Annotated in this window: 51 protein-coding genes (2 of these 51 cut by a window edge); 32 read left to right on the top strand and 19 right to left on the bottom strand. The window is 66.9% G+C overall.

The window, feature by feature from the left end:
* The 3 genes from EV560_RS05175 to EV560_RS05165 all read right to left on the bottom strand — a co-directional run.
* On the bottom strand, nucleotides 1-431 hold the 5' portion of the coding sequence (locus EV560_RS05175; RefSeq protein WP_131854616.1) for an NAD-dependent epimerase/dehydratase family protein. The gene continues 313 nt to the left of window position 1, outside the view; the window shows 431 of its 744 coding nt (coding positions 1-431); its start codon is at nucleotides 429-431; its stop codon lies off the left edge, out of view.
* 69 nt (nucleotides 432-500) lie between these two features.
* Nucleotides 501-1136 (bottom strand): DJ-1/PfpI family protein, encoded by a 636-nt coding sequence (locus tag EV560_RS05170; protein ID WP_131854615.1) that lies wholly within the window; start codon nucleotides 1134-1136, stop codon nucleotides 501-503.
* 383 nt (nucleotides 1137-1519) lie between these two features.
* Nucleotides 1520-2236, bottom strand: a complete 717-nt coding sequence (locus EV560_RS05165; protein WP_131854614.1) for a GntR family transcriptional regulator — start codon at nucleotides 2234-2236, stop codon at nucleotides 1520-1522.
* Between the two features lie 195 nt (nucleotides 2237-2431).
* On the opposite strand from EV560_RS05165, the gene EV560_RS05160 reads away from it, so the two are divergent.
* The 8 genes from EV560_RS05160 (at nucleotide 2432) to EV560_RS05125 (ending at nucleotide 10085) form a co-directional block, all read left to right on the top strand.
* The gene (locus EV560_RS05160) at nucleotides 2432-3214 is read left to right on the top strand and encodes a citryl-CoA lyase (protein ID WP_131854612.1); all 783 of its coding nucleotides are present in this window, start codon (nucleotides 2432-2434) and stop codon (nucleotides 3212-3214) included.
* Nucleotides 3215-3230: 16 nt separating this feature from the next.
* Entirely contained in the window at nucleotides 3231-4565 is a 1335-nt protein-coding gene (locus tag EV560_RS05155; RefSeq protein WP_131854610.1) for a phenylacetate--CoA ligase family protein, read from the top strand.
* Between the two features lie 27 nt (nucleotides 4566-4592).
* Nucleotides 4593-5471: a branched-chain amino acid ABC transporter permease gene (locus EV560_RS05150; RefSeq protein ID WP_131854608.1), complete on the top strand. Its 879-nt coding sequence runs from the start codon at nucleotides 4593-4595 to the stop codon at nucleotides 5469-5471.
* Nucleotides 5468-6442 carry a branched-chain amino acid ABC transporter permease gene (locus tag EV560_RS05145; protein WP_131854606.1) on the top strand — a complete coding sequence of 325 codons (975 nt, stop codon included), beginning with the start codon at nucleotides 5468-5470 and terminating at the stop codon, nucleotides 6440-6442. Before EV560_RS05150 ends, EV560_RS05145 begins: the two co-directional genes overlap by 4 nt.
* Nucleotides 6439-7167 (top strand): ABC transporter ATP-binding protein, encoded by a 729-nt coding sequence (locus EV560_RS05140; protein WP_131854738.1) that lies wholly within the window; start codon nucleotides 6439-6441, stop codon nucleotides 7165-7167. The genes EV560_RS05145 and EV560_RS05140 overlap by 4 nt, the downstream gene beginning before the upstream one ends.
* Entirely contained in the window at nucleotides 7164-7886 is a 723-nt protein-coding gene (locus EV560_RS05135; RefSeq protein ID WP_165923325.1) for an ABC transporter ATP-binding protein, read from the top strand. Before EV560_RS05140 ends, EV560_RS05135 begins: the two co-directional genes overlap by 4 nt.
* 76 nt (nucleotides 7887-7962) lie before the next feature.
* The gene (locus tag EV560_RS05130) at nucleotides 7963-9150 is read left to right on the top strand and encodes an ABC transporter substrate-binding protein (RefSeq protein ID WP_165923324.1); all 1188 of its coding nucleotides are present in this window, start codon (nucleotides 7963-7965) and stop codon (nucleotides 9148-9150) included.
* A 71-nt stretch (nucleotides 9151-9221) separates the two neighbouring features.
* Nucleotides 9222-10085, top strand: coding sequence for an isocitrate lyase/PEP mutase family protein (locus EV560_RS05125; protein ID WP_131854600.1), 864 nt, complete (start codon nucleotides 9222-9224; stop codon nucleotides 10083-10085).
* A gap of 36 nt (nucleotides 10086-10121) precedes the next feature.
* Here the strand turns inward: EV560_RS05125 and EV560_RS05120 are convergent, their stop codons facing one another.
* The gene (locus tag EV560_RS05120; protein ID WP_165923323.1) at nucleotides 10122-11051 is read right to left on the bottom strand and encodes a LysR family transcriptional regulator; all 930 of its coding nucleotides are present in this window, start codon (nucleotides 11049-11051) and stop codon (nucleotides 10122-10124) included.
* Between the two features lie 179 nt (nucleotides 11052-11230).
* Between EV560_RS05120 and EV560_RS05115 the strand changes: the two genes are divergently transcribed.
* From EV560_RS05115 to EV560_RS05070, 10 genes are read left to right on the top strand one after another with little or no spacing between them, the layout of a single operon-like run.
* Nucleotides 11231-12112 carry an HpcH/HpaI aldolase/citrate lyase family protein gene (locus EV560_RS05115; RefSeq protein ID WP_248311890.1) on the top strand — a complete coding sequence of 294 codons (882 nt, stop codon included), beginning with the start codon at nucleotides 11231-11233 and terminating at the stop codon, nucleotides 12110-12112.
* On the top strand, nucleotides 12105-13334 hold the full coding sequence (locus EV560_RS05110) for a CaiB/BaiF CoA transferase family protein (RefSeq protein WP_131854596.1): 1230 nt from the start codon (nucleotides 12105-12107) through the stop codon (nucleotides 13332-13334). The genes EV560_RS05115 and EV560_RS05110 overlap by 8 nt, the downstream gene beginning before the upstream one ends.
* Complete coding sequence (locus EV560_RS05105; RefSeq protein WP_131854594.1) at nucleotides 13335-14276, top strand: allantoinase PuuE; 942 nt, start codon at nucleotides 13335-13337, stop codon at nucleotides 14274-14276.
* The gene (locus tag EV560_RS05100) at nucleotides 14273-14983 is read left to right on the top strand and encodes a cysteine hydrolase family protein (protein WP_131854592.1); all 711 of its coding nucleotides are present in this window, start codon (nucleotides 14273-14275) and stop codon (nucleotides 14981-14983) included. The genes EV560_RS05105 and EV560_RS05100 overlap by 4 nt, the downstream gene beginning before the upstream one ends.
* Nucleotides 14984-14986: 3 nt before the next feature.
* On the top strand, nucleotides 14987-16231 hold the full coding sequence (locus tag EV560_RS05095) for an ABC transporter substrate-binding protein (RefSeq protein WP_131854590.1): 1245 nt from the start codon (nucleotides 14987-14989) through the stop codon (nucleotides 16229-16231).
* 51 nt (nucleotides 16232-16282) lie between these two features.
* Nucleotides 16283-17170, top strand: a complete 888-nt coding sequence (locus EV560_RS05090) for a branched-chain amino acid ABC transporter permease (RefSeq protein ID WP_131854588.1) — start codon at nucleotides 16283-16285, stop codon at nucleotides 17168-17170.
* The gene (locus EV560_RS05085) at nucleotides 17167-18048 is read left to right on the top strand and encodes a branched-chain amino acid ABC transporter permease (protein ID WP_131854586.1); all 882 of its coding nucleotides are present in this window, start codon (nucleotides 17167-17169) and stop codon (nucleotides 18046-18048) included. Before EV560_RS05090 ends, EV560_RS05085 begins: the two co-directional genes overlap by 4 nt.
* Nucleotides 18045-18794: an ABC transporter ATP-binding protein gene (locus EV560_RS05080; protein WP_207907945.1), complete on the top strand. Its 750-nt coding sequence runs from the start codon at nucleotides 18045-18047 to the stop codon at nucleotides 18792-18794. The genes EV560_RS05085 and EV560_RS05080 overlap by 4 nt, the downstream gene beginning before the upstream one ends.
* Nucleotides 18794-19504, top strand: a complete 711-nt coding sequence (locus tag EV560_RS05075; RefSeq protein WP_131854584.1) for an ABC transporter ATP-binding protein — start codon at nucleotides 18794-18796, stop codon at nucleotides 19502-19504. The genes EV560_RS05080 and EV560_RS05075 overlap by 1 nt, the downstream gene beginning before the upstream one ends.
* Nucleotides 19505-19545: 41 nt before the next feature.
* A complete protein-coding gene (locus EV560_RS05070; protein WP_131854582.1) occupies nucleotides 19546-20304 on the top strand; it encodes an SDR family NAD(P)-dependent oxidoreductase in 759 nt (252 codons plus the stop codon).
* Between the two features lie 62 nt (nucleotides 20305-20366).
* Here EV560_RS05070 and groL read toward each other — a convergent pair whose 3' ends face one another.
* Nucleotides 20367-21995 (bottom strand): chaperonin GroEL, encoded by a 1629-nt coding sequence (gene groL, locus EV560_RS05065; protein WP_131854580.1) that lies wholly within the window; start codon nucleotides 21993-21995, stop codon nucleotides 20367-20369.
* A 248-nt stretch (nucleotides 21996-22243) separates the two neighbouring features.
* Nucleotides 22244-22858, bottom strand: a complete 615-nt coding sequence (locus EV560_RS05060; RefSeq protein ID WP_131854578.1) for a nitroreductase family protein — start codon at nucleotides 22856-22858, stop codon at nucleotides 22244-22246.
* 183 nt (nucleotides 22859-23041) lie between these two features.
* Between EV560_RS05060 and EV560_RS05055 the strand changes: the two genes are divergently transcribed.
* Together EV560_RS05055 and EV560_RS05050 are read left to right on the top strand one after the other, a co-directional pair.
* A complete protein-coding gene (locus EV560_RS05055) occupies nucleotides 23042-24037 on the top strand; it encodes a LysR family transcriptional regulator (RefSeq protein WP_131854576.1) in 996 nt (331 codons plus the stop codon).
* A 78-nt stretch (nucleotides 24038-24115) separates the two neighbouring features.
* Nucleotides 24116-24724: a glutathione S-transferase family protein gene (locus tag EV560_RS05050; protein WP_131854574.1), complete on the top strand. Its 609-nt coding sequence runs from the start codon at nucleotides 24116-24118 to the stop codon at nucleotides 24722-24724.
* Nucleotides 24725-24733: 9 nt separating this feature from the next.
* On the opposite strand, the gene EV560_RS35995 is transcribed toward EV560_RS05050, so the two are convergent.
* From EV560_RS35995 to EV560_RS05035, 3 genes are all read right to left on the bottom strand, one after another.
* Nucleotides 24734-26437 (bottom strand): peptidoglycan L,D-endopeptidase MepK, encoded by a 1704-nt coding sequence (locus EV560_RS35995; protein ID WP_207907944.1) that lies wholly within the window; start codon nucleotides 26435-26437, stop codon nucleotides 24734-24736.
* 330 nt (nucleotides 26438-26767) lie between these two features.
* A complete protein-coding gene (locus tag EV560_RS05040) occupies nucleotides 26768-28774 on the bottom strand; it encodes a L,D-transpeptidase family protein (RefSeq protein WP_165923322.1) in 2007 nt (668 codons plus the stop codon).
* Nucleotides 28775-28880: 106 nt separating this feature from the next.
* Nucleotides 28881-30374 carry a sigma-54-dependent transcriptional regulator gene (locus tag EV560_RS05035; RefSeq protein WP_131854570.1) on the bottom strand — a complete coding sequence of 498 codons (1494 nt, stop codon included), beginning with the start codon at nucleotides 30372-30374 and terminating at the stop codon, nucleotides 28881-28883.
* Nucleotides 30375-30579: 205 nt separating this feature from the next.
* Here EV560_RS05035 and EV560_RS05030 point away from each other — a divergent pair, with 205 nt between their 5' ends.
* From EV560_RS05030 to EV560_RS05020, 3 genes are read left to right on the top strand one after another with little or no spacing between them, the layout of a single operon-like run.
* Nucleotides 30580-32472 (top strand): M3 family oligoendopeptidase, encoded by a 1893-nt coding sequence (locus EV560_RS05030; protein ID WP_131854568.1) that lies wholly within the window; start codon nucleotides 30580-30582, stop codon nucleotides 32470-32472.
* A gap of 21 nt (nucleotides 32473-32493) precedes the next feature.
* Nucleotides 32494-33384, top strand: coding sequence for a methyltransferase domain-containing protein (locus EV560_RS05025; RefSeq protein ID WP_131854566.1), 891 nt, complete (start codon nucleotides 32494-32496; stop codon nucleotides 33382-33384).
* Nucleotides 33381-33833, top strand: a complete 453-nt coding sequence (locus EV560_RS05020; RefSeq protein ID WP_131854564.1) for an acyl-CoA thioesterase — start codon at nucleotides 33381-33383, stop codon at nucleotides 33831-33833. Before EV560_RS05025 ends, EV560_RS05020 begins: the two co-directional genes overlap by 4 nt.
* Here EV560_RS05020 and EV560_RS05015 read toward each other — a convergent pair.
* Nucleotides 33808-35034: a vWA domain-containing protein gene (locus tag EV560_RS05015; protein ID WP_131854562.1), complete on the bottom strand. Its 1227-nt coding sequence runs from the start codon at nucleotides 35032-35034 to the stop codon at nucleotides 33808-33810. The genes EV560_RS05020 and EV560_RS05015 overlap by 26 nt on opposite strands.
* A gap of 167 nt (nucleotides 35035-35201) precedes the next feature.
* On the opposite strand from EV560_RS05015, the gene purL reads away from it, so the two are divergent.
* The 3 genes from purL to grxD are packed head-to-tail and all read left to right on the top strand — an operon-like array spanning nucleotide 35202 to nucleotide 38047.
* Nucleotides 35202-37412, top strand: coding sequence for a phosphoribosylformylglycinamidine synthase subunit PurL (gene purL, locus EV560_RS05010; protein ID WP_131854560.1), 2211 nt, complete (start codon nucleotides 35202-35204; stop codon nucleotides 37410-37412).
* Between the two features lie 13 nt (nucleotides 37413-37425).
* Nucleotides 37426-37662, top strand: a complete 237-nt coding sequence (locus EV560_RS05005; protein ID WP_131854558.1) for a BolA/IbaG family iron-sulfur metabolism protein — start codon at nucleotides 37426-37428, stop codon at nucleotides 37660-37662.
* 46 nt (nucleotides 37663-37708) lie between these two features.
* Nucleotides 37709-38047: a Grx4 family monothiol glutaredoxin gene (gene grxD, locus EV560_RS05000; RefSeq protein WP_131854556.1), complete on the top strand. Its 339-nt coding sequence runs from the start codon at nucleotides 37709-37711 to the stop codon at nucleotides 38045-38047.
* A 9-nt stretch (nucleotides 38048-38056) separates the two neighbouring features.
* On the opposite strand, the gene EV560_RS04995 is transcribed toward grxD, so the two are convergent.
* The 4 genes from EV560_RS04995 to tlpA all read right to left on the bottom strand — a co-directional run bounded on the left by EV560_RS04995 (nucleotide 38057) and on the right by tlpA (nucleotide 42003).
* Nucleotides 38057-38305, bottom strand: a complete 249-nt coding sequence (locus tag EV560_RS04995) for a DUF1272 domain-containing protein (protein WP_131854554.1) — start codon at nucleotides 38303-38305, stop codon at nucleotides 38057-38059.
* A 90-nt stretch (nucleotides 38306-38395) separates the two neighbouring features.
* Entirely contained in the window at nucleotides 38396-40126 is a 1731-nt protein-coding gene (locus EV560_RS04990) for a carbamoyltransferase family protein (RefSeq protein ID WP_131854552.1), read from the bottom strand.
* Nucleotides 40127-40283: 157 nt separating this feature from the next.
* On the bottom strand, nucleotides 40284-41279 hold the full coding sequence (locus tag EV560_RS04985; RefSeq protein WP_131854550.1) for a hypothetical protein: 996 nt from the start codon (nucleotides 41277-41279) through the stop codon (nucleotides 40284-40286).
* A gap of 97 nt (nucleotides 41280-41376) precedes the next feature.
* Nucleotides 41377-42003 (bottom strand): thiol:disulfide interchange protein TlpA, encoded by a 627-nt coding sequence (tlpA, locus tag EV560_RS04980; RefSeq protein ID WP_248311888.1) that lies wholly within the window; start codon nucleotides 42001-42003, stop codon nucleotides 41377-41379.
* A gap of 28 nt (nucleotides 42004-42031) precedes the next feature.
* Between tlpA and argH the strand changes: the two genes are divergently transcribed.
* The 4 genes from argH to EV560_RS04960 all read left to right on the top strand — a co-directional run bounded on the left by argH (nucleotide 42032) and on the right by EV560_RS04960 (nucleotide 48025).
* Nucleotides 42032-43438, top strand: coding sequence for an argininosuccinate lyase (gene argH / locus EV560_RS04975; protein WP_131854546.1), 1407 nt, complete (start codon nucleotides 42032-42034; stop codon nucleotides 43436-43438).
* 66 nt (nucleotides 43439-43504) lie between these two features.
* Nucleotides 43505-43768 carry an LPS translocon maturation chaperone LptM gene (gene lptM / locus EV560_RS04970; protein ID WP_165923321.1) on the top strand — a complete coding sequence of 88 codons (264 nt, stop codon included), beginning with the start codon at nucleotides 43505-43507 and terminating at the stop codon, nucleotides 43766-43768.
* 128 nt (nucleotides 43769-43896) lie between these two features.
* Nucleotides 43897-45186: a diaminopimelate decarboxylase gene (gene lysA / locus EV560_RS04965; RefSeq protein WP_131854542.1), complete on the top strand. Its 1290-nt coding sequence runs from the start codon at nucleotides 43897-43899 to the stop codon at nucleotides 45184-45186.
* A 148-nt stretch (nucleotides 45187-45334) separates the two neighbouring features.
* Complete coding sequence (locus EV560_RS04960) at nucleotides 45335-48025, top strand: TIGR02302 family protein (RefSeq protein ID WP_131854540.1); 2691 nt, start codon at nucleotides 45335-45337, stop codon at nucleotides 48023-48025.
* A gap of 130 nt (nucleotides 48026-48155) precedes the next feature.
* Here the strand turns inward: EV560_RS04960 and yddG are convergent, their stop codons facing one another.
* Nucleotides 48156-49016 carry an aromatic amino acid exporter YddG gene (yddG, locus tag EV560_RS04955; protein WP_131854538.1) on the bottom strand — a complete coding sequence of 287 codons (861 nt, stop codon included), beginning with the start codon at nucleotides 49014-49016 and terminating at the stop codon, nucleotides 48156-48158.
* A 191-nt stretch (nucleotides 49017-49207) separates the two neighbouring features.
* On the opposite strand from yddG, the gene EV560_RS04950 reads away from it, so the two are divergent.
* Nucleotides 49208-49510, top strand: a complete 303-nt coding sequence (locus tag EV560_RS04950; RefSeq protein WP_131854536.1) for a hypothetical protein — start codon at nucleotides 49208-49210, stop codon at nucleotides 49508-49510.
* Between the two features lie 13 nt (nucleotides 49511-49523).
* Here the strand turns inward: EV560_RS04950 and EV560_RS04945 are convergent, their stop codons facing one another.
* The 4 genes from EV560_RS04945 to EV560_RS04930 form a co-directional block, all read right to left on the bottom strand.
* On the bottom strand, nucleotides 49524-53102 hold the full coding sequence (locus EV560_RS04945; protein ID WP_131854534.1) for an autotransporter outer membrane beta-barrel domain-containing protein: 3579 nt from the start codon (nucleotides 53100-53102) through the stop codon (nucleotides 49524-49526).
* Nucleotides 53103-53511: 409 nt separating this feature from the next.
* Nucleotides 53512-54234: an acetoacetyl-CoA reductase gene (phbB, locus tag EV560_RS04940; RefSeq protein WP_131854532.1), complete on the bottom strand. Its 723-nt coding sequence runs from the start codon at nucleotides 54232-54234 to the stop codon at nucleotides 53512-53514.
* Nucleotides 54235-54269: 35 nt separating this feature from the next.
* Nucleotides 54270-54485 carry a DUF1737 domain-containing protein gene (locus tag EV560_RS04935; RefSeq protein ID WP_131854530.1) on the bottom strand — a complete coding sequence of 72 codons (216 nt, stop codon included), beginning with the start codon at nucleotides 54483-54485 and terminating at the stop codon, nucleotides 54270-54272.
* 11 nt (nucleotides 54486-54496) lie between these two features.
* The gene (locus EV560_RS04930; protein WP_131854528.1) at nucleotides 54497-55675 is read right to left on the bottom strand and encodes an acetyl-CoA C-acetyltransferase; all 1179 of its coding nucleotides are present in this window, start codon (nucleotides 55673-55675) and stop codon (nucleotides 54497-54499) included.
* Between the two features lie 291 nt (nucleotides 55676-55966).
* Between EV560_RS04930 and phaR the strand changes: the two genes are divergently transcribed.
* Nucleotides 55967-56142, top strand: partial view of a polyhydroxyalkanoate synthesis repressor PhaR gene (phaR, locus tag EV560_RS04925; RefSeq protein WP_131854526.1) — the 5' end (the start) only. It continues 412 nt past the right edge of the window; only the first 176 of its 588 coding nucleotides appear in the window; its start codon is at nucleotides 55967-55969; the stop codon falls past the right edge of the window.

The following is a 56142-nucleotide window of genomic DNA, read 5'->3' as shown; positions in this document are numbered from 1 at the left end:
GCCAGATCGAGCGGATCGTCCTCGCGATAGGGCGTGTCCTTTGGCGCATAGGCCCAGGCGATGCTCTGCGCGATCAGCCGCCCGGCGCCGGCGAGGCGGGCGGCCTGCGCGAGATTGGCCGTGCCCTCCCGGCGCAGGCGGGCATTGCGCTTGCGGATTTCGTCCTGTGCCGCCGGATCGAGGCTGGCGGAGAGATCCGAGAGATCGGTGAGCTGGTGGATGACGACATCCGGAGAGGCTCTTCTCACGGCACCTCCGAGCGCGCCTCCGTCGAAAACGTCGACCATCTCGACGCGAGCGCCGAGGGCCTCCAGCCTGGTTTGCCCCTCGGTCGTTCGCGTCATGCCGGTGACGATATGGCCGGCATCGCGCAGCAAAGGGATCAGGGAGCGCCCGATGACGCCGGAGGCGCCTGCCAGAAAGATTCTCATGTCCGGTCTCGATGCCGCTCTCCGGTAGCCGGAGAGGTCGGTTGCTTGGCGTCGGTTGCTTGCTGTCGGTTACTTGCCGTCCGCGACGGCGAAAGGGTCGTTCGCCGGATCATCGTTCCACGCATATTCGGCGCCATGGGCGATCCGCTCGGCGACGGCGCGGCCGTAGATCTTCTCCACCAGTCCGAGCGCCATGTCGGTTCCGGCCGATACGCCCGACGAGGTGATGTATTTTCCGTCGACGACCCAGCGCGCACTGCTGCGCCAATGCACTTCGGGGTCCTGGCTGGTGGCGAATTTGTAAGCCAGCTTATTCGAGGTGGCGGCCCGACCCTTCAGGAGCCCGGCCTTGGCGAGAACAGCCGATCCCGTGCAGACCGAGGTCGTCCACTCGGTCCCCTCATCCTGCCTGCGCAGGAATTCCAGCATGGCGGGATTGTTGACCTCCGTCCGTGTCCCCATGCCGCCGGGGATCATCAGGATCTCGAGCTGAGGCGCCGTGGCGAAGGAATAGGTCGTCACCGTCGCGACGCCCTGGGCGGAGGTCACCGCGCCGCCATGCTCTGACACCATGACCAGCTCGTAATCCGGAAGACGGCCCCACATCTGCACCGGGCCAAAGACGTCGAGCGTCTCGAAGCCCGGGAAAATCACGATGCCGAGCTTCTTGGTCTTCGGCTTCGCCGGCTGGGCCTGCGTCGTCATCGGCGCTCCTTGTGCATGTGCGGTGGGCACGCCGGCCCGGTCGGTCGCCGGTCCCGGCTGGATTTGCGCCGACGGCGGAACTGGTTGGGCCAGAGCATGGGGCGCATTGCCCAGCAAGAGCAATGGACCCAGCCAATGCAGGATCGCGAAGCGAAGCATGCGTTTCATGGTGTCCTCGACTTGATCGCCGGGGAAGCCATGCGCCACTCAAGCGAGCTCTGATAGGACCAAAAGCGCGCTTTCCTGATGTACCAAAACTGCCAGCAGCCGACTGGGCGGCTTCCAGGTCATTGGACCAAGTATCGCATCCGGTGCGATGACCTGGGTCCCCGCTTTTGCATCGGATTTTCCGAAAGCCGCGCCCCAGTATTCGGGCATATGCGTTAGCGGGCGAAAACGCGGTGCGGCATGGCCTCGGCAATCCCCGTGGCGCGTTGCAGGTGGTGCCTGACATGCCCTTCGGCCTGGCTGGCGTCGCCTGCGAGGATGGCCCGCGCGATGTCGCGGTGCTCAGCGAGCGAGGCTGCGATGTTCTCGGGCTTCAATGTCCCGGCGAGCTGGTACATCAGGAGCGGCAGTCGGAGCTGCCGCGTCAGCCTGAGCAACTGCTCGTTGCCGCTCGCAGTCACCACTGCGTCGTGGAACTGGTGGTTTTCGTCGATATAGCCCGCGCCTGGCGCGCGCGGGTGCTCGCCCCAGATCGGCTCGATCTCGCGCTCGAAGCGTTCCCGCGTCGCTGGATCGGTCATCGCCTCCGCTGCCAGCCGCGCGGCGAGCGTCTCCAGTCCGATCCGGATCTGGAAGAGCTCCTTCATTTCCCGCAGCGTCAGCCGGCGGACCAGGGCGCCGCGATGCGGCACGATCTCGAGAAGCCCTTCCGCCGAGAGACGCCGGAAAGCCTCTCGCAGCGGCCCTCTGCTGACACGCAGATCCCGCGTCAGATCGGCTTCGATCAGCCGCTGTCCCGGAGCGTAGCGGCCCTGGAGGACGCCATTGCGCAAATGATCGAGCACATATTCGACGGTCCCGCCGCGGGCCGGGCTGTCGGCATGTTCAGGGACCAGCGAAGCGTCGGCCAGGTGATCGTCCAGTGTCGCCATGAGGATGTGCCTACCAGTCCGAAACACGGTTGACAACGTTTCCGCCTGCAATATTGTCCTACAAACTTAAAAGACAAAATACGCCGAAAGCGGCGAAGAGGAAACGCCAGAAACCCCGACCAGGGATGATCGCACGGCTCTCGCCGCTGCGAGGCTTTCGCTTCGGCCCGCGCCAGATACGGCAGGAGGAGCGCTATGTTGATTGGCAAGGCCGGACCCGCGATCACCGGCATCTGTACGTCCGACCCGGATCGGATCGAGATCCGCGGCAAGGATTTCGCCAACGAGATCATGGGCCATTACGGCTTCACGGAGTTCTTCTTCTTCCTGGTCACGGGCAAGAAGCCATCGGAGCAGCAGCGCTATTTCCTCGACCTTCTCCTGGTGGCGATCGCCGAGCATGGGCTGACGCCCACGGCCCAGGCGGCGCGCATGACGCTCGCCGCGGCCCCTGACGCCCTGCAATGCGCGGTGGCGGCGGGCATCCTCGGTTGCGGCACGGTCGTGCTGGGAACGGCCGAGCTCTGCGCCAAGATGCTCGCCGAGGCCGCGGCCCGGGTCGATGCGGGCGAGGATCCGGACGCGGTCGTCAACGACATCGCGGCGAGGACGCGCCGCGAGGGCGGCAAGATGCCGGGCTTCGGCCATCCGATCCATCATCCGGTCGATCCACGCACCGAGCGCATCTTCGCCCTGGTCGAAGAGCGCGGCATCGCTGGCCGCCATCTCGACCTGCTGAAGCGGATGCGCGGCGCCGTCGCGGCCGCCTGGGGCCGGCCGATGCCGCTCAATGTTTCCGGGCCGATCGCCGCCGTGCTGATGGACCTCGATTTCCCGCACACGATGATCAAGGCCGTGCCGATCCTGGCCCGCACCGCGGGACTGCTCGGGCATCTGGCCGAAGAGCAGCGGCGGCCGATCGGCTTCCTCCTCGCGCACCATGCCGAGGAAGCCATCACCTACGACCCGGCCGGCTGAGCAAAGGACTGGATAGATGCTCCAAGAGCCCGATATCGAGACGCTTCCCTGGCCCGAGCAGCATGCGCAGGATGACCGCCTCTACCGCGAGCAGGTTCGCTATCTCTTCGATAAGTCGCGCTTCTTCTGCGAGAAGCTGAAGGCGAACGGCTTCGCGACGCCGGAATCCGTCGGCGGCCTCGACGATATCGGGGCGCTGCCGCTGACCGAGAAGGACGAGCTGCGCCAGAGCCGCAATGACGAACACCCGATCGGGACGCATCTCGCGGCCCCGCTGGAAGAGGTCGTGCGGATCTTCTCGACCAGCGGCACGACCGGCATTCCGAGCTACATCCCGCTGACTGCCGGCGACCTGGAGAACTGGGTGCGGACCTCGGCGCGCAGCTATGGCGCCAGCGGCCTGAACAAGGGCGAGCGCATCATCTCGACCTATAATGCGGGCCCGTTCGTCGCGGGCGCGGCGCTCGATTCCTTTCCGCGGCTCGGGCTCTGTCATATTCCTGTCGGAACCGGCAATACCGAGCGGCTGCTCGCAGCGGTGAAGCTGCTCAAGCCACAGATCCTCGCCTGCACGCCGTCCTACGCACTGCATCTGGCCGAGATCGGCGAGGCGCGCGGCCTCGATCTGCGCAATAGCAGCATCAAGCGGATCATGGTTGCGGGCGAGCCGGGCGGCGGCGAGCCGGCCATGCGCGAGAAGCTCGAGGAGGCCTGGAACGCCAAGGTCACCGAGGCGATGGGCATCGGCGACATCTCCGTCTCGCTCTGGGGGGAGTGCGAGGAGCAGCACGGGATGCATTTCTCCGGCCGCGGCTTCGTGCATTTCGAGCTGATCGACCCCGAGACCGGCAAGCAGGTCCCCGTCACCGATGGAGCCAAGGGCGAGCTGGTCTATACGCATCTCAGGCATCGCGGCGCGCCGCTGCTGCGCTTCCGCAGCCGCGACCATGTCATGGTCTGGACCGGCACCTGCCGCTGCGGCCGGACCTCGCCGCGCGTGCGCTGCATCGGCCGCACCGACGACATGCTGATCGTCCGCGGTGTCAACGTGTTCCCGTCGGCGATCCGCGAGGTCGTCAACCGCTTCGCCCCCGCAGTCAGCGGCGTCGTCTCGGTTCGCCCGGCGGCCAAGGGCGTCAAGCAGGCCCCGCCGCTGAAGGTCATCGTCGAACTGGCTGAGGGCACTGACGCCTCGGACGGCCTGCGCGAGAAGATCGAAAGCGACATCCGGGCGACGCTGGTGGTGACCACCGCAGTCCAGCTCGCGCCGGCGGGAACGCTGCCGCGCAGCGAATACAAGTCGCGGCTTCTCGACTTCTCCGAGGCTTCGGCGGAGGCGCTCGATGCCTGATACCGCGTGCAGGGCGAGGCTGCGGCCATGACCGCGGCGATCATCCAGGCGGTGCTCCTGTCGCTGACGGTCGCAGCCCTCTATGCGGCCGTCGCCGCGGGGCTCACGCTCACCGTCGGCGTCACCCGCATCATCAATTTCGCCCATGGCGAATTCGTCATGCTCGGCGCCTTCCTGACCTATTGGCTCTACACCCGCTTCGGCCTGTCGCCCTGGCTGGGTATGCTGGCCTCGGGCGTCGCGCTCGGCCTGTTCTCGATGCTGGTCTATCGGGGCTTCCTGGCCCGTGTGCTGAAGCAGGACGAGCATAACCAGCTCCTCGCAACGCTCGGGCTGTCGATCCTGATCCTCAACATCGCGATCATCCTGTGGTCGCCGGATCCGCGCGTGATGCAGGCGCCCGCGCTGCTGCCCTCGGCCCAGTTCGCAGGCGTGACCATTCCCGGCAACAACATCGTGGTCGCGATCGTCGGCCTGCTGCTGTTCCTGGTCATGCTCGGCATCAAGAACCACACGCGCTACGGCACGCAGATGCGCTTCGCCAGCGATGATCCGGCACTTGCCATGCATGCCGGGATCAATGTCGATCGCATCTTCGAATTGTCCTTCGTGATCGGCGGCGCGGCTGCCGGCCTTTCCGGCGGTCTGGTCGCGCTGGTGCTCTATGTGCAGCCCACGGTCGGCGTCGACCTGGTCATCCGCGCCTTCGCCATCATCGCGCTCGGCGGCCTCGGCAATATTCCCGGCGCGCTGATCGGCGCCGCCATCCTCGCGCTGGTCGAGGGGCTGATCAGCACCTTCGTGCCGGGCGGTGGCAGCTGGGGCTTTGGCGTCGCGTTCCTGATCCTGCTGCTCGTCCTCCTGGTGCGGCCGAGCGGCCTGTTCGGCAAGCAGGTGCACGCATGAGCGCCGGCCTCCTCGCCCGTATTGGACTCTATGCGGCGATCGCGGCGCCGCTCCTGCGGATCGCCGCCTCGGACCGGCCCTTCCTAGTCCAGGTCGCGATCGGCACGGCGATCTCGGCGATCCTGGCGCTGGCCTGGGATATCCTTTCGCGCACCGGCCAGGTCTCGCTCGGCCATGCCGCCTTCTTCGGCATCGGCGGCTACGGCTCGGCACTGCTGACGCCGGTGCTCGGCCCGGTGCTCGGCTGGACCGTCGGCATCCTGCTCTGCGGTGTCGTTGCGCTGCTGCTCGGGGCGGTGACCCTGCGCCTGCGCCGGCTCTATTTCACGATCGCGACCCTGTCCTTCAGCCTGTCGATCCATGTCGTGATCCTGGTCACGCCGGGACTGACCGGCGGTTCGACCGGGATCATGCCGCCGGTGATCGCGGGTGGCTCGCCGCCGCTCCAGCTTCTGTTCATCACCGGCTGCCTGGTCGTCGCCGCCGTCGTCAGCGACGTGTTCCTCGGCGGCCGCTTCCGCCCGGCCTTCTTCATGATCCGCAACAATCCCGATCTCGCCGCGGCCTCGGGCGTGCCGGTGACGCGGCTGAAGATCCTGGCCTTCGTCGTTTCCGGCATGGTCGCGGGCCTGGCAGGCGCCTGCTATTGCGGGCTCTACGGCTACGTGATCCCGGACGACGTCTTCACCACCAACTGGAACGTCCTGCCGCTCGCGGTCACCATCCTCGGCGGCATGGACACGACGCTGGGCCCGGTGGTTGGTGCGGTGGTGCTGCGCCTGCTCGAAGAGGTGGCGCGCCATCTCGTCGGCGGCGTCGGCTATCAGGTCGTCTATGGCGCGGTGATCATCCTGTTCATCGTCGGCATGCCCGAGGGCCTCGTCGGCTTCGTCCGTCGGCTCATCAGGTCGCGGCGGCGCCAGGCCGCCGAGCCCGGGCAGGCGTCGGCCAAGGCGAGGCTCGCGCTGTGACCGCCCTCAGCATCGAGCAATGCACCGTCGCCTTCGGCGGCCTCAGGGCGATCGACGACGTGACGCTCGCGCTGCCGGCGCAGGCGATCACAGCGCTGATCGGGCCGAACGGCTCCGGCAAGAGCACCTTCGTCAACATGGTCTCCGGGCAGATCCCGCCGCGCAGCGGCCGGATCAGTCTCGGCGGGGAAGCGATCACCGGGCTGCGGCCCGATCTGATCGTCCAGCGCGGCCTGGCGCGAACCTACCAGGTGCCGAAGGTCCCAAAGGAGCTGACGATCGAGGAGGTGATCTCGGTCCCGCTGCTCTATGCCGGCTCCGGCCGCGCGTTGCCGGGCGGCGCGCGCAATGCAGGGGATCTCGCCCGCTATTGCGGGCTGCGCCCCGCCGTCACCACGCGTTGCGGCCAACTCTCGGTCTCGGATTTGCGCCGGCTGGAGATCGCTCGGGCGCTCGCCTGCCGCCCGTCCGTGCTGCTGCTCGACGAGGCCATGGCCGGCCTGAGTCTGGAGGATACCGAGCAGGTGATCGGGCTGGTGCGCGAGATCCATGCTTCCGGCGTCACCATCGTGGTGATCGAACACGTCATGCGGATCATCGCTCGCCTGTGCGGCCATGCCGTGGTGCTCAACCAGGGCCGTCTCCTCGCGGAAGGGCCGCCGCAGGAGGTGCTGCGCGATGCGGGCGTCCGCGAAGCCTATCTCGGCAAGGGGTTTTCGCTGTGAACCGGTTCGAGGTCACGATCGAGAAGGCGGGCTATGGCGAGCTCGTCGTGGTGCCGAGCCTGTCGCTCGAGGTCTCCGGCGGCGAGCTCCTGGTCCTGCTCGGCCCCAATGGCGCCGGCAAGACGACCTCGCTGCGCGCGCTCGTCGGTACCGTCGAGACGGCGGCGCGCCGGCTCAAACTCGATGGCCAGGATCTCTCGGCGCTGTCGGCCTGGCAGCTCGCCCGCGCCCGCATCGCCTTCGTCCCCGACGGTGCCCGCTGCTTCGCCAACGCCACGGTAGAGGAGAATCTGCGCGGCGCTTTCGAGGCGCTGTCGCCGCGCGATGCGCATGGCGAGCGCCGCCGCCTGTTCGAGCTCGTCTTCGAGCTCTTCCCGATCCTGCGCGAGCGCCTCGGCCAACTCGCGGGCTCGATGAGCGGCGGCCAGCGCCAGATGCTGGCGGTGGCGCGTGCCCTGATGATCGAGCCCAGGGTGATGGTGCTGGACGAGCCCTCGGCCGGGCTCGCGCCGAAACTGGTCGAGGAATTGTTCGAGGCGCTCGGCCGGATCAAGTCGACGAGCGGCTGCGCCATCGTGATGGCGGAGCAGAATTTCGCCGCGGCGATGAGCGTCGCCGATACCTGCCTCGTGCTCGACGAAGGGCATGTCGCCCTGACCGGGACGATGGAGGAGGTCACCCGCAACGAGAAGCTCAGGATCGCCTATCTCGGATTGTGAGCCGCGTATCTACGCCAAGATGACTGCAAGCAAAGACCTGCGCCCACGAGCAGGCGAATCCAGGGAGGAATGGACGATGTGGACCAAGCTGAGACGTCTCATGGCCGGCGCCATGCTCGCCGGAACGGCAATCGCCGCCCCCGCGCTCGCGCAGCAGGGGCCGATCAAGATCGGCGTGCCGCTGCCTTTGACCGGCGCGCTGGCCGGCGGCGGCACGCAGATCCTCTGGGGCATTCAATATGCCGCCGACGAGATCAACGCCGAAGGTGGGCTGTTCGGGCGCAAGATCGAGCTCGTCGTCGAGGATACCAAGGGTGAGCCCAACACCTCCGCCGGCATCGCGGCGAAGCTCGCGACGCAGGACAAGGTCGATGCCTTCGTCGGCGGCTTCGGCAGCACTTCGGATTTCGCGCTGCTCAGTGCAGTGCAGCGCTACGAGCCGATCTTCGTCCATCCGGGCTCTTCCTCTGTGCGGCTGGAGGAGACCTTCGGTAAGAACGACTGGTATTATCACGTCTATATCTGGGACTATCACCGCCAGAAGGCGGCGGTGAACTTCTTCAAGAGCATTCCGGGCGTGAAGACGCTGGCGATCGCCTATGAGGACAAGCTCTACGGCACCGATGGCGCCAAGTTCACCCAGCAATATGCCAAGGAGGCGGGGCTGGAGGTCGTGATGAACGAGCCCTTCCGCGCCGGCACTCCGGATTTCGCGCCGATCCTGAACCGCGCCAAGGGCCTGAACCCCGATGTCCTGTTCCTGATCGGCTATTCCGGCGACAATATCCAGATCGCGCGCCAGGCGGCGCAGCTCGGCATCAAGCCCAAGCTGCTGGTGACCCAGGGCGCCGGCGAGAAGCGTTCCGATTTCGGCCCGGCCGGCGACAATGTCGTGGTCGTCGATCTCTGGTCCGCGAAGCAGACGACGCCCGGCTTGGCCGAATGGGTGAAGAAGGCCGAGGCCAAGCGTGGCGGCGAGGTCGTGTCGAGCGCGGTGCAGGGCTATGTCGCGATGCAGACGCTGCGGGACGCGGCCAAGGCGGCGGGCTCCTGGGACAGGGCGAAGATCCTCGCCAATCTCGGCTCGATGACCTTCGACACGCCCTACGGCAAGGTCGCCTATACCGCCTCGGAAATGGGCGGCAAGCACCAGCTGATCACCGACAAGAGCATGATCGCGGTGCAGTACAAGCCCGATGGCGGCCAGGAGGTGGTCTGGCCGGCCGAAAAGGCGGCGGCGAAGATCACCTATCCCGCGCCCTGACGCCCGTATCCGGCACGATCGGCCCGGCCGTCATGGCGGCCGGGCAGAGGCTTTCGAAGATTGGATTTCCGATGTCCCAGACATTCTCCGAGCGGCTGCGCCAACCGGGCCTGATCGTCGCGCCCGGCGTCTATGATCTGGTTTCGGCGAAGCTCGCCGACCAGGCCGGGTTCGACGCGCTCTATATGACCGGCTTCGGCGTCGTCGCCTCCCATCTCGGCTATCCCGATGCCGGGCTCGCCACCTATTCCGACATGGTCGGGCGCGTCCGCCAGATCGCCGATCAGACCGCGACGCCCCTGATCGCCGATGGCGATACCGGCTATGGCGGGCTTCTCAACGTCGACCATACGGTGCGCGGCTACGAGGCGGGCGGGGCGCAGGCGATCCAACTCGAGGACCAGGAATTCCCGAAGAAATGCGGGCATACGCCAAGCCGCCGCGTGATCCCGCTGGCGGATGCGGCGCGCAAGATCAAGGTCGCTGCCCAGGCGCGCTCCTCCGGGGACTTCAAGATCATCGCCCGAACCGATGCCCGCACCGCCCATGGTCTCGACGAGGCGCTGCGGCGTGGCGAGGCCTTCCTGAAGGCCGGCGCCGACATCCTCTTCATCGAATCGCCGGAAAGCGTGGAGGAGATGGAGCGCATCGGCCGGGCCTTCGACGTGCCCTTGCTCGCCAATATGGTCGAGGGCGGCCGCACGCCGATCCTCGCTCGCGCGGAGCTTGAGGCGCTGGGCTACAGGATCGCGATCTATCCGGTGGCGGGGTTGCTCGCGGCGGCACATGCGCTGCAATCGGTCTATGCGCATCTCAAGGCGACCGGCTCGACCCGTGATTGGGCCGGCGGGTTGTCCCAGTTCTCGGATTTCGTCCGGATGATCGGCTTCGAGCGGGTCTGGGAATTCGAGCGTGCGAATGCCGAGAGCGAATAGGGATGGCTTCGGCTGAAACGCTTCAGGCCTGGGGTATCACGCCAGCCGCGCGCCCGACCATTGCCCGCGGATCACCATGTCCCGCGCCGTTTCCTCGACGAGCGACATGACGGTCGCCGCCGCGGGCGACAATGTCGCCTCCGCCGCGTGACAGAGCACGATGGTGCGGTGGCAGCCCTCGGCAAAGGGCTTTGCCCGCACGCGACCCTGCTCGACATCCATCCGCAGGCAGCCCCCGGGCAGGAGCGAGACGCCAAGCCCCGCCTCGACGCATTGCGTGATCAGGGCGATGGCGTCGACCTCATACCTGACATTGAGCGGCAGGGAGCGGGCACGGAAATGCCCTTCGGCCGAGGCGCGCAGGCCGTTGCCCACCGAAGGCAGGATGAATTCGCGCCGGGACGCCTCGATGAAGCTGATATGGATTTCGGACCTCGTCTCGTTCGGGCGGACCTGCTCGACGAAGAGAAGCTCCTCCTCCAGCAGAGGTTGGCAGAGCAGGCCCGAGGCCGAGCGTGGATTCGCCATCACCGCGAAATCCAGCTTGCCGCCGCGGATATTGGTGCTCAGTACATGGCTATGCTCCTGCTTGAGCTCGAGGCGCATGTCGGGATAGCGCGCCGTGGTCAGCTGCAGCATCGGCAGTGCAAGTACGGTCATCAGGCTGTGCGGCAGGCCGACGGTGACGACGCCCGAGGGGCGCTCGACCGATTTGCGCACGTCGAGCCGAGCCCGGTCGAGCTGCTTGAACACGATCTGGCAATGCTCGTAGAGCCGCGCACCCGCCTCGGTCGTCGCGACGCCCTTGGCGGACCGCTGCAGGAGGGGCGTGCCGAGCTCCTCCTCCAGCGCCTGGATGCTCTTGCTCAGCGCCGGCTGGGCGACATGCAGGCTGTCGGCCGCTTTGCTGATGCTCTTCGCCTCAACGACATTGCTGAAATAGCGGAGCTTGCGGAGATCCATCATCGGCCAGGTCCGGCGATTTGCGACAGGGCATTCCTCGAAGGAATGCCCTTCTAACAACATGATATTTGCCGACTTGGCAATTGAGGGATGGAATACCCGCATCGCTATTGCCGATGCCGGGGGAAAAGCCGGCAGGAGCCCGATGGCGAGGTCATAACCTTCTCTCATAGGCGCCGCTCATGCCTGTCACCCGTTCTCCCTCGATGCGAAGCAAGCTATTCGTGCCGGGCTCCCGGCCGGAGCTCTTCGACAAGGCGTGGAACTCGGCGGCCGATGCGATCTCCTTCGATCTCGAGGACGCCGTCGCCGCCGACCGCAAGGCGGAAGCGCGCGAGCATGTCGCCCAGTCGCTCTCGGAGCATGTCGACCACGCCAAGATCGCCATCGTCCGGGTCAATCCCTGGGGCGAGGAGCTGTTCGATGACGATATGGAGGCGGTGGTTCGGCCGGGCCTCGACATCGTCAACCTGCCGAAGATCGAGAGTGCCGAGCCGATCGTCGAGACGGTGCGCCTGCTCGAGCGGCTGGAGCGCGAGCAAGGGATCGCCCGGCCGATCGGTATACTCGCCAATATCGAGACGCCGCGCGGGCTGCGCATGGCCGCAGAGATCGCGCTCGCCGACGAGCGTGTGATCGGGCTGCAGCTCGGCTTCGGCGACCTGTTCGAGCCGCTGGCGATCGAGCGGAGCCCGGCCGCCCTCCTGCCGGTGCGGCTGAAGGTGCGGTTCGCGGCGGCCGAGGCCGGCATCGACGCCTATGACGGCGCCTTCGTCGCGGTCTCGGATGGCGAGGCCTATCGCGCCGATGCCGAGGCGGCGCGCGCGCTCGGCCTTGCCGGCAAGAGCTGCGTCCATCCCAACCAGATCGCGATCGCCAACGCGGTCTTCTTCCCCCGCCCGGCGGAAATCGAGAATGCGCGGCGCATCGTCGACAAAGCGGACGAGATGCTGGCGCGTGGCGTCGGCGCCTTCACCGTCGACGGCGTGATGGCGGACGGTCCCTTCATCGACCGCGCCCGCGCCGTGCTCAAGCTCGCCCAATCGGCAGGACAGCATGTCTGAGACCACGACCACCACCAATGCGCCGGCCGCGGCCAAGGGGCCGCTCGAGGGCCTGCGCGTCATCGACTGCGCCACGCTCTTCGCCGGGCCGATCATCTCGACCCTGATGGGCGATTTCGGTGCCGACGTCATCAAGATCGAGCACCCGAGTGGCGATCCCTTGCGCAACATGGGCGCCAAGAAGGACGGCCACGGCCTGTGGTGGAAGACGACGGCACGCAACAAGCGCTGCATCGCGCTCGACCTCAAGGCCTCTGCCGATGCCGAGATTTTCAAGGCGCTCGTCGCCGATGCCGATATCCTCGTCGAGAATTTCCGCACCGGCACGCTGGAGAGCTGGGGCCTCGGCTGGGATGTGCTGTCGCAGATCAACCCGCGCCTCGTGATGGTGCGGGTGACCGGCTTCGGCCAGACCGGCCCCTATAACCGCCGCGCCGGCTTCGGCACCCTGGCCGAGGCGATGTCGGGCTTTGCCCATATCACCGGCCAGCCCGATGGTCCGCCGACCCTGCCGCCCTTCGGCCTCGCCGACGGCATCGCCGCCTATTACGGCTGCTTCGCCTCGATGTTCGCGATCTACGAGCGCGATGTCCGCGGCAGCGGCAAGGGCCAGTATATCGACCTCGCCATCTACGAGCCGATCTTCGCGCTGCTCGGCCCGCAGCCGATCATCTTCGATCAGCTCGGCGTGATCCAGAACCGCACCGGCAACCGCTCGGTCAACAATGCGCCGCGCAATGCCTATCGCACCCGCGACAATCGCTGGGTCGCGCTCTCGGCGGCGGCACCGAGCATTGTCAGGCGCGTGCTCGACCTGACCGGCGGGCCCGGCACGGCCAACGACCCGCGCTTCCAGACCAATCTCGACCGCATCAAGCATGTCGAGGAGATCGATGCGATCGTCGGCGGCTGGATCGGCCGGCATGATCTCGACGAGGTTCTGGAGACCTTTGAGCGGGTCGAGGCGGCGATCGCGCCGATCTACGATATCGAGCAGATCTTCGACGACCCGCAATATGTCGCGCGCAAGTCCGTCGTCGCCGTGCCGGACGAGGATCTCGGGCCGGTCCGGATGCAGAATGTCTTCCCGGTCATGTCGCGCACCCCCGGCGCGATCCGGCGTACCGGCGGCAGGGTCGACCAGCATCGCGAGGAGATCCTCGAGGAGTTGCGTGCGGCCGGCAGGCTGCCGGCGCTGAACGTCGAGGCGGAGGGCAAGTAGATGAACCGCGTCTGGCGCCCGAGCTCGGACAATCCCCGCGACTTCGTCGGCTATGGCCGCAAGCGGCCGGACCCGCGCTGGCCCGGCAAGGCGCGGATCGCGGTCAATTTCGCGATCAACTACGAGGAAGGCTCGGAATATAGCGTGCCTGATGGCAGCGGGCGCACGGAGCTCGGCCTGGCCGAAGCGCCCGGTGGGCGCGTTCCGGCAGGGCAGCGCGACCTCGCCTTCGAGACCATGTACGAATATGGCAGCCGCGTCGGCATCTGGCGGCTGTTCCAGATCTTCCAGGAACGCGAATTGCCGGCGACGCTGTTTGGCTGCGCCGTCGCGCTGGAGCGCAATCTCGACGTCGCCGAGGCTTTCGCGGCCTCCAATTTCGATCTCTGCTGCCATGGCTGGCGCTGGGAGGAGCACTTTCGCCTGAGCGAGGACGAGGAGCGCGAGCGCATCGCGCAGGCCATCTCTTCGCTGAAGCGCACCACCGGCGAGCGGCCGCTCGGCTGGTATTGCCGCTTCGGACCGAGCGAGAATACCCGCCGCCTGCTCGTGGAGGAGGGCGGCTTCCTCTACGATTCCGACGCCTATAACGACGAGCTGCCCTATTGGGTCGAGGTCTCCGGTCGGAACCATCTCATCGTGCCCTATACGATGGATGCCAATGACGGGAAGTTCGCGGCTCCCTCCGGCTTCTCGTCGCCCGACGATTTCGAAAGCTATCTCAAGGCGACCTTCGACCAGCTCTATGAGGAAGGTGCCGAGCGGCCCGGCCTGATGTCGGTCGGCCTGCATCCGCGCATCACCGGCCGGCCGGCGCGGGCCCGCGCCCTCGCCAATGTCCTCGACCATATCCTGAAACATGACCGCGTCTGGGTCTGCGGGCGTCTCGACGTCGCGCAACACTGGCACGCGCAGCATCCGCCCTCCGAGACCGACCGATGAGCACGACCGTCACGAAACCCTGGGACGAATTCCTGACCGAGGCCGACCGCGCCGTGCTGGCGCGCGGCCGTTTCGCCCAGCGCATGGGCTTCGGCGCCAAGCCGGCCATCGTGGTCATCGACGCGCAGCGCTACATGGTCGGCGAGCGCGGCATCCGCAACGAGCGCTATCCCTCCTCCTGCGGCGAGATCGGCTGGGCCGCGGTCGATCGGATCGCCGCGATCCTGGATGCGGGCCGCGCCGCTGGCGTACCGATCTTCCTGACCCGCTTTGCGCTCGACGAGAGCGGTAATGATATCGGCGTCTACGGCCGCAAGCGCGCCTTCATGAAGGAGCGCGACGACTGGTGCATCGACGGCACTGAAGGCGCCGAGCTGCTGCCGGAGGTCGGGCCGAAGCCGGGCGATATCGTCTTCGTCAAGAAGAAGCCGAGCGGCTTCCACGGCACGCCGCTGCTCGGCTACCTGATCGAGCGCAATATCGACACGGTCATCGTGCTCGGCGGCGCCACCAGCAATTGCGTGCGGGCCACGGTCTTCGACGCCGCCTCCTATAATTACCGCGCGATCGTGCCGGCCGACGCCGTCTTCGACCGGCTGCCTATCTCGCACGCGATCAGCCTCTTCGACATGGACCGGCAATTCGCCGACGTGACGGATTCGGCGGCGGTCATCGCCGAACTGCAGAACAACAGCAAAAGGGGATAACCAATGAAACGCTTCGCTTTGACGGCGCTCGCGCTCGCGGCGTCGACATTCGCCGCCCAGGCCCAGGAGACCTGGCGCATCGGCGCGCTCTACCCGCTGACCGGCAGCCTCGCGCTGCTCGGCAACGAGAACCTCAACGGCGCCCGCATCGCCGTCGACATGATCAACGAGAAGGGCGGTGTCGCCGGCAAGAAGGTCGAGCTCGTCCAGGGCGATGCCTCGACGCCCGACAAGGCGCAGTCCGAGGCCGAGCGCCTCGCCTCGCTGGAAAACCTGCAGATCATCACCGGCACCTATTCGAGCGGCCTGTCCTATGCCGCGAGCCAGGTGGTCGAGCGCCGCGGCGGGCTCTACTGGGAGACCGGCGGCATTGCCGACGGCCTGACCAAGCGCGGCTTCAACGGCTATTTCCGCATCGTCTTCACCGCCAGCTCGAACGGCCAGCTCGCGGCGAACATCGCCTCCAGCCTGATCGCGCCGAAGCTGGGCAAGAAGCCGTCCGAGCTCACTGTGCTCGTCGTGCACGAGGATTCCGATTACGGCACGTCCGTCGCGACCGCCGCCGAGACCAAGGCGAAGGAGCTCGGCTTCAAGGTCTCCGGCCGGCTGCCCTACAAGGCCTCGACCACCGATCTCGCGCCGCTCGTCCTGCGCATGAAGGCGGCGGGCGCCGACATCGTCATCGCCTCGTCCTATGCGAATGATGCGCTCCTGATCCAGCGCCAGATGAAACAGCTCGGCGTCAATGTCGGCGCCTTCATCGGCACTGGCGGCATCTATGGCCTGCCGAGCTTCGGCGAGGGCCTGGGCTCGGCCGTCAACGGCATTTTCGACACCGAGGGCTCGGCTGCGATCAACCCGGCTTCGCTCTCCGAGGAGGCACGCACGCTGCTCGCCGATTTCCAGAAGCGCTTCCAGGCCAGCCAGGGCAAGCCGCCTTCCTATGTCGGCACGCAGGGCTTCGTCGGCACCTATATCCTGCTCGACAAGGTGCTGCGCACCGCCGGCGCCGCCGATCCGGCCAAGCTGAAGGCCGCCGCGCTCGCACTCGACATCCCGATGGGCGGCACCTCGCTCGGCTGGGGCGTCAAGTTCGCTCCTCCCGGCAACGAGATGCAGGGCCAGAACGAGCGCGCCTTCCCGGTCGCGCAGCAATGGCAGGACGGCAAGCTCGTCGTCGTCGCGCCGGAGAACGTGAAGACGGCGGACCCCGTGCTGGTGCCGCTGCCGGCCTGGGACAAGCGCTGACGCAGCCGCGGCGGCCGGCAGTCCCGGTCGCCGCCTTAAACCGGACAAGAGATGCTCGACATCCTTCCCCAATTGCTGGTCTCGGGCCTGCTGATCGGCGGCGTCTACGGATTGCTGTCGATCGGCCTGACCCTGATCTTCGGCGTCCTGCGCATCGTCAATTTCGCGCAGGGCGAATTCATCATGCTCGCGATGTTCGGCGCCTTCTGGCTGCATGCGCTCTGGGGCATCGACCCCTATCTCTCGATCTTCCTGGTCACGCCGATCGTGTTCGGTCTCGGGCTGCTGACCGAGCGGGTGGTGATCAAGCCGATCCTGCACGCGCCGCACGCGATGCAGATTTTCGCGACCTTCGGCCTGTCGGTGATCCTGCAGAATATCGCGCTGACCTTCTGGGGTCCGGATTACCGCTCGGTCCAGACCGAATACGCCTCGCAATCGTTCATCGTCGGCAATGTCGCGATCTCCGCAACCTCGCTCTACGCCTTCATTGTCGCCTTCGTGATGGCGGCAATCCTGATCGCCTTCCTGCAATTCTCGCGTGACGGCAAGGCTTTGCGCGCCATGGTGCAGAACCGCTACGCCGCCTCGCTGATGGGCGTGAATACCGAGCGGCTGAACCGGCTCGCCTTCGGTGCCGGCGTCGCCTGTGCGGCGGTCGCGGGCTGCATCCTGACGCCGATCTACTACACCTTCCCGACCGCCGGCGTGGACCTGATCATCACCGCCTTCGTCGTCGTCGTGCTCGGGGGGCTCGGCAGCGTCGCCGGCGCCATGGTCGGCGGGCTGATCATCGGTGTCACCCAGACGCTGACCGGCTTCTTCATCTCGGTCGAGCTCAAGGACGTGATCGCGCTCGTGCTCTTCATCCTGATCCTGCTCATTCGTCCGCAGGGACTGTTCGGCCGCGCCGGCATGGAAGAGGTCGGCACGAAATGAGCAACCTGTTCAACGACTACTATCTCAACATCCTGGTGATGACCTGCCTCTGGGCGGCGCTTTCCGGCGCGTGGAACCTGATGGCTGGCTATGGCGGGCTGGTCTCGCTCGGGCAATCGGCCTTCTTCGGCATCGGCGCCTACATCACCGCGATCGTCTACACGAAATATGGCGTCTCGCCCTGGTTCGGGCTGATCGCCGGCGTGATCGTCACGACCGGGCTCGCGGTGGTGATTAGCTGGCCCTGCTTCCGGCTGCGCGGCGCCTTTTTCTCGCTGGCGACGCTGGTCTTCCCGATCGCCATGGAGATCGTCGCCAATAACTGGAGCGATCTCACCCGTGGTCCGAGCGGCATCGCGATCCCGTTCCGGCCCGGGCTCGACACCTTCATGTTCTCCTCGCGCTGGGCCTACCTGATCGCCGCCTTCATCCTGATGATGATCGTCTACGGCATCACGCGCTGGATGCATCGCGGCAAGCTTGGGCTCTACCTCATCGCCGTGCGCGACGACGAGGCGACGGCGCAGAGCATGGGCATCAACACGGTCAAGGTGAAGCTGATCGTCACCATGATGAGCGCAGCGCTGACGGCGGTCGGCGGCTTCTTCTACGCGCAGTACATTCTGTTCCTGGATCCGCCGAGCGTGTTCTCGATCAACATCTCCGTGCAGATCGCGCTGCTCAGCATCATCGGCGGGCTCGGCACACCGCTCGGCCCGATCGTCGGCTCGCTGGTGATGACGCCGCTCGACGGCGCGCTCAGCCAGTTCTTCGGCGGCGGACCGCGCCTGCTGATCTACGGCGTCGCGCTGCTCGGGGCTGTCCTGCTCGCGCCGAAGGGGATTGTCGGCACGGTGAAGGCATGGCGGCGCAAATGACCGGATTGTCGCAAGCAGCCGCCATGGGCGGAGAGCTGATGCGCGCGAGCGGACTGGTGCGTCGCTTCGGCGGGCTCGTCGCAGTCAACGAGGTTTCGTTCACCGTCGCCGACCGCGAGATCGTCGGGCTGATCGGCCCGAACGGCGCCGGCAAGACCTCGCTGTTCAATATCCTCAGCGGCCAGCTCAAGCCCGACTCGGGCTCTGTCAGCTTCGCCGGCAAGGACATGACTGGCGCCTCGGCGACGCTCTGCGCACGCGCCGGCATCGGCCGCACCTTCCAGATCGTCAAGCCGCTGACCAGCCTCACCGTGCACGAGAACGTCACGGTCGGCGCGCTGCTGCATCATCCGCTCGCGGCTGCGCGCGACAAGGCGGCGGAGATCATAAGGCGGGTCGGCATGGGCCCGCTGCTCGACCAGCAGGCCGGCAGCCTGACGCTCGAATCGCGCAAGCGGCTCGAACTCGCTCGCGCGCTCTCGATCGAGCCGAAGATCCTGCTGCTCGACGAGATCCTGGCCGGGCTCAATGCCTCGGAGATCAATGAGAGCATCCACCTGATCCGCAGCTTCGCCCATGACGACGGGCTCGCGGTGATCATGATCGAGCACAACCTGCACGCCGTGATGTCGCTCGCCGACAAGGTCGTCGTGCTCGATTACGGCCGCAAGATCGCCGAGGGCAAGCCCGAGGAGGTCGTGCGCAACCCCGCGGTGGTGGCCGCCTATCTCGGGAGCGACGATTGATGGCGCTCGACATCTCCGATCTCGTCGCCGGCTATGGCGACATCACCGTGCTGCGCGGCGTGACCTGCTCGGTGCCGGCCCAAGGCGTGGTCGCGCTGCTCGGCGCCAACGGGGCCGGCAAGACCACGACGCTCAACGCGATCTCAGGCCTGCAGGCCAGCGTCAGCAGCGGCACGATCAAGCTCGAAGGCACCGACATCACCCGCATGCCGGCACATGAGCGGGTCGAGGCCGGAATCGCCCATGTGCCGCAGGGGCGCCAGCTCTTCGCCTTCATGAGCGTGCGCGACAATCTCGAGCTCGGCAGCTATGCACCGCGGGCGAGGGGGCATGAGAAGGATGTGCTCGACTGGGTCTTCGGCATCTTCCCACGGTTGAAGGAGCGTCTCTCGCAGCAGGCCGGCTCGCTCTCCGGCGGCGAGCAGCAGATGTGCGCGATCGCGCGCGGGCTGATGTCGAAGCCGCGCTATCTGCTGCTGGACGAGCCGTCGCTCGGCCTGGCGCCGATCGTGGTCAAGCAGGTCATGTCTGTGATCGGGCAGATCGCGGCGCAGGGCATCGGTGTCCTGCTGGTCGAGCAGAATGTCGCGCTGGCGCTGAAACAGGCGCAATACGCCTATGTGCTCGAGCATTCGGAAATCACCATCCAGGGGCCGGCCGCCGAGCTCCAGGACGATGACCGGGTCAGGAAGGCCTATCTCGGCCTCTGACCGAACCTTGCCACGCAGTCAGCTTTCGAAAGGAAACCGCCATGGACCTTCAGCTTGCGGGCAAGGTGGCGCTGGTGACCGGCGCCAGCGTCGGACTCGGGCGCGCCATCGCGCAGATCCTCGCGGATGAGGGCTGCCGCCTCGTCGTCGTCGCCCGCCGCGAGGAGCGGCTGCAGAAGGCCGCCGACGAGATCGCGGCCTCCGGCCATGAGCGGCCGCTGGTGATCGCTGCCGATATCACCGAACGCGATGCGGCCGAGCGGATCAGGGATCAGGTCCTGGCGGCATTTGGCCGGCTCGACATCCTCGTCAACAATGCCGGCGGCTCGCGCCCCTTCGACGGGCTCGGCACGCGCGAGCAATGGGACGAGGCGATGGCGCTGAACTTCCATGCCGGGCGCGACCTCGCCCATGCCTTCGTGCCGACCATGCAGTCGCAGCAATTCGGCCGCATCATCAACCTGACCGGCGGCGATGAGCCGGTGGCGCTGAATGGCGGCGTCCCGCCCAATGGCGCGACCCATATCTGGGCGAAGTCGCTCTCACGCGTCGTCGGCAAGGACGGCATCACGGTGAACTCGATCCCGCCCGGCCGGCTGCATTCCGAGCAGATCGACCAGCGTCTGCTGCCGAGCGAGGAGGCCCAGCGCCAATGGGTCGCCGAGAATTGCCCTGCCGGCTATATCGGAGAGCCGGAAGATCTCGCCGTGCTCGTCGCCTTCCTGTCCTCGCCCCGCGCCCGCTACATCACAGGCCAGGTGATCCATGTCGATGGTGGGGCGCGGCGCTTCTCGCATTGAGGCAGGTCGGCCTGCTCCCCGGCCGGGGGTGAGGCCCGGTTAGACCGGGCCTCGGCGCGGGATCAGTAATCCATGCCGGCGCCCGCCGGCATGGCAGGTGCTGTTTCCTTCTTCGGCAACTCGGCCACGAGGGCTTCGGTGGTGATCAGCAGCGAGGCGATCGAGGCTGCATCCTGCAGCGCGGTGCGCACGACCTTGGCCGGGTCGATCACGCCATTCGCCACCATGTCCTGGTATTCGCCGGTTGCGGCGTTGTAGCCCCAGTTATAGTCGTCCTTCTCGATCAGCTTGCCGACGATGATCGAGCCGTCGGCGCCGGCATTCTCGATGATCTGCCGCGCGGGGGCCTGCAGCGCGCGGCGCACGATCTCGACCCCGGTCTTCTGGTCGGCATTGCCGGGCTTCACGGCGGCGAGCACCTTGAGCGCGCGCAGCAGCGGCACGCCGCCGCCCGGCAGGATGCCTTCCTCGACCGCGGCGCGCGTGGCATGCATGGCGTCGTCGACGCGATCCTTCTTCTCCTTGACCTCGATTTCGGTCGCGCCGCCGACGCGGATGACCGCGACGCCGCCGGCGAGCTTGGCCAGGCGCTCCTGCAGCTTCTCGCGGTCGTAATCGGAGGTGGTCTCCTCGATCTGCGCCCTGAGCTGCGCGACGCGCGCCTGGATATCCTTCTTCCGGCCGGCGCCGTCGATGATCGTGGTGGTCTCCTTCTCGATCTCCACCCGCTTGGCACGGCCGAGCATCTGCAGGGTCACGGTTTCGAGCTTGATGCCGAGATCCTCGCTGACGGCGGTGCCGCCGGTGAGAATGGCGATATCCTCGAGCATGGCCTTGCGCCGGTCGCCAAAGCCCGGCGCCTTGACGGCGGCGACCTTCAGGCCGCCGCGCAGCTTGTTGACGACGAGCGTCGCGAGGGCCTCGCCTTCCACATCCTCGGCGATGATCAGTAACGGCCGGCCGGTCTGCACGACCGCTTCGAGCAGCGGCAGCATGGTCTGGAGCGAGGAAAGCTTCTTCTCGTGGATGAGGATATAGGCGTCCTCGAGCTCGGCCCGCATCTTCTCCGCGTTGGTGACGAAATAGGGCGAGATATAGCCGCGGTCGAATTGCATGCCCTCGACCACGTCGAGCTCGACCGCGAGCGATTTCGCTTCCTCGACGGTGATGACGCCCTCGTTGCCGACCTTCTTCATCGCCTCGGCGATCATCCGGCCGATCTCGGTGTCGCCATTGGCCGAGATGGTGCCGATCTGCGCGATCTCGCTATTGGCCGTGACCTTCTTGGCGTTCTTCCGGAAATCCGCGACCACGGCCTCGACGGCGAGATCGATGCCGCGCTTCAGGTCCATCGGGTTCATGCCGGCGGCAACCGCCTTGGCGCCCTCGCGGACGATGGCATGGGCGAGCACCGTCGCGGTCGTCGTGCCGTCGCCGGCGGCGTCATGCTGTTTCGAGGCGACCTCGCGCACCATCTGGGCGCCCATGTTCTCGAACTTGTCGGCGAGCTCGATTTCCTTGGCGACGGCGACGCCGTCCTTGGTGATGCGCGGGGCGCCGAAGCTCTTCTCGATCACGACATTGCGGCCCTTCGGTCCGAGCGTGACCCTGACGGCGTTGGCGAGGACATCGATGCCGCGCAGCATCTTCTCGCGCGCTTCCGTTGAGAACTTCACTTCCTTGGCGGGCATGATCAGGTCCTCCCAGTGTGGCTACACTGGCTCGGCAGCGGAGGGGCATGCGTACTCGGCCCGCCTTCCGGCCTGCCTCGCCTGTCTCGAACAGGCCAAGGATATCTCTCTTTCTGCCGAAGCGAAAACGAGAGAGGCAGGCCCCGCTTCACGCAGGGCCTGCCTCGGTTGGTCCGGATGATTGGTCGGCTGCCTTCAGGCAGCCGGCTTGAGCTCTGCCAGGGCGGGCTCGCCCTGAGGCAGGCCGCTCAGGCGGCCCGTGATTCCAGGCTGCGGGTACCGACGGTGCGGAACCGCACGTCATCATCGATGAAGCTCTTCTCCGGGAAACCCGCCTCATTTGAGCCGAAGGGCATCTGCGCGGTGAGCTTCCAGGACGCGGGAATGTTCCATGTCTTGGCGGTCTCCGCGTCAACGAGCGGATGGTAGTGCTGAAGGCTCGCGCCGATGCCAGCGTCGGCAAGCGTGGACCACACCGCCAACTGCGCCATGCCGGTCGAATGCTCGGACCAGATCGGGAAGTTGTGCGCGTAGAGCGGGAAATTGTCCTGGAGGGCCTTAACCGGCCCCTGATCCTCGTAGAACAGCACCGTCCCAGCGCCGCTGGCGAAACCGTCGATCTTCTTGCTCGTCGCGGCGAAATCGGCGGCAGGCACGATCGCGCGGAGGGCTTCCCTGGCGATGTTCCAGAACCTGTCGCTCTCCTCGCCGAAGAGAATGACGGCGCGGGAGCTCTGCGAGTTGAAGCTGGAGGGCGAGTGGCGGATCGCCTCCCTGATCAGGGCATCCACCTGCGCTTCCGGGAGCGGCAGAGTCTTGCCGAGCGCATATTGCGTGCGGCGCTTCTTGAGCTTGTCGAGCATGGCATCCTCATGTCTGAACGCGTGTCACGGTCGCGGACCGATGAGACGGGGCGCTTTCTCGGAGCGCCTCCCAGGGCGCCCTTCCTGTGAAAGCGAGATTTGATGAGGAAGAGGTAGCGGTTCACTTGTTGCGCCGGAATGCCCATATTGGGCACCAGACTGTTGCTCATCCAGGAACGCAAGATGTCCGAGATCGACGATATCCGGAGCTTCATCGCCGTGGTCGAGACGGGCGGCTTCGGCCGCGCGGGCAAGAGTCTCGGCCTGTCGAAATCGATCGTCAGCCGACGCATCGCCCGGCTGGAGGAAGATCTCGGCACGCGCCTGCTCAGCCGTACCACGCGCGGGGTCGCTCCAACCGAGGCTGGCATCGAGTTCAAGGCGCGGGGCGAGCGCATTCTGGCCGATCTCGTCGAGGCGCGCGAAGCGGTCGCGCAGCAGGCGGGCGGCGTGGCGGGACGCTTGCGCCTGTCGATGCCGCTCGGCTTCGGCATCAAGCATGTGGCGCCGGTGCTGGCCGAGCTCGCAAGCCGCCATCCCAAGCTGGAACTCGATGTCGACGCGAGCGACCGGCGCGTCGACCTGATCGGGGAGCGCTTCGACGCGGCGATCCGGCTGGGCACGCTGAAGGATTCGAGCCTGGTCGCGCGGCGTATCGCGCCGATCTATACCAGCCTCCTTGCAAGTCCCGACTATATCGCGCGCCGTGGCCGGCCGGCCTCGCCGCTGGATCTCGCGCAGTACGAATGCCTGGTCCATAGCGGCGCTAGCTCGCCGGACTGGCTGTTCCGCATCAATCAACGCTGGGTTCCGGTCAGGCCGAGCGGCCGGCTCCGCTCGGATAGTGGCGAGACCCTGATGCAATGGGCCATCGCCGGGCACGGCATCGTGGCGCTGCCGAATTTCATGGCGTCGGAGGCGATCCGCAGCGGCGCCTTGCAGCATCTGCTCTGGGAATTCCCAATGCCGGAGCAGGGGCTGTTCGTCGTGCGGCCACCCGGCGCCTATGTACCCGGCAAGGTGCGTGTGCTGATCGACCTGCTCGTCGAGCGCTTCGGTGGCGAGCCTTATTGGGACGATTGCCAGATGGCAGCGCGCCAGCGCGGCATCGACCTCACCGATCCAGCCGGGACCAGGCGCCTCAGGCAGATCGCGGAGGGCGAACATCAGCCGGCGTGATCTTCGACATCACGGTATTTCGCGTGGCTTTGGACGCGATGCCGGCCAGTCTCGTCGCGGTCCTCGATGGAGATCGCGATGCTGCTCGTCGGAATGCTCGATAGTCCCTATGTGCGGCGCGCCGCCATCACCGGAACCCTGCTCGGCGTGGCGTTCGAGCACCGCTCGGTCTCGGTGTTCCGCCACATGGACGAGTTCCGGAAGATCAATCCGCTGATCAAGGCGCCCAGCCTGATCTGCGACGACGGGGCGATGATCTGCGAGTCGCTGCTGATCATCCAGCATTTCGAGGATGTCGCGGGCAGGAGCCTGCGGCCGCTCGAGCCCGGCGCGCGCAACCGCGACCTGTCGCTCACCGGCATCGCCATCGTGGCGGCCGACAAGGCGGTCGGGATCGAGTACGAGCGCAAGAGGCCGGAGGCGCAGCGCTATGCGCCCTGGCAGGAGCGCATCGCGACGCAGCTCCATACCGCGCTCGACCTGCTCGACCAGGCGGCGGTTCGCGGTGAGATCGGCTCCGGGCCCGAGCTCTGGCCGGGCGATATCGCGGCCGCGATCGCCTGGGGTTTCTGCCAGTTCGTGATCCCTGACTATGTCGAGAAGGGCCGCTGGCCGGCGCTCGCCGCGCAAGCCGAGGCCTGCGAGGCGCTCGACGTGTTCAAGCGCTGGCCGATCGACCTGGAATAGCCGCCAGACTCAGTTCTGCACGAAATTCGTCGGCAGCGGCCTCACCGCCGGGCCGGAGAAGCTGCCGGTCTTGGCGTCGCTGGGATCGGCATGGCTGAAGCCGAGCGCGGCGGCGGGCGCGGGACCCTGGACCCAGCCCGGTGGCAACTGGTTGCCTGCCCTGGCGCGAGCGGTCGCGACGGTGACGCTGCGGCCTTCAGGCGGCGGGCTGGTGCGCGCCACGGTGGCGAAGAGCGAATCGAGCCCCGTGCGGTCGGCATCGTATTGCGCGACGATCGGCGTCGTCGCATGGGCGCTGCTCGCGCTGGCGGGCGCGCCAGGAGCGCGCGGCCGTTCCGGTGGCAGCGGATGGTTGACGGCGACGAGCCGGCCCATGGTTTCCGGCGCATCGCTGGCGTTGCGCGGCTCGGCCAGCGCGAGGCTGACGAGGGCGGCCGGGCGCGCGGGCGGCAGCGGCGCATCGACCGGGCGGCCGGCGACGAGGGAATTGACCAGCGTGGTCATCTCGCCCGGGCGCGGCGGCGGAAGCGAGGCGAGCACCAGTCTCTGCTCCTCGCCGGGCCGCAGGGAACCGGGCGCGAAGGCGAGCGCGCCGCCTTGCGACAGGGCGGCGAGCTGCACCGCCTCGCCCTGCTGCTGCAGCGCGGGCAGGCTGTTCGGACGCGCTAGCGGGATCGGCGCGTCGATCAGCTTGGGCTTGTTGTCCTGCGGGGCTGCGGCCGGAGCGGGCGGCGCGGCGGCAAGCGAGGCGACCTGCGGCTCCTGCGGCTGCACCGTGGTCGAGCGCTGCGAGCGCTCGCGGACGAGCGAGCGCGTCGTCGGCTCGGGTTCGGGCGCCGCCGCTGCGACGGCGAAGCGGCCGCCATCGGAGGAGTTGCTGTCGGTGTAGCTCGGGCTATTGCTGGCGTAGGTCATGACCGCCGGCTGCTGCTTGGGTCCGCCACGGCGACCGCGTGTCGGCCTGGCATCCTCTTCCTCGTCATCGCCGCCGAAGAGCGAGGCCCAGAGGCTCTTGCGGCCGGAGGAGATCACCGCGCCCTCGTCGAGATCGGCGGCGGCGTAGCCGGCAACGGCGCCGCCGCGGGCCAGGATATCGGCCTTGGCGAGCTCATAGCCGCCGAGCGGGTGGCCGTCGGCCGGCAAATGCACGGTCTTCTCGTCGGGGAAGAGCCGCACGAGCTGGTCGCGGGTCATGCGCGGCCAGGAGCGGACCGAGCCGGCATCGAGATGGACGAAGGGCGTGTGTGCGCCGGGATAGAAGCCGACGCCACCGCGCTGCATGCGCATCGCCGCCTCGCGGATGCGAGCGGTCGAGGTGTCCGGCAAATAGAAATCCATCGCCTTGCCGAGCATGTGCTGGCTGTGCTTGGCGACGGCGCGCGAGCGTCGGCGCAGCATCGCATTGGTGCCGGGCGCGCGATAGGCGGAGACGACGTGGAACGGCTGCTCGGAGCCGACCGTGCGCTGGACCTCCCAGGCGAGATCGAACAGGCGCGGATCCATGCGGATCGGTTCGTCGGTGCGCCAGTCGCGCAGGGCCCAATTCAGCTTCTCCAGCCCCTCGGAAACATAGCGCCCGTCACGCTTGAAGGTGACTGTCGTCTCCTCCTTCGTGTGCATGTGCCGGATGGTGATGGTGCGCGTGTCGCCATTGGCGATGGCATTCTGCGTTCCGCGGACGCCGCAAATCAGCGCGACGAAGGCCAGCGCCATTGTGGCGCTCTGCCTTAATCCGGGCTTCACGCATGGCAGAAGCCGTCTCGGAATCGTGGCGGTTGATCTGCCCAAAATCTGCCTGACCCGTCTCGATGCGCCCTACGCAGGCGGCGCTACAAACGTGAACGAACAGTTGCTGAGAAGCGTTAACAGCACGTTAGCAACGGAAAAACCGTGACGCCACGATTTTCTCGACAGGCGCTGGCTAGCGGTGGATCGTGGCAAAATGGTGCCCATGCCGCAATAAGGGCCATGGGTCAGGCCTCGGCCCGGACCACAAATCGCGGCGGAAATGCGCCGCCGCGAGCTGCTATCGGATGCGTGGAATCAGCGCCGGGCCGCTGCTTCGCGGGTCTTCGCGGCGGGCGCCGCGCTGGCGTCGGCGCGCTGTTCCAGCGCCTGCCGCACCAGCCTGTGGAAACCATAGAGATCGTCGAAACTGGTCACGCGGCCATCGTTGTCGACGACGATCGTGTTGTAGACGAGGTGGATCGGCAGCGGCGCCGGTAGCTTGATCATGCGCTCGCCGGAGCCGATCAGGCGCTTCAGGCGTTCCGTCGTCCATTGCGGCCCGAGCACCTGGTCGGCGAGCAGGAAGGGATTGTCGACGCGGACGCAGCCATGGCTGAAGGCGCGCTTCTCTGCGGCGAAGAGCCGGCGGTTCGGCGTGTCGTGCAGATAGACCGCGTGCTCGTTCGGGAACATGAACTTGATCCAGCCGAGCGCGTTGCGCTCGCCCGGCGGCTGGCGCACCGAGATCGAGTTGCCGCGGCGGGTGACGACATAGCCGCGCTTGGCCGCATATTCCGGATCGGCGGCGAGGCCGGGCAGGAATTCCTTCTTCAGGATCGAGGGCGGCACGAACCAGGACGGATTGACGATCACATGGTCCATCTTGTGCGAGAAGATGGGCGTCGCCGAGTCGGGCTTGCCGACGATGACGCGGGCCTGATGCACGATCTTGCCGTGATCGAAGACTCGGACCTGGTATTCCGGCACGTTGACGATGATGTGGCGCTCGCCGAGATCAGGCGGCAGCCAACGCCAGCGCTCCATCTGGGCGATGATGTCCTGCTGCTGGCGCGCGGTGACCGGCGTGCCGAGCGCGGCGATGGTCTGCGGGCTCAGGATGCCGTTGGCGCGCAGCCCGGCCTGCTTCTGGAACTCGGCGACGGCCGTCGAGGTCGAGCGGTCGAAGACCGGCTCCTGCGAGGGGCCGAGACCGAGCCGGGCGCGCACGAGATGGACGCGGTCGTCACGCATGCCGAGCTTAAGCTCGGGGCCGGCCGGGATGCGCACCATCGGTGTGTCATCCTGGTGCTTGCGTAGCTCGGCGAGCTTGGCTTTGAGATTGAGATAGCCCTGGTGCGGCGGGTTGTAGGCAGCGAGCGCCACGCCCGGATCCTTGACCGCCGTCAGCTCGGAGAGAACCTCGGTGGCCGTGGGCAGATAGAGCGTCGGCGTGATCAGCTTCGAGAGCCGGCGCGGATCGATGCGGCCGCCGCGCGCGTCGCGGGCATAGAGAACGGCCAGCGCCGAGAGGCGGATATCGGCCTCGGCGAGGCTGACCTTGTCGCTGGCCTCGAAGACGGGGAGGGCATAGTCGGTCGGCCGCAGCCCGTCCTCGCTCGAGCGCTCGAGCCGGGCGACGAGCAGCTTGGCGGTCTCGCTCCAGCCCTTGCCGTCGATCCAGAAAGGCTTGTTGCCGTTGGCCTGGTAGGCGGCGAGGATCTCGCCGCGCTCACGCTCCGGCAGGCGCTGCAGGGCGACGGCAGCGGCAGCGTGCTCGGTGATCTCGGGCACCAGCGGGCCTGGCACCGGCAGCTCGACCACGACTTTGGGCAGGTCGGGCGGCGGGATCACGGTCTCCGGCGGCTGGGCGGCGCGCAGCGGTACCGGAGCTTCCGGCTGCGGCGCAGGTTCGGGCTTGGCGGCCGGTACCAGAGCGGGGTCGGATGGCGGCAGCTCGATTTCGGGAATGTCGAGGACGACCGGGCCGTCGTCGACGCCGGGCGTGCTTGCCGGTGCCGTGGGGGCTTCCAGCGCGGGAACCGCGGCTTCCGGGCGGGCCGACGGCGAGACCGTGCCGGTCACCATCGCGGGCTCGTCGGCGTGCTCGGGCTCGACCTTCACGGTCACCTCGGGCAGCGCCGGCACGTCGAGATGCTCGATCGGCGCGTCGCCCTTCAGGATGCGAAGCTCGGGCTGCTCGGGCAGCGGGACGCCAAGCGTCGAGTCGATCGTGGCGGCAGGCTGCCCGAAGGCTGAGGCCGCACCGAGAAACAGGACGAGGACCGATGCAGAGGCTGAGCCCGCCCAATGGCGACGAGGCATGGTCCGTATTCCCGTTATCCGCCGAGTACCGCCCCAATAGGTGCGTGACTCGGTCTGCTTCGACAAGATGCGGCGGAGCAACAGCGGGGATGATTCGTCCGACTGGCTATGCCGCGTCCGAGCCCTCGGAGGCGTCATCACCTTCAATCAGACCGTAATCCTTAAGTTTTCGGTAAAGGGTCGAGCGGCCGATGCCGAGCTTGCGCGAGACCTCGGACATGTGCCCGCGATAGTGAGTCAGCGCGAATTTGATGATTTCGCGCTCCAGCTCGTCGAGTTTGCGCATATCGGAGCCGGCAACGAGCTCGAGCGAGTTGGGGTCGCGCACCGGCACCTGGATGATGCGCGGCGTCTCGTCGCGGGTCTCGGCTCGGGCCACCGCGGCCGGCGCCGGCGGGATGCGGATGTCGTACCCGTCCATCTGCGCGGCGATCTGCGGGAACTCGGCAACGGTGAGCTCGTCGCCATCGGCGAGCACGACGGCGCGGAACATCGCATTCTCGAGCTGGCGGACATTGCCGGGCCAGTCATAGCCGCTGATCAGGTTCAGGGCCTCGGCCGAGATGCCGCGCAGCTTGCGGCCCTCCTCGGCGGCGAAGCGGGCGAGGAAGCCGCGGGCGAGATCGGGAATGTCCTCTCGGCGCTGCCTGAGCGGCGGCAGGGTGATCGGGAAGACGTTGAGGCGGTAATAGAGGTCCTCACGGAACTCGCCGCGCTTGACCTGCTCCAGCAGGCTCTTGTTGGTGGCGGAGATGATGCGGATATCGACCCGCACCGATTTCTTGCCGCCGACCGGATCGACCTCGCCCTCCTGGATGGCACGCAGCAGCTTGACCTGCGCGTCGAGCGGCAGCTCGCCGACCTCGTCGAGGAAGAGCGTGCCGCCATTGGCCTCGACGAACTTGCCGACATGGCGCTCGGTCGCGCCGGTGAACGAGCCCTTTTCATGGCCGAACAGGATCGATTCGACGAGGTTGTGCGGGATCGCGCCGCAATTCACGGTGACGAAGGCCTTGCCCTTGCGGTCGCTGGAGCCCTGGATGGCGCGGGCGAGCACCTCCTTGCCGACGCCGGATTCGCCTTCGACCAGGATCGGAATGTTGGACTTGGCGGCACGCTCGGCCAGCCGAATCACCCGGCCCATGTCCGGGCTCTTGGTGGCGAGGTCGCGGAAGCCGAGCTGGCCCGCGGCGCGCCGCTTGATATGGCGCAGCTCATGTTCGAGAGCGCCGAGCTTCAGGGCGTTCTTGAGCGAGATCTGCAGGCGCTCGGCGCCGACCGGCTTGACGACGAAATCGACGGCGCCGGCCCGCATGGCGTTGACCACGGTCTCGATCGAGCTGTGGGCCGTCTGCACGATCACCGGGATCTCGATGCCGCGCTCGCGCAGCAGGGCGAGCACGCCCATGCCGTCGAGCTCGGGCATGACGAGATCGAGCACCATGGCGTCGAACTTCTCGCCATCGCCATGGCCGAGCAGGTTCAGGGCCTCGTTGCCGCTGTCGACAGCGACGACATCATAGCCGGAACGCTTGAGCATGGCGTCGAGCAGACGGCGCTGGACGGGATCGTCATCGACGACGAGAACGGTGGCGGTCATGAACCCTCGAAGCGCTGCGGCCAGCCGGTGGGCGGGCCGAGAATCGGATGTTCCGTTTCGGGGCAATGTCATCCAGAACGGTTAAGCGGCTCTTAAGTGGCAGAGAGAGGAAAGCAGGTCAGTCGCACGCGTCGCGACATTGATCGTGCGCCCTTGTCCGCGCATATGAGGAGGCGAACGGTTTCGCCAGCGAGGTTTGGAAGCGATGACGCTTGCGTTAGACGGGACGACCGCCAGGGGTCTCGCCAGGAGCTTGGCCAGGAACTCTGCTAAGAGCTTGGCGAACAGCGCTTCCGGGGCTGCTGCAAGGGCCGCCAAGGCGCTGGGGCCGCTCCCGGAATGGGATCTCAGCCATCTCTATCCGTCGATGAATTCGCCCGAATTCGCCGCCGATCTCGAACGCGCTCAGGCCGAATCGCAGAGTTTCGCGGCGCTCTATCGTGGCAAGCTCGCGGCGCTCGCGGCACGCGAGGATGCCAGCACCGTCCTTGCCGAGGCCGTCATGGCCTATGAAAAGCTCGAGGATCTGATCGGCCGGATCATGTCCTATGCCGGCCTGGTCTATTCCGGCGACACGACCGATCCGCAGCGCGCCAAGTTCTATGGCGATACGCAGGACAAGATGACGGCGGCCTCGACCGAGTTGCTCTTCTTCGGGCTCGAGCTCAATCGGATCGACGAGGCCGTGCTGGCGCGTGCCGCCGAGCGGCCGCCGCTCGCCCATTGGAAGCCTTGGCTCGAGGACCTCGCCAAGGACAAGCCGCATCAGCTCGAGGACCGGATCGAGGAACTGTTCCACGAGAAGTCGGTGACCGGGCATGCTGCCTGGAACCGGCTGTTCGACGAGACCATCGCCTCACTGCGCTTCAAGCCCGAGGGCGAGGAGCTGACGCTCGAGCTCACCCTCAACAAGCTGCAGGATGCGGACGGCCTTGTGCGCAAGGCGGCGGCCGAGTCGCTCAGCGAGGTCTTTCGGGCGCATCTGCGCACCTTCTGCCTGATCACCAACACGCTGGCCAAGGACAAGGAAATCTCCGACCGCTGGCGCAAGTTCGAGGATGTCGCGGATTCGCGTCATCTGGCGAACCGGGTCGAGCGCGACGTGGTCGATGCGCTGGTCTCGGCGGTGCGCGCTGCCTATCCGCGCCTGTCGCATCGCTATTACAAGCTGAAGGCGCGCTGGTTCGGGCGCGATGCGCTCGACTACTGGGATCGGAACGCGCCGCTGCCGAAGGTCGAGCAGCGCACCATTCCCTGGAGCGAGGCGCGTGATACCGTGCTCGGCGCCTATGGCGCCTTCGCGCCGGAAATGGCCGGGATCGCCAGGCGCTTCTTCGACGAGGGCTGGATCGATGCGCCGGTGCGGCCGGGCAAGGCGCCGGGCGCATTCGCGCATCCGACCGTCCCGTCCGCGCATCCCTATGTGCTGCTGAACTACCAGGGCAAGCCGCGTGACGTGATGACGCTCGCCCATGAGCTCGGCCATGGCGTGCATCAGGTGCTGGCGGCGCCGAACGGGGCGCTGATGGCGCCGACGCCGCTGACCCTGGCCGAGACCGCGAGCGTCTTCGGGGAGATGCTGACCTTCCGCAAGCTGCTCGACGGCACCGCCGACGTCAGCCAGCGCAAGGCGATGCTGGCCGCCAAGGTCGAGGACATGATCAACACGGTCGTGCGCCAGATCGCGTTCTATTCCTTCGAGCGCAAGGTGCACGAGGCGCGCAAGGCGGGCGAGCTGACGGCGGAGAACCTGTGCGAGCTGTGGATGAGCGTGCAGGCCGAGAGCCTCGGGCCGGCGATCAGGCTCGGCTCAGGCTACGAGCCGTTCTGGTGCTACATCCCGCACTTCATCCATTCGCCCTTCTATGTCTACGCCTATGCCTTCGGCGATTGCCTGGTGAATTCGCTCTACGGCGTCTACCAGAACTCGGCCGAGGGCTTTCAGGAGCGCTATTTCGCCCTGCTTTCGGCCGGCGGCACCAAGCATCATTCCGAGCTGCTGAAGCCCTTCGGCCTCGATGCGCGCGATCCCGCCTTCTGGCAGATCGGGCTCGGCATGATCGAAGGGCTGATCATCGAGCTGGAGGGGATGGAGTGATGGGCGCGGGGGCGCAGTAACATGTCTTCCCCGCTTGTCTTCGACCGTGTCCTCTACCGCCGCCGCCTCGCGCGGGCCGTTGCCGGCGACTACCCGGATTTCCTGCTTGCCCGCGCTGCGGAGGACCTCGAAGAGCGCCTCGCCGCCGTGCTCAGGCGTTTTGGGCGGGCGGTCGATCTCGGCACGGCGTTGCCGGTTGCGGACGCGGCGCTGAGGGCCAAGGCCGAAACCCTGTGGCGGATGGCGGAAGCCGGGCTGGCGCCGGCCAATCTCGTCGGCGATCTTGAGAATCTGCCGCTCGCCGCGGAGTCGATCGACCTGGCCGCCTCGCTGCTGGCGCTGCACACGGTCAATGACCTGCCGGGCACGCTGATCCAGATCAGGCGGGCGCTGAGGCCCGACGGGCTGTTCATCGGCTGCCTGCTCGGTGGCCGGACGCTGCAGGAATTGCGTGAGGCGCTGCTCGCGGCCGAGGCCGAGACCACCGGCGGCGTCAGCCCGCGTGTCGCGCCCTTCGCCGATCTGCGCGATATGGGCAGCCTTCTCCAGCGCGCCGGATTCGCACTGCCTGTCGTCGATAGCGAGCTCGTCACGGTGCGCTATCGCGACATGTTCGGGCTGTTGCGCGACCTGCGCGCGATGGGCTGGACCAATGCGCTGGCCGACCGGCGCAGGACCGGCCTCAGGCGCGAGACGCTGCTGCGCGCGGCGGCGATCTATGCCGAGCGCTTCGCCGATCCCGACGGACGGTTGCGGGCGAGTTTCGAAATGGTCTGGGTCTCCGGCTGGGCGCCGCATGAGAGCCAGCAGAAACCGCTGCGTCCGGGTTCGGCCAAGGCGAGGTTGGCTGATGCGCTGGGGGTGCCGGAGATCGGCACGGGCGAGAAGCCGGGGCAGCAGGGGGAACGATGAGCGAGCGTCCGGTGCGGCTCGGCCGCGGCGACTTCAGGCTGTTCCGCGCCATCCCGACGCGCTGGATGGACAATGACGTGTTCGGGCACGTCAACAATGTCGTCTATTATTCCTGGTTCGACACGGCTGTGAACGCCTGGCTGGTCGAGGAGGCGCATCTCGATATTGCCGGCAGTGCGATTGTCGGGTTCGTGGTCGAGACCAGCTGCACCTATTTCGAGAGCGTCGCTTTTCCGGAGACGGTGGAGGCCGGGCTCGCGGTCGAGAAGCTCGGCCGCAGCTCGGTGACCTACCGGATCGGCATTTTTCGCGAGGGTGGCGAGCAGGCGGCGGCGCAGGGCCGCTTCACCCATGTCTATGTCGAGCGCGCCGCGCAGAAGCCCGTTCCGATTCCGGAGGGGCTGCGCGCCGCGCTCAAAGGGCTCACGTCGTCAGGCGAACCTGGCTGATCTGGTTGGCGATGTTTTTGAAGACCGGTCCGAGCTGCGAGGCGTTGTTGACCTCGTAATACATGTCGGTCTTGCTGGCGCAGCCGCGCAGCAGGTTGCGGTTCCCCTCGATGACGCGGACCGTATAGACGTTCACGCCAGCCGTCTTGGCGCTCTGGCACGCGAGCTTGGTCCGGTTGTCGATGCCGTTCTGGTTATCGCCGAAGCGATTCTCGGTGTTGTCGCCGTCGGTCAACAGGATCATGTACTTGGTCAGGCGCGGCGTCGTCGCCGGAGCGGCTTCGGTGAGGGGCGTGCCGGGGGTGAGCGTGGCCAGTCCCCAGGCGGCGCCGATCGTGACATTGGTGTTTCCGACCGGGGTCATGGAATTGATCGTGTTGGTCAGGGCCGTCCAGTTGCTCGTCAGCGGCTGGATGCGTGCCAGGGTCGACTGCTCGCAGATCACGGCGGGGTAGAGCGTGCTCTTGTCCTTCGGGACGATTCCGGCGTCGCTGGAATCGTAGGGATCGTCCCGATCCATGACGCAGCCCTGCCAGCTCGACTTCGAGGCCGACTGGTTCGAGTTCCGCTTCTTCACGCCGTAGCGCAGCCAGTCCGCATCTCCATATGTTTTCGCATCGAGCCGCACCTCGGTGGCGAAGGGGACGATCGAAACCCTGATCTGGTCGGTTTCCGTCGAGGCTTGCTGCATCACCTTCAGCAGGTCGAGCGAGGCCTGCTTCAGCGCGGCCATCTTGCCGGACGAGGCCATCGAGCCGGTATTGTCGAGCACCAGTGCGAGCTCGATCGTGTTCGTGCCCCAGGTCGATTGCGTCGAGCTGGCAACTTCGAGCGTATCCTCGCCGATAATCTTCGTCATGCTGGCCGGCAGATTGGCCTTGGCGCTGATGCTCACCGTGCGGCTGGTGCGGTTGATGTCGACGGTCACGTTTTCGAGCGTGGCGCGCTCGTTGTTCTCGAGCGTGGAACGAACCCATTTTTCCGTGCGGCTGCGCAGATCGGCGTCGCTCAGCTTCTGTGCGTCCCGGGCAGCCATCAGCGCGGCGGAATCGATCGCGTTCGACAAGGCGGTGCGGGCCGAGCTGGCGCGGCCGTAATCCACTGCGGCTCCGGCGAGGCCCAGCACCGGGATGATCGCCAGACCGAACATCAGGGCGACATTGCCGGACTTGTCTTTCCCAAAACGAGCCAGAAGCGACATCAGACTGTTCCTCCTTGACACGATCCGCCTCGTGTCGGGGAGAACAGCGCAGTTCACGTGCCAACCGCCGATCGCGCGGAATGCGTTGTCTCGGCACGACAGTCAGGTTATGCCGCCCGGTAACAGGTAGGGCTCTTGGAGTCCGCATTTCAGGGACAAGGCGAGCCGTGCTTCCCAACGAGATCAAGATCACCCCGCAGCTCGTGGCCGAGCATGGCCTCAAGCCGGACGAGTACCAGCGCTTCCTGCATCTGATCGGACGCGAGCCGTCGATCACCGAGCTCGGCATCGTCTCGGCGATGTGGAACGAGCACTGCTCCTACAAGTCGTCGAAGATCCATCTGCGCACGCTCCCGACCAAGGCGCCCTGGGTGATCCAGGGCCCGGGCGAGAATGCCGGCGTCATCGATATCGGCGACGGGCTCGCCATCGTCTTCAAGATGGAGAGCCACAACCATCCGTCCTTCATCGAGCCCTATCAGGGTGCGACCACGGGCGTCGGCGGCATCCTGCGCGACGTCTTCACCATGGGCGCGCGGCCGATCGCGGCCCTGAACGCGCTGCGCTTCGGCGACCCCGCGCATCCCAAGACCCGCCATCTGGTGTCGGGTGTCGTCGCCGGTGTCGGCGGCTACGGCAATTCCTTCGGCGTGCCGACGGTCGGCGGGCTCGTCGGCTTCCACACGCGCTATGACGGCAACATCCTGGTCAACGCCATGGCGGTCGGCCTGGCGAAGGCGGACGAGATCTTCTACGCCAAGGCGACCGGCGTCGGGAAGGCGATCGTCTATCTCGGCTCCAAGACCGGCCGCGACGGCATCCATGGCGCGACCATGGCCTCGGCCGCCTTCGGCGAGGGCGGCGAGGAGCGGCGCCCGACCGTGCAGGTCGGCGATCCCTTCGCCGAGAAACTGCTGCTGGAAGCCTGCCTCGAGATCATGGCTGCCGGCCATGTCGACGCGATCCAGGACATGGGCGCGGCCGGCCTGACCTGCTCGGCCGTCGAGATGGGCGCGAAGGGCGATCTCGGCGTCGAGCTCGATCTCGACAAGGTGCCGTGCCGCGAGGAAGGCATGAGCGCCTATGAGATGATGCTCTCGGAGAGCCAGGAGCGCATGCTCATGGTGATCAAGCCCGGCCATGAGGAGCCGGCCGAGGCGATCTTCCGCAAATGGGGGCTCGATTTCGCTGTCGTCGGCCACACCACCGACACGCTCCGCTTCGTCGTGAAGCATCAGGGCGAGGTCATGGCCGACCTGCCGATCAAGGAACTCGGCGACGAGGCGCCTGAATATGACCGGCCCTGGATCGAGACGCCGCGTCAGCAGCGCATCGCGCCGGAAACGGTGAATGCCCCGCTCTCCAATGCAGTTGCGCTGGTCAAACTGATCGGTTCGCCGGACCTGTGCTCGAAGCGCTGGGTCTATGAGCAGTACGACACGCTGATCCTTGGCAATTCGGTAGTCACGCCCGGCGGCGATGCGGGGATCGTGCGCATCGAGGACGGGCCGAAGGGCCTCGCCATGACCACCGACGTGACGCCACGCTATTGCGAAGCCGATCCGTTCGAGGGCGGCAAGCAGGCGGTCGCGGAAGCCTGGCGCAACCTCACCGCGGTCGGCGCGACGCCGCTCGCCATCACCGACAATCTGAATTTCGGCAATCCCGAGCGGCCCGAGGTGATGGGCCAGTTCGTCGGCTGCATCAAGGGCATCGGCGAGGCCTGCAAGGCGCTCGACTTCCCGGTCGTCTCCGGCAATGTCTCGCTCTACAACGAGACCAATGGCGTCTCGATCCTGCCGACCCCGACCATTGGCGGTGTCGGCGTGCTGGCGGATGTCACCAGGCACGCGACGATCGGCTTCAAGGCTGAGGGCGAGGCGATCGTCCTGATCGGCGAGACGCAGGGGTGGCTCGGTCAATCCTCCTATCTGGCGACGATCTGCGGCCGCGAGGAAGGGGCGCCGCCGCCAGTCGACCTGTCGATCGAGCGCAAGAACGGCGATTTCGTGCGCGGGCTGATCGTGAATGGCCGCGTCAGCGCCTGCCACGATCTCTCGGATGGCGGCCTTGCCCTCGCGCTCGCCGAGATGGCGATGGCGGGCAAGATCGGCGCGACGGTCACGGCGCTGCCGGCCGGCCCGGCCCATGCCGCGCTCTTCGGCGAGGATCAGGCGCGCTATCTCGTCACGCTGCCTGCAGCCGCGGCCGAGGCGCTCGTCGCCGAGGCGAAGGCTGCCGGCGTTGCCGCCGCGATCATCGGCACGACCGGTGGGACCGCGTTGAACCTGCCGGGTGAAGCGCCCATATCGCTGGCCACGCTGAACAATGCGCATGAGGCCTGGTTCCCGGCCTATATGTCCGGCAAGAGCGCGTAAGAGGACAAGCACGATGGCGATGGACGCGCACGAGATCGAGCGCATGATCAAGGCGGCGTTGCCGGATGCGGTGGTCGAGATCAAGGATCTCGCCGGCGATGGCGACCATTATGCCGCGACCGTGACCTCAGCCGCCTTCAAGGGCAAGACGAGGGTCCAGCAGCACCAGATGGTCTATGCCGCCCTGCAAGGAAACATGGGCGGAGTGCTGCATGCCCTTGCACTCACGACAGCCATTCCCCAGAATTAGAACGATATCATCCAGCGGGCCTTGACCCCGCCTGAGGAGAGACATGATGAGCGATATCGCCGCCCGCATCGACAATGCCGTGAAGACCAATGACGTGGTGCTCTTCATGAAGGGCACGCCGCAATTCCCGATGTGCGGCTTCTCGAGTCAGGTCGTGCAGATCCTGGGCTATATCGGCGTGCCCTATGCCAGCGTGAACGTGCTCGAGGATCAGGAGATCCGCGAGGGGATCAAGGCCTATTCGAACTGGCCGACCATCCCGCAGCTCTACGTCAAGGGCGAGTTCATCGGCGGCTGCGACATCACCCGCGAGATGTTCCAGGCCGGCGAGTTGCAGGCGCTGTTCGAGGACAAGGGCATCGCCGTCAAGCAGCCGGCGGGCTGACTTTCGATTCTACGCCGCCCGGCATTCCGGATGCGGCTTCAGCAAGCGCTCGGTCGAGGCCGGGTGCTTCAGCAGCATATGAGCCGGCCTGACCGGGCGGCGCACCAGTTCGCCTCCGCAATTCGGGCAGGTGCCCTTGAAGCGCGCCTCGGCGCAACCGGCGCAGAAGGTGCACTCGTAGGTGCAGATCCGCGCCTCCCGGCTCTCGGCGGGCAGGTCGCGGTCGCAGCATTCGCAGTTCGGGCGCAGTTGCAGCATGACATTCTCTCCCCTCTTGCCGAGGAGGATGCCGCTGATCCTGCGTTTGCGCCAATGCTTGTTGCTGATGCCTGCGATCAGCCGCAGCGATCACTTCACCAGGAGCCAGTCCTCGACCACGAGCGCGTCGAGACCGGTCGTGTAGAACATCAGCACCGCATCCTCGGTCGTATGCAGGATCGGCTTGCCCATCACGTTGAACGAGGTGTTGAGGATCACCGGCACGCCGGTCAGCGCATGGAAGGCCGAGATCAGGGCGTGATAGCGCGGGTTGCGCTCTGACGTGACGCTTTGCAGGCGGCCCGTCCCGTCCTTGTGCACCACGGCCGGAACGCGCTGGCGCACGGCCTCCTTCCAGGTCAGCGTGCGCTCCATATAGGGCGCGTCCTGATAATCCTCGAACCAGTCCGGCCCGTGCTCGGCGAGGATCGAGGGGGCGAAGGGGCGGAAGGCCTCGCGGTACTTAACCTTGGCGTTGAGTTGGTCCTTCGCGTCGGCCGGGCGCGGATCGGCGAGGATCGAGCGGTTGCCGAGCGCGCGCGGGCCGAATTCGGCCCGGCCCTGGACCCAGCCGACGAGCTTGCCTTCGGCCAGGAGTTCGGCGGTCTTGAGCGCGATCTCGTTTGGCGAGAGTTTTTGCAGGCGCGGTTCCCAGGCTGTCATCCGCTCCAGCGGCTCGGTCGACACCGAGGAGCCCAGATAGGGCGTCATCGGTCCTTTCGGTGCGCGCCAGCCATGGTTGTCCTCGGCGTGAGCAAGCCAGGCGGCGCCGATCGCGTTGCCGTCATCGGCTGGGGCCGAGGGCACGAAGACGTGCCGGAAGCCGTGGCGCCCGACGATCTTGCCGTTGAACGAGGAATTGAGCGCGCAGCCGCCGGCGAGCACGAGATTCTCCGAGGGCACCAGCGCGGCCGTTTCGCTCAGCAGGGCTTCCATCATCTCGGCGAAGACGTCCTGGCCGCAGCGGGCGAGATCCGCCCAGCCCTGATCGAGCGCGTTGGCTGGACGGCGGGCGAGGATCTCGGCCGCGACCCGTCGCGTCGTCGCCGCGTCGGTGAAGGCGAGCTTGCGGCCATCGATGCGGTAGAGCTGGCGCAGCAGGGCGAGCAAGTCGGGATCGCGCCTGCCATAGGGCGCGAGCCCCATGATCTTCCACTCCTCGCCCTTGGTCTGGTCGAAGCCGGCAAGGTCGGTGACCAGGCCGAAATAGAAGCCGATCGATTCACGGCCGCGATGGCGCTTCACCTCGCTGATCTCACCGCCCCTCAGTGCGAAGATGGCGGAGGCGCCGGTCTCGCCCATGCCGTCGACGACCAGACAGGCGGCATCGCTGAAGGGAGAGGACCAGCAGGCATAGGCCGCGTGGCTGAGATGGTGGCCATAGCGCTTCAGCCCGGTGATCTTCGCGTCACCAAAGGCGCGGTCGAGGCCGAGCATTGTGCCGATGCCGGCGCGCTGCTGGCCAAGGTGGAGCGAGGCGATAAAGGCGCGCTCGGCCCGCTCCGGCACCAGGGAGCGGTTGAGCGAGGGCGAGAGCTTCAGCAGTGCGTCGAGCGTGAAGGAACCGGCCCGATCCATCTGGTCGAGGAAGCCGGTGAACTCGGCGCTCCAGCTCGTCGCAATGGTGACCTCGGCGCCCTTCGGGATGTAGCGCCTGAGCAGGCTCTCCATGCGCGGGACGGTATCGGGTTCGCAATTCGGCGCGCGCTTGAATTGCAGATAGCGTTCAGTCGCCTCGGCGAAGACCACCATGCCATCGGGGTCGATGATGGCGATCGCCGGATCATGAAAAGTCGTGGCGAGCCCAATCTTAAAGGTCATGGCAATGCAGGGTAGGGACTAAGGCCGATCGAGGCAAACGGCGCACCCTGTCCAGCGTCGCGCCGTGCCTCGCTTCCCCGAAGCGTGAGGATCCCCTATCCCTTTGTTCTAACGCATTTTTTCGCGCGAACCGGTGTCCATTTCTCTCGAAAATGCTCTACTTGCGATCGTTGAAGGCGATGCTTGCCGCGATCGCCCTGATCGCCGGCTGCAGGCTTTCGAGCCGCTTCTGATCAGCCATCACGATCATCCTGACGAAGCGCCCGCTTTCGCCGACGCCCATGTACTGGACGAAGCCCTGCTTGCCGGCTTTCTCGTGCGTATAGGTGCCAGCGAGCAGGTAGCCCTGGCCGCCGGCGAAGCGCACGTTCTCGCGCCGGGTGACGGCGGCGTCGGAGAAGTCGCGGGTCTGCTTGAGCAGCCGCTCGGCGGTCTGCGGAAGGTTCGCCGCCGTGGTCGGGCCGGAGGTCTGGTAGGCGACGATGAGGAAGGGCTGGCTGCCGGTGGGATCGATGTTGCGATCGCCGACGGTCATCAGCAGGCCGGACCCGCCCATCGTGTCGACGATGCGGAAGGGCTCCGCCGGCTTGACGGTGAAGGGCATCGCCTTGAGCTTCTCGGCCATGCTGGGCTCGGCGCCGAGCGTGACCGAGGCGTACATCGCCTGGACCCGATCATTGCCGAGGCCGCTGCCTTGCGGCGACTGCACGGTGACCAGCACGGTCTTGGCGCCTTTGAACAGCCCGATCCATTTATCGAAGGTGGTGCCGGCCATGTCCTGGGTGCCGGCGATCAACGGAACTCTTCCAGCGGGAGTCTCGATCTCCGCGAGCTTCTCGACGGTAACGTTCTGCTTGGCGAAGGCGGCCTTCGCCGTCTCCTCGTCGCGGAACAGGGTCGAGATCTGGTCATAGGCGACAGGGGGCATCTCGACGATGAGGACGCTCGCCTTGGTCTCGGGATGCTGCAGGCCGGCGAAGCCTGAGGCCGGCTTGAAGCCGGGCAGGGGCACGAGTGAGACGCTGGTGCCGGCGATCGCCTGCTTATCCTGCGCGAAAGCGGCCTGCCCGCCAGGCAGAGGCGCTGCCAGAAGCGCCAGCCAGACAAAGGCTGCCCGTGAGAAGCGGACCGCGCGGCCCCGGATCAAAGGCATTCCATCCCTCCAGATCACTTTGACGACCGGCATCAACGTGCAAGGGCGGCATATCGTTCATATGACGTCGCGAGTACCGGCGCGATCGCGCCGAGGTTCAGCGCCCGGCCGCTGCGCTGATGAAGGCGAGCGCGTCCTGGCTGCCCCAGTCGGCGGCGCCATGCAGGATCGCGAGCTGGCAGCCCTCCTTGCTGACGACCAGCGTCGTCGGCATGCCCTCGGCCTTGCCGACCGCCTTGAGGTCCTGGAAGACCTTCGCTTCCGGATCGGCGTAATAGGCGAGCTTCTCGATCTTCTTGGCCTTGAGCCAGTGCTTCGGTTTGTCGAGGTCGCGCGTGTCGATATTGACGGTGACGACCTCGAAATCCGGGCCGCCGAGCTGGGCCTGCAGCTTGTCCAGCGCCGGCATCTCGGCCTTGCAGGGCGCGCACCAGGTCGCCCAGAGATTGACCAGGACTGTCCTGCCCTTGAAATCGGCCAGCGTCATCGCCTTGCCGTCGGGGCCGGTGAAGCCGAGATTGGGCAGCGGGCCCGGCCGCTCCGAGACCTGCGCGGCCGCGACCTCGCCACGCGCGAGCGCCGCCATTTTCTGCGTGATCGGTTGTGCAGGTGCGCAAGCGGAATTGCCGGCTGCGCCCCAGCCGGAGTAGAAGGCGGCCGCACCGCCCACGGCCGCGACGAGCACGAGGCTGAATGCGGCGAGACTTTTCTTAACCGGCGTCATCGGCGTCCAAACAACAGGAAAATCGGTCGTGAGCAATCGCATGTGGGGCGGACGTTTCGCCACAGGGCCGGACGCCATCATGGAAGAGATCAACGCTTCCATCGATTTCGACCAGCGGCTGTGGCGCCAGGACATCCGCGGATCGCTCGCGCATGCCGCCATGCTGGGCGAGACAGGCATCCTGACGTCTGAGGATGTGACTGCGATCCGCGACGGACTCAAGAGCGTCGAAGGCGAGATCGAGGCCGGCAGCTTCACGTTCTCGCGCGCGCTCGAGGACATCCACATGAATGTCGAGAGCCGCCTCAAGGACCTGATCGGCCCCGCAGCCGGCCGGCTGCATACCGCGCGCTCGCGCAACGACCAGGTCGCGACCGACATGCGGCTATGGGTGCGCGACACGCTCGACCAGCTCGATGCGCAGATCGCCGATCTCCAGCTCGCGCTGGCCGAGAAGGCCGAGACCTATGCCGGCGCGGTGATGCCGGGCTTCACCCATCTGCAATCGGCGCAGCCGGTCACGTTCGGCCACCATATGCTGGCCTATGTCGAGATGCTGGCGCGTGACCGCAGCCGGTTCCGCGATGCGCGCGAGCGGCTGAACGAGTGCCCGCTCGGCGCCGCGGCCCTCGCCGGCACCTCCTTCCCGATCGACCGGCACATGACGGCGCAGGCGCTCGGCTTCGCCCGGCCGACGGCGAACTCGCTCGATTCGGTCTCGGACCGCGATTTCGTGCTGGAGACGCTCTCGGCCGCCTCGATCTGCGCGATGCATCTCTCGCGCCTCGCCGAGGAGATCGTGCTCTGGGCGACGCCCCAGTTCGGCTTCGTCAAGCTCTCCGACAAGTTCTCGACCGGCTCCTCGATCATGCCGCAGAAGCGCAATCCCGACGCGGCCGAGCTGGTGCGCGGCAAGACGGGGCGCGTCTTCGGGGCGCTGCAGGCGCTGCTGACGATGATGAAGGGCCTGCCGCTGACCTATTCGAAGGACATGCAGGAGGACAAGGAGGGCACGTTCGATGCCGTCCAGACCCTGTCGCTCTGCCTGGCCGCCATGAGCGGCATGGTGCGCGACATGGCGCCCGACCTGAAGGTGATGAAGAAGGCGGCGGGCCTGGGCTACGCCACCGCAACCGATCTCGCCGATTGGCTGGTCCGGGTGCTGAAGATGCCGTTCCGCGACGCGCATCACGTCACCGGGCGCCTCGTCGGCATCGCCTCCGCCAAGGGCGTCGGGCTGGAGAGGCTCTCGCTCGAGGAGATGCAGGCGGTCGAGCCGAAGATCACGCAGGCTGTCTTCGCCGTGCTCGGCGTCGAGCAGTCGGTGAAGAGCCGCGTCAGCTACGGTGGTACGGCCCCGGCGAACGTGAAGCGCCAGGCCAAGCGCTGGCTGAAGCAACTCGCGAAGGAGGCGGGGCAGCACGCGAAAGCGTGAGGGCCCTCGCAACACCGCGCGCCATTCGCTACATTGCCGCCACCTATCGCCCGAGGATTTTCGTTCGTGCCGCATACCCGCCTGAAAATCGGCCGCGCCATCCTGGTCGCCGGCCTGCTTGGCCTCGCGTTGACAGCCTGTGGTCGCAGGGGGCCGCTCGAGCCGCCGCCGAACGCAACGAATGCGATCGACCTCCCGGACGATCAGATCGGCGCTGTCGAGGAACGGGTGCCGTCGCCGGGCGAGACCTCGCCGCTCGCCCGTGCGCCGAAGACCAACCGCGCCATCACCATCCCCAACAAGAGCTTCGTGCTCGATCCCTTGATGTGAATTCCAGGGCGGCCGCCTGACGCGGCGGCCGGCACCTCCGGTGCTCGCGGACCAGATGTCCGCCTGGCTCCGGTTCTCGGCAACCACGCCAGCCGATAGCTGGCGAATTCAAAGGTCTTGAGGGCCTGATGCATCACTTTGCCTACCGCGACGGCGCGCTCTTCGCCGAGGATGTCGACCTGCGCCGGATCGCGGGCGAGGTCGGCACCCCCGTCTATGTCTATTCCTCCGCGACGATCGAGCGGCATTACCGCCTGTTCGAGGAGGCGATGGCCTCAATCGCCCCGGCGCGCCCGCCGCATGTCTTCTACGCGCTGAAGGCCAACGGCAATCTCGGCGTGCTGAAGACGCTGGCAGCGCTCGGCGCCGGAGCGGACACGGTCTCCGAGGGTGAAGTGCGCAAGGCGCTCGCGGCCGGCTTCCCGGCCAGCAAGATCGTCTTCTCCGGCGTCGGCAAGAGCGAGCAGGAGCTTGCCTTCGCGGTCGAGGCCGGCATTTATCAGGTCAATATCGAGACCGAGGGCGAGCTCGAGCTGCTCTCGCGCGTCGCGGCGCGCATGGGCAAGCGGCAGGAAGCCGTATTCCGCGTCAATCCCGATGTCGGCGCCGGCGGCCATGCCAAGATCACCACCGGCTCGGCGGCCAACAAGTTCGGCGTCTCCTTCGAGGATGCCGGTCGGCTCTACGCGCGCGCCGCCAACATGCCGGGCGTCAGGATCATGGGGCTCGCCCTGCATATCGGCAGCCAGATCCGCGAGACGGAGTCCTTCGAGGCGGCCTATGCCAAGATGGCCGGCCTCGTCGGCTCGCTGCGGGCCGAGGGACATCGGGTCGAGCGGCTCGATCTCGGCGGCGGGCTCGGGATTCCCTATGAAATCCCGAAGGCCTTCGATCACGGGCCGGACCTGATCCGCGACTATGCGGCCATGGTCGGGCGCGTCACCAAGGGGCTCGATGTCGAGCTCGGCTTCGAGCCGGGGCGGCTGATCGTCGGCAATGCCGGCATCCTGATGACCAAGGTGCTGCATCTCAATCCGCGTCCGTCGAAGCAGTTCCTCGTCGTCGACGCTGCCATGAACGATCTGGTGCGGCCGGCCATGTACGAGGCCTATCACGAGATCTGGCCGGTGGCGGAAGCCGCGGCCGATGCGCCGCAGATCGCCTATGACGTGGTCGGGCCGATCTGCGAATCGGGCGATACCTTCACCACCGGGCGGGTGCTGCCGGAGCTGAAGCCGGACGACCTGATCGCCTTCATGACCGCGGGTGCCTATGGCGCCAGCATGTCCTCGACCTATAATCAGCGGCTGCTCGTCGCCGAAGTGCTGGTGAAGGGCGCCGAATATGCGGTGACGCGCCCACGCCAGACCTTCGAGCAGCTTCTCGGCACGGATCGTGCACCGCCCTGGCTGAGCTGAGCGCCCGGTCGCCATCACGACCTGACGCCAGTTCACGAAACGCGGAGCCGTTGTGGGTGACGCGCTTCGGCACTGGCCTTGCCACATTCACGTGTTAGCGTGTGCGTGGTTGAAGGGTTTTACGTGTTGGGGGCGTTCGGAGCACGGCATGAATGAGGCGCAGCGCCGCACGGCGCTTGATCCCATCGGGACCATCCGTCAGCGGCTCGGCCGGCTCGCGGCGGCATCTCGCGCGTCGCTGGCCTGGGAGCGCCTGTGGCCACGGCTCTGGCTGCCGGCCGCCGTCATCCTCACCTTCCTCGCCGTCTCCTGGTTCGGGCTGTGGACGCATCTGCCCTGGCAGGGCCGCGCCATCGGCCTCGTCCTGTTCCTCGGCGCGCTCGCCGCGAGTTTCTGGCATGTCGCCATCACGCCGCTGCCGACGCGGCGGGATGCGCTGACCCGGCTCGACCAATCGCTGGAAGGCGGTCACCGCCCGGCCTCCGCCCTGGAGGACAGTCTGGCCGTCGGCGCTGCCGACCCCGTGTCGCAGGCGTTGTGGAAGCTGCATGTCGAGCGCCAGAGCGCGCGCGTCGCCAACCTGAAGGTCGCGCCGCCGCAGCCTTTCATGGCGAGGCGCGACCGTTTCGCGCTGCGCGCCGTGCCGCTGCTTGCCGCCGTCACCGCCTTCTTCGTCGCGGGCCATGAGGCCGGGATGCGGCTTTCCGCGGCTTTCGACTGGCGTGGCCCCTCCGCCGCGGCGCCGGCTGTTCGCATCGACGCCTGGATCGATCCGCCCGGCTATACCCGTCTGCCACCGATCCTGATCGATTTCGCCAGGCTCCAGGGCTCCGGCTTCAGCGCGCCGGAAAAGTCGACCGTCGTCGTCCGGATCGCCGGCAAGTCGGGCTTCGACGTCGCGACCACCGGCCGGCTCGACGCGCTGCCGCCGCCGGACGCCAAGGACGGCGCCAAGCCGGCCGAGGCCAGCGATGTCGCGGTGCTGGAAAAGCGCTACATGCTCGCCGGCAACGGCACCCTTCGGATCACCGGCAGCGGCGCGCCGCACACAACACTCAACCTGACCGCGATCGCCGACCAGCCGCCGGAGATCAGCTTCACCGAGCCGCCGAAGGCCGTCAGCGGCGGCGTGCAGGGCGGGCTTGGCCTGAGCTATCGCGCCAAGGACGATTACGGCATCGCCGCCGCCGAAGTGCTGGTCTCGCGCGCCGGGCCGCCCTCGACCGGGCGCTCGCTGGTCGAGCCGCCGAAACAGTCGCTCAGCGTGCCGTCTTCGCCCTCGGGCGAGGAGGACCTGAAGAGCACGGTCGATTTCTCGGCCCATCCCTGGGCCGGCGCCAAGGTCAGGATGACCTTGCTCGCCCGTGACGAGGCCGGGCAGGAAGGCCGCAGCGACGCGGTCGAGGTCACGCTGCCGCAGCGCACCTTCACCAAGCCGCTCGCCAAGGCGCTGGTCGAGCAGCGGCGCAAGCTCGTGATGGATGTCGATACGCGCAAGCAGGTCCAGCTCGCCATGGACGCGCTGATGATCGAGCCCGATCGGTTCATGAAGGAGGCGGGCGTCTATCTCGGCATGCGGATGATCGCCGAGGGGCTGCGCCGGGCGAATACCGACGACCAGCTGCGCGAGGTGGCCGACCAGATGTGGACGCTGGCCTTGCAGCTCGAGGACGGCGATCTCTCCGATGCCGAGCGCGAGCTGCGCGCGGCGCAAGAGCGCCTGCAGCAGGCGCTGGAACGCGGCGCTTCCGAGGAGGAGATCCGCAAGCTCACCGAGGAGATGCGCCGGGCACTCGACAATTTCATGCGCGAATTCGCCCAGCAGATGCAGCGCCAGCAACAGAACGGCCAGCAGAACCAGGCGCAGCTGCCGGAGAATTTCCGCACGGTGACGCCGCGCGACCTGCAGAACATGCTCAACCGCATCGAGGAATTGTCGAAGCGCGGCGACATGGCCGAGGCGCAGCGACTGATGGAGGAATTGAACAATCTCCTCAACAACCTGAAGACGGCGCGCCCGGGCCAGCAGAATCCGCGCCAGCGCGAGATGAACCAGGCACTGGGCGATCTCGACCGCCTCACCCGCGAGCAGCAGGAGCTGCGCGACCAGACCTATCAGCAGGAGCAACAGCGCCAGAACCGGACCCAGCGCGGCCAACGCCCCGGCCAGCAGCAGGCGCGCCCCGGGCAGGGCCAGCGCCAGCAAGGGCAGCAGGGCCAGCGCGGTCAGCGAGGCCAGCAGCAGCCCGGACAAGAGGGCGAGGACGGCGAGGGCGAAGACGGCCAGAACGCTGAGAACGGGCAGGGCCAGGGCCAGGGGCAGGGCTTGTCACAGCGTCAGCAGGCCCTGCGTGAGCGGTTGCAGGAACTGCAGCGGCGCATGCGCGGCATGGGCGCCCAGGAGAATGGCGAGCTCGGCGAGGCCGAGGACGCGATGCGCGAGGCCGAGGGCCAGCTCGGCCAGGGCGAGGGCGAAGGCGCGCTCGATTCACAGGGACGGGCCCTGGATGCGTTGCGCCGCGGCGGGCAAAATCTCGCCCAGCAGATGCAGCCCGGCGGCGAGCCCGGCGAAGGCGACGGCACCGACAACGCCTATGGCGAGCCCGATGGCCAGCCGGCCGGCCGGCCTTCGGCACAGCAGCGCGGCCGCGAGGATCCGCTCGGCCGGCCGCAGCGTCAGCGTGACTGGGCCGATGGCCGCGTGCGCGTGCCCGGCGCCGACGAGAGCGCGACCCAGCGCGCGCGCCGCATCCTCGAAGAGCTGCGCCGCCGTCTCGGCGATCCGTCGCGGCCGATGGAAGAGCTCGACTATCTGGAGCGCCTGCTCAGGCGGAATTGAGAATTCTACTGGCGCGGCCGCTTGACGCGGCCGTCTGCGCTTCCGGTGCTCACCTACTGATATACGCTCCGCTCCGGTTCTCGACGGCCACGCCAATCGACTCGCGCCAGCGAATTCTCAGGCGGTCTGCCTATTTCGCCTTGCCGCCGGCGCTCGCGACCAGCGCTCCGACGACGATGAGCACGCAGGAGGCGGCGAGCAGCCCGCTCGCCGGCGCGTAGCCGGTCAACACCAGGATGATCGTCGAGAGCACCGGGGCGGCGTAGGAGGCGACGCCCAAAAAGGCGACGTCGCCGCGCTTCATGCCGATGTCCCAGCAGACGAAGGCGAGGCCGATGGAGCCCAGTCCCAGGCCAAGCGCGCCGGCCCACTCGACGAGGCTCAGCGACCATTGCGTCGTCTCGAAGGCGAAGTGGCAGGCGAAGGCGGCGACTGCGCAGCCGAGCATGGTGACGCTCAGACTTTCGGACGGCACGTCGGCGAAGCGGCGCGATGCCACCGAATAGCTCGCCCAGACGAAGGCGCCGAACGCGGCGAGGACATGGCCGAGCGAGAGGCCGCCGCCCGCGCCAGTGAGCCTGTCGGAGATCAGCAGCGCCGTTGCGGCGAGCCCGATCAGCGCACCGACGAGATGGCGCAGCTTCAGGCCGCCGCCGGGCAGCAGCGCCGCGAAAAGCACGATCAGCAGCGGCCAGAGATAATGGATCAGGTTGGCCTCGGCCGGCGGCGCCGTCTTGACCGCGGCATAGTAGAGCGCCGTGTCGCCGAACGGGCCATAGAGCCCGAGCGCGAAGGAGGCGGCGGTCGGCCTGATGCGGGAGAGCTCGCCACGTGCGGCCGTGATCGCCAGGATCAGCAGCCCGCCGATGACGAAGGTCATGCCGACGAGCTGGAACGGCGGCACCTTGCCCGACATGGCGGTGAAGAGCGCCAGCGTCGACCAGAGCAGGATGGCGCAAAAGCCAATGAGGGTGGCGGTTCGGGAGGTCATGGCTGTGTGCCGCTGCCGATAGCAGATCGAAGGCGCTTCGCCCATGGGGGGCGAGTGATCGGCGCGACTGCGATCGCGCCCCGTAGCATGCTCCAACCGCAAAAGCCGCATGCGGCTTTTGCGGAACCTGGTCCGGCGGGCACAGGAGTAGCTTAGGCTCGCGAAGCCGAAGCTGCGATCGGAGTGGATTGATGCAGGTCCCGAGCAAGCGCTTGGCTGTGGCGCTGTTTGCGTGCGTCGTCAGCGTCCAAGCCCCGCTCGCCCAGTCCAGGGACGATCCCAAGATGATGATCAGCCTGTGGGGCCAGGCGAACGGGCAATGCCGCGGCGGTTCGGGAAACGATCCGAAGACGTTTGCGGCCTGCGACCAGCGCGACGCCTATGGCCAGCGCCTAGCCCAGCTGGGCTGGTGCTATGGCAAGAAGGGCGGGCTCGGCTACCAAATGAGCTGGCACCGCTGCACGGCGTCATCCCTGCGCCCGGGCGCGCGCTGACGGCGCGAATCCGTCACCAGGTGACGCGCAGGCCGAGATTTCCCTGCACGCCATGGCCCTTGTCGTCGCCGAGCGCGGTCACATAGCCACCGGTGGCGTAGAGGCTGACATTGGCCGTGAGCTTGGCGGTCACGCCGCCGCCGATCTCGAGCGAGGAGCCCTTGAATCTCGTCGGGATGACATCGATCGTGCCGAACGTGACGTCGTCTGTGCGGCTGAAATTGTGCCAGAGGTTCACGTTGAGATAGGGCTGGATCTGCGCCGACCCCAGCAGGAAGCTTGTCTGCAACCGCGCGCCGATGCGGCCGGTGAAGCTGTCGCTGTCATCGAAGGAGACGGAAGAGAATCTGTCGAAGCTCCGGTCCAGTGACAGGTGCTGCCAGATCAGCTGCGCCTGCGGTTCGAGCGTGAAGCCGGCGCCCAGCGCAATCGGGTAGCCGCCCTCCAGCGAGGCGGTGATCGCCGTGCCGCCGATGTCCGCGCGGATGGCGCGGTCGGACCGGCCGTCGCCGTCGAGCCAGCTGTGCATCAGGACGGTGTCGACATACCAGTTGCCCGGGCCGATATGGGTCCAGTAGATGCCGAGGCTGTTGGCATTGAGATCGAGCTTGCCGACGCTATTGCGCAGCAGGCCAAGGGCGAAGCCGCGGACATCGCCTTCAGCGCCGGCATAGCCGTAGAACAGGCCGAAGCGGTCGCGATGCCCGTTCGCCCGGTCGAGAGCGTAGAGATCGAGGCCGGCCTGAAGGCCCCAGATGCGGCCATCGAATTCAGGATCGACCGTCCCCGACCAGCGCTGGTCGATACGTTCGCCGAAGACCCGGCCCCAGCCCGCGGAGAAGGCGCCTTGACCGGTCAGCAGGCTCTGTTCGCCTTGGCGCTGGTGGAAGGTCCCGAGCGCCGCCAGGCCGAGGCGGCGCACCGTCGCCGGAACGGCGGCGTAGACGGGCACTTCCGGGCGGTAGAGCGGGATGGGCGCCGAACCGGCAGGCGGTGGCGGCGGCAATGGCGGTGAGCCGGGTGCTGCGACAGGTGGTGCCGGAAGAGGGCTGCCGGGCGTCGGTGGGGAGGCTGAAGGCTGTGGCGCGACGTTGTTGCGCAGATACCAATTATGGGTCGAATCGGTGGTCGAGCCGCCATGGAACAGGATGTACTCGAACGCCCCGGCAGCGACCGGTGCAGCGAGCGAGAAGGCGGCCTGATTCGTGGTTGCACCATTGATGGCGTCCACCACGAGGATGCCGTTGCCGGTGGTGGCGGCGCCCGGCCCGCCGACATTGTTGATCGCCAGCAGCGATCCGCCGCTTGCCGTGCCGCCATTGATCACGAGCCGGTCCGAGGGCGAGCCGTCGCTGCCGAGGAAGGTGTTCAGGGCGACGGTGCCGTTCTGGCCGACGTAGTTCGAGACCGTCAGCGTGTTGCCGATTCCGCTGCCGGCCACCTGCGCCAGGCCGGCATTGATCAGCGTGCCCGCAATGGTGAAATTGCCCTTGGCGCCGCCGGCGAAGGCCGGCACCGCGTCCGCCGCGGCGATACGGCCGGCATTGGTCACGGAGCCGGCGACGCTGCCATAGCCGCCGAGCGTCGCGACGGCCGCGACGCTGACCGGGCCGCCACCCGAGAGCGCGGCAAGCGGGCTCGTCGCGTTGCCGATCGCCAAGACCCCGGCGGTCACTGCCGTTGCCCCGGTATAGCTGTTGTTGGCGGTCAGCACCGTGGTGCCCGAGCCGATCTGCGCCAGCGATCCGGCGCCGGAGATGACGCCTGCGAAGGTCACCGTATCGGAGCGGTTGAAGGCGAGGACGCCGTAGTTCGTGACGTTGCCGACAATGCTGCCGCTGGTGCCGCCAGCGCCGAGCTGGAGCGTGCCGGCGCCGATGGTGGTTCCGCCCGTGTAGCTATCGGCGGCGGTCAGCACCGTGGTGCCCGAGCCGATCTGCGCCAGCGCACCGGCGCCGGAGATTGCCCCTGCGAAGATCAGTATGTCCGAGCGGTTGAAGGCGAGGGTGCCGTTATTGGCGACGTTCCCGACGATGCTGCCGCTGGTGCCGCCGGCGCCGAGCTGGAGCGTACCGGCGGTGATGGTGGTGCCGCCCGCGTAGCTGTTGTCGGCAGTCAATACCGTGGTGCCCGAGCCGATCTGCGCCAGCGCACCGGTGCCGGAGATAGCGCCTGCGAAGGTCACTATGTCCGAGCGGTTGAAGACGAGGGTGCCGTTATTGGTGACATTGCCGACGATGCTGCCGCTGGTGCCGCCGGCGCCGAGCTGGAGCGTGCCCTCGGTGATGGTGGTGCCGCCCGCGTAGGTGTTCGCGCCGGTCAGTATCGTGGTGCCCGGCCCCGTCTTGTCGAGCGCGCCGATGCCGCTGACCGTTCCGGCATAGGTGCCGGTATCCGGCTGGGTGAAGCGGACGAGGCCGTTATTCGTGACGGTCGGGGTAAGGCTTTGCGCGGGGCCTTCGAGGGTGCCGGCCGGATCGACGATCATTTGCCCGGCATAGGCGGAATTGTCGCCGGTCAGACGCAGCGTCCCTTGCTGCACGGTCGCCACCTGTACATCGGTGAGCGAGCCGCTCAGGGTCCAGGTTCCGGGCTCGATCTTGGTCAGCGTCTCGAATCCGGTGACGAGGCTGGCGTTGAGCGCCGAGGGGCCGCTGCCGGCGAGCACGAGCGCGTCGGTTCCCTCGCCGCCGAGTATCTGCTGCGCCGGCGAGACATTGGCATCGCCGAGATTGCGCAAGGTCGCGGTGTCGTCGCCGGTGCCCAGGTCGATCAGCCCGCCGATCGTGCCGCCACCCTGCCAGAGGAAGGTATCGGTCCCGGTGCTCATCCGGATTTCGCCGGCAATCGCGCCGCCCGTCACGGTGACGCTGTCCGTGCCGCCACTGACGCTGATATTGCCGCCGATCGAGCCGTCCGAGATCGTGATCGTGTCGTTGCCGAAGCCGGTGATCAGATTGCCGATGATCCTGCCGCCGGACATGTTGAAGACGTTGTTGTCGAGCTTCATATCGACGCGGCCAATCGTGCCGCCGGTCATGACCGCATTGTCGCCGTCTTCGAACGCCCCGACGATCGTGCCGCCGGACATGAAGAACGTGTCGAGCCCGTCGCCCTGCGCCAAGGCGCCGATGCTGCCGCCGGTCATGAAGGCGTCGGTACCGGCGCCTTGCTGGGCGAGGCCGCTCACCGTACCGCCATTGATCTCGAAGCGATCCACGCCCGGTCCGGTGTTAACGCCGCCTGTGATCGTTGCGGTACTGCCGCCGGGAAGCGTGATCAGGCTGATGCCGACCGTGTTGGAATAACTGGCGATGGTGCCGCCGGCGATGGTCACGGTCTTGGTGCCGGCGCCGCCGGTAATGCCGCCGGAGTAGGTGCCGCTGTTCACCGTCAGCGTGTCGTTGCCGGCCAGGAGATCGATGGGAGCGGCTGTCGGATCGGGCGGGGTCACCGCCGCGCAGACGACGATATCGTCACCGGCGGACGTCGCTCCGCATCCGGCCGAGGCGGTGTCCGATAGTATTGCCGAGGCTAGCAGGGCGGTCGATGACAGCAGCGCAAAATAGCGGCTTCGGTTGAGTTTGGACACTCTTCCCCCCTTCGCTATGTCGTATGCTGGACAACCGGCCAAGCATCGCGTCCACTACGTATGAAGGGCGGCTCACCAACTAATGCTGCCTATTCTGGGGGCGGTTTTAGCTTTCGGTCCAGCCGAGATTGCCGGGGATGATTAAGGCAATCCGAACATGGCGGGGGCTTGCCGGCCGCCATATTGGCTCTCCAGGGGCGGCAACAGCCTGAAATATCTGTCATTCCGGGAACGCAAAGGTTCCAAGCCGACCTGCGGCCGATATGCGTCGAAAACAGGGTGGGCTGGCGCGAGCGGGACGCGAATTCTCACCCAAATTCTCGAAATGATCGCATCGCAGGCGGTGATTCCACGAGAATCATCGCGCGAAGCTGCCGCGCGATGATCCCGTCGACGCCTGGCCCAGCCGCTACGCCAGATACTGGCCGCCATTCACCGTGAAGGTCGCGCCGGTGGAGAAGGCGCCGTGATCGGACGCGAGGAAGACGACCATCTGGGCGATTTCCTCCGGCTTTCCGAGCCGGCCCATCGGGATGCCGGCGACGACGCGCTTCAGCGCTTCCTCCGGCATGGCCGAGACCATGTCGGTGCCGATGTAGCCCGGTGCGATCGCGTTGACGGTGATGCCCTTCACCGCGTTCTCCTGGGCCAGCGCCTTGACGAAGCCGATATCGCCGGCCTTGGCGGCGGAATAATTGACCTGGCCCATCTGGCCCTTCTGGCCATTGATCGAGGAGATCACGATGATCCGGCCGAAGGAGCGGGCGCGCATGCCTTCGATCACCGGGCGCGTCATGTTGAAGAGCGAATCGAGATTGGTGCGGATGACCGCCGACCACTGATCCTTGCTCATCTTGTGGAAGAAGCCGTCGCGGGTGATGCCGGCATTGTTGATCAGGATATCGACCGGGCCGTTCTCGGCCTCGACAGTCGCGATGCCGGCGGCGCAGGCGTCATAATCGCCGACGTCCCATTTATAGACCGGGATGCCCGTCTCGGCCTTGAACTTGGCGGCCGCCTCGTCGTTACCGGCATAATTGGCCGCGACCTTGTGGCCGGCCTCCTGCAAGGCCTTGCAGATCGCCGCGCCGATGCCGCGCGTTCCCCCCGTGACAAGTGCCACCCTAGCCATGTCGTCTCTCCCCTGTGTGCGTTTATGGCTCTGGACTATTGCTCTGACAGTTTCAGGTCGGGTGAGTAGGGCACCTCCACATCCTTGATGATTGCCTGGCCGCAGATCACGCGCTGCGTCTTCTCGTCATAGGTCAGGGTCGGGTGCCCATAGAGCACCCAGCCCTTGCTCAAGGCTTCCGAGACCCGATGACAGAAGGAGGCGTCATCGGGCCCGGTCAGGTAGCGGTAGAGGGTGTTCTGCTTCGGCATTGCCGCAGATCTCAGCGCTCCAGCGCCATGGCGACGCCCATGCCGCCGCCGATGCAAAGCGTGGCGAGGCCCTTCTTGGCATCGCGCTTGGCCATCTCGTGCAGCAGCGTCACCAGCACGCGGGCACCGGACGCGCCGATCGGATGGCCGATCGCGATGGCGCCGCCATTGACGTTGACCAGGTCCGGATTCCAGCCGAGATCCTTGTTCACGGCGAGAGCCTGGGCGGCGAAAGCTTCGTTGGCCTCGACGAGGTCGAGATCGCCGACGCTCCAGCCGGCCTTCTCCAGTGCCTTGCGGGTCGCCGGGATCGGGCCCGAGCCCATGATCGCCGGGTCGACGCCGGCCGTGGCCCAGGAGGCGATGCGGGCGAGCGGGGTGAGCCCGCGCTTGGCGGCTTCCTTGGCGGTCATCAGCACCAGCGCGGCGGCGCCGTCATTGATGCCCGAGGCGTTGCCGGCGGTGACGGTGCCGTCCTTCGAGAAGGCGGGGCGCAGCTTGGCCATGGCCTCGAGATTGGCGCCGTGACGCGGATATTCATCGGCATCGACGACGATGTCGCCCTTGCGCGTCGAGATGGTGAAGGGGACGATCTCGTCCTTGAAACGGCCGGCCTTCTGCGCGGCCTCGGCCTTGTTCTGCGAGCCGACCGCGAATTTGTCCTGCTCCTCGCGGCTGATCTGCCACTTGGTCGCGACGTTCTCGGCCGTGGTGCCCATATGGTAGCCGTGGAAGGCGTCCCAGAGCCCGTCCTTGATCATGGTGTCGACGAACTTGGTGTCGCCCATCTTGGTGCCGTTGCGCAGATGCGCGGCATGCGGGGCCATCGACATCGATTCCTGGCCGCCGGCGACGATGATGTCGGCATCGCCATTGGCGATCTGCTGCAGGCCGATCGCGACCGCGCGCAGACCGGAGCCGCAAAGCTGGTTGAGGCCCCAGGCGGTCGCCTCCTGCGGAATGCCGGCGTTCATCGCGGCCTGGCGGGCCGGGTTCTGGCCCTGAGCGGCGGTCAGGATCTGGCCCAGGATGACCTCGTCGACCTCGCCGGCCTCGACCTTGGCGCGGCTGAGGGCTTCCTTGATCGCGGCGGTGCCGAGATCATGGGCCGGTGTGTTGGCGAAAGCGCCATTGAAGGCGCCAACCGCGGTCCGCGCGGCGCCGACGATCACGATATCAGTCTCGGCCATTGAACATTCCTCGCTGTTGCCGTGCCGATCCGGGCTTCGGACCGGCCGGTTTCGACCCACCATCGAAGGCCGCCGCTGCCGCGTCAAGCCGCCGAAAGGCTGTATAGCCAGCGGCAGAACGTCCTTTTGTGACAGAGACGGCGCAAGCCCGTTCAGGGCGGGTTCAGACTCGACTTTATGCTGTCATTTAAAAAACTTGCAGCAAGCTGCTGACAGGCTATCGTCCTCCCCCGGGAGGATCGTTCCGTCCGGTCTCTAGGTCAGGCGCGAACCAAAACGATGTGGGACACGATGGCCAGCGAGAAAGAACCGACTGTCATCAAGAAATACGCCAATCGCAGGCTCTATCACACGGGTACGAGCTCCTATGTCACGCTGGAGGATCTCGCGGGCCTGGTTCGCGGCGGCGAGGATTTCGTCGTCTACGACGCCAAGACAGGCGAGGACATCACCCGCTCGGTGCTGGC

The sequence above is a fragment of the Allobosea sp. BK604 genome (assembly GCF_004341515.1).
Lineage (GTDB): Bacteria > Pseudomonadota > Alphaproteobacteria > Rhizobiales > Beijerinckiaceae > Allobosea.
This window is presented reverse-complemented; position numbering and strand designations above follow the sequence as displayed.

What these genes read in the sequence shown, in the direction of transcription:
- grxD (WP_131854556.1), top strand. Translation starts at nt 37,709, where the DNA reads ATGAGCGATATCGCCGCCCGCATCGACAATGCCGTGAAGACCAATGAC.
- EV560_RS05075 (WP_131854584.1), top strand. Translation starts at nt 18,794, where the DNA reads ATGGCGCTCGACATCTCCGATCTCGTCGCCGGCTATGGCGACATCACC.
- EV560_RS05055 (WP_131854576.1), top strand. Translation starts at nt 23,042, where the DNA reads ATGTCCGAGATCGACGATATCCGGAGCTTCATCGCCGTGGTCGAGACG.
- EV560_RS04930 (WP_131854528.1), bottom strand. Translation starts at nt 55,675, where the DNA reads ATGGCCGAGACTGATATCGTGATCGTCGGCGCCGCGCGGACCGCGGTT.
- EV560_RS05090 (WP_131854588.1), top strand. Translation starts at nt 16,283, where the DNA reads ATGCTCGACATCCTTCCCCAATTGCTGGTCTCGGGCCTGCTGATCGGC.
- EV560_RS05035 (WP_131854570.1), bottom strand. Translation starts at nt 30,374, where the DNA reads ATGACCGCCACCGTTCTCGTCGTCGATGACGATCCCGTCCAGCGCCGT.
- EV560_RS05015 (WP_131854562.1), bottom strand. Translation starts at nt 35,034, where the DNA reads ATGTCGCTTCTGGCTCGTTTTGGGAAAGACAAGTCCGGCAATGTCGCC.
- EV560_RS04995 (WP_131854554.1), bottom strand. Translation starts at nt 38,305, where the DNA reads ATGCTGCAACTGCGCCCGAACTGCGAATGCTGCGACCGCGACCTGCCC.
- EV560_RS05070 (WP_131854582.1), top strand. Translation starts at nt 19,546, where the DNA reads ATGGACCTTCAGCTTGCGGGCAAGGTGGCGCTGGTGACCGGCGCCAGC.
- tlpA (WP_248311888.1), bottom strand. Translation starts at nt 42,003, where the DNA reads ATGACGCCGGTTAAGAAAAGTCTCGCCGCATTCAGCCTCGTGCTCGTC.
- EV560_RS04985 (WP_131854550.1), bottom strand. Translation starts at nt 41,279, where the DNA reads ATGCCTTTGATCCGGGGCCGCGCGGTCCGCTTCTCACGGGCAGCCTTT.
- EV560_RS04990 (WP_131854552.1), bottom strand. Translation starts at nt 40,126, where the DNA reads ATGACCTTTAAGATTGGGCTCGCCACGACTTTTCATGATCCGGCGATC.
- EV560_RS05060 (WP_131854578.1), bottom strand. Translation starts at nt 22,858, where the DNA reads ATGCTCGACAAGCTCAAGAAGCGCCGCACGCAATATGCGCTCGGCAAG.
- EV560_RS05025 (WP_131854566.1), top strand. Translation starts at nt 32,494, where the DNA reads ATGTCTTCCCCGCTTGTCTTCGACCGTGTCCTCTACCGCCGCCGCCTC.
- EV560_RS05105 (WP_131854594.1), top strand. Translation starts at nt 13,335, where the DNA reads ATGAACCGCGTCTGGCGCCCGAGCTCGGACAATCCCCGCGACTTCGTC.
- EV560_RS05150 (WP_131854608.1), top strand. Translation starts at nt 4,593, where the DNA reads ATGACCGCGGCGATCATCCAGGCGGTGCTCCTGTCGCTGACGGTCGCA.
- EV560_RS05115 (WP_248311890.1), top strand. Translation starts at nt 11,231, where the DNA reads ATGCCTGTCACCCGTTCTCCCTCGATGCGAAGCAAGCTATTCGTGCCG.
- EV560_RS05165 (WP_131854614.1), bottom strand. Translation starts at nt 2,236, where the DNA reads ATGGCGACACTGGACGATCACCTGGCCGACGCTTCGCTGGTCCCTGAA.
- phbB (WP_131854532.1), bottom strand. Translation starts at nt 54,234, where the DNA reads ATGGCTAGGGTGGCACTTGTCACGGGGGGAACGCGCGGCATCGGCGCG.
- EV560_RS05085 (WP_131854586.1), top strand. Translation starts at nt 17,167, where the DNA reads ATGAGCAACCTGTTCAACGACTACTATCTCAACATCCTGGTGATGACC.
- EV560_RS05050 (WP_131854574.1), top strand. Translation starts at nt 24,116, where the DNA reads ATGCTGCTCGTCGGAATGCTCGATAGTCCCTATGTGCGGCGCGCCGCC.
- EV560_RS05155 (WP_131854610.1), top strand. Translation starts at nt 3,231, where the DNA reads ATGCTCCAAGAGCCCGATATCGAGACGCTTCCCTGGCCCGAGCAGCAT.
- EV560_RS05030 (WP_131854568.1), top strand. Translation starts at nt 30,580, where the DNA reads ATGACGCTTGCGTTAGACGGGACGACCGCCAGGGGTCTCGCCAGGAGC.
- EV560_RS05160 (WP_131854612.1), top strand. Translation starts at nt 2,432, where the DNA reads ATGTTGATTGGCAAGGCCGGACCCGCGATCACCGGCATCTGTACGTCC.
- groL (WP_131854580.1), bottom strand. Translation starts at nt 21,995, where the DNA reads ATGCCCGCCAAGGAAGTGAAGTTCTCAACGGAAGCGCGCGAGAAGATG.
- EV560_RS05125 (WP_131854600.1), top strand. Translation starts at nt 9,222, where the DNA reads ATGTCCCAGACATTCTCCGAGCGGCTGCGCCAACCGGGCCTGATCGTC.
- EV560_RS05130 (WP_165923324.1), top strand. Translation starts at nt 7,963, where the DNA reads ATGTGGACCAAGCTGAGACGTCTCATGGCCGGCGCCATGCTCGCCGGA.
- yddG (WP_131854538.1), bottom strand. Translation starts at nt 49,016, where the DNA reads ATGACCTCCCGAACCGCCACCCTCATTGGCTTTTGCGCCATCCTGCTC.
- EV560_RS04960 (WP_131854540.1), top strand. Translation starts at nt 45,335, where the DNA reads ATGAATGAGGCGCAGCGCCGCACGGCGCTTGATCCCATCGGGACCATC.
- EV560_RS05145 (WP_131854606.1), top strand. Translation starts at nt 5,468, where the DNA reads ATGAGCGCCGGCCTCCTCGCCCGTATTGGACTCTATGCGGCGATCGCG.
- EV560_RS05005 (WP_131854558.1), top strand. Translation starts at nt 37,426, where the DNA reads ATGGCGATGGACGCGCACGAGATCGAGCGCATGATCAAGGCGGCGTTG.
- EV560_RS05020 (WP_131854564.1), top strand. Translation starts at nt 33,381, where the DNA reads ATGAGCGAGCGTCCGGTGCGGCTCGGCCGCGGCGACTTCAGGCTGTTC.
- EV560_RS04935 (WP_131854530.1), bottom strand. Translation starts at nt 54,485, where the DNA reads ATGCCGAAGCAGAACACCCTCTACCGCTACCTGACCGGGCCCGATGAC.
- EV560_RS05040 (WP_165923322.1), bottom strand. Translation starts at nt 28,774, where the DNA reads ATGCCTCGTCGCCATTGGGCGGGCTCAGCCTCTGCATCGGTCCTCGTC.
- EV560_RS05120 (WP_165923323.1), bottom strand. Translation starts at nt 11,051, where the DNA reads ATGATGGATCTCCGCAAGCTCCGCTATTTCAGCAATGTCGTTGAGGCG.
- EV560_RS35995 (WP_207907944.1), bottom strand. Translation starts at nt 26,437, where the DNA reads ATGGCGCTGGCCTTCGTCGCGCTGATTTGCGGCGTCCGCGGAACGCAG.
- EV560_RS05110 (WP_131854596.1), top strand. Translation starts at nt 12,105, where the DNA reads ATGTCTGAGACCACGACCACCACCAATGCGCCGGCCGCGGCCAAGGGG.
- EV560_RS04950 (WP_131854536.1), top strand. Translation starts at nt 49,208, where the DNA reads ATGCAGGTCCCGAGCAAGCGCTTGGCTGTGGCGCTGTTTGCGTGCGTC.
- EV560_RS05095 (WP_131854590.1), top strand. Translation starts at nt 14,987, where the DNA reads ATGAAACGCTTCGCTTTGACGGCGCTCGCGCTCGCGGCGTCGACATTC.
- EV560_RS05080 (WP_207907945.1), top strand. Translation starts at nt 18,045, where the DNA reads ATGACCGGATTGTCGCAAGCAGCCGCCATGGGCGGAGAGCTGATGCGC.
- lysA (WP_131854542.1), top strand. Translation starts at nt 43,897, where the DNA reads ATGCATCACTTTGCCTACCGCGACGGCGCGCTCTTCGCCGAGGATGTC.
- EV560_RS05170 (WP_131854615.1), bottom strand. Translation starts at nt 1,136, where the DNA reads ATGACGACGCAGGCCCAGCCGGCGAAGCCGAAGACCAAGAAGCTCGGC.
- EV560_RS05100 (WP_131854592.1), top strand. Translation starts at nt 14,273, where the DNA reads ATGAGCACGACCGTCACGAAACCCTGGGACGAATTCCTGACCGAGGCC.